This window comes from Lapillicoccus sp., from assembly GCF_039935575.1.
Taxonomy (GTDB): Bacteria; Actinomycetota; Actinomycetes; order Actinomycetales; family Dermatophilaceae; genus Lapillicoccus.
Map to the genome: position 1 here is coordinate 1 of NZ_JBDTKA010000007.1, position 55,322 is coordinate 55,322.

Annotated in this window: 62 protein-coding genes and 2 pseudogenes (1 of these 64 running past the window's edge); 39 read left to right on the forward strand and 25 right to left on the reverse strand. The window is 68.0% G+C overall.

From position 1 onward, the window contains the following. Positions 1-625 precede the first annotated feature (625 nt). Positions 626-1,096, reverse strand: a complete 471-nt coding sequence (locus tag ABI385_RS00565; RefSeq protein ID WP_348101778.1) for a hypothetical protein — start codon at positions 1,094-1,096, stop codon at positions 626-628. 199 nt (positions 1,097-1,295) lie between these two features. Between ABI385_RS00565 and ABI385_RS00570 the strand changes: the two genes are divergently transcribed. Then, on the forward strand, positions 1,296-3,008 hold the full coding sequence (locus tag ABI385_RS00570; protein ID WP_348101779.1) for an NlpC/P60 family protein: 1,713 nt from the start codon (positions 1,296-1,298) through the stop codon (positions 3,006-3,008). A 297-nt stretch (positions 3,009-3,305) separates the two neighbouring features. Here ABI385_RS00570 and ABI385_RS00575 read toward each other — a convergent pair whose 3' ends face one another. The 3 genes from ABI385_RS00575 to ABI385_RS00585 are packed head-to-tail and all read right to left on the reverse strand — an operon-like array spanning position 3,306 to position 6,750. Continuing rightward, positions 3,306-4,943 (reverse strand): hypothetical protein, encoded by a 1,638-nt coding sequence (locus ABI385_RS00575; RefSeq protein ID WP_348101780.1) that lies wholly within the window; start codon positions 4,941-4,943, stop codon positions 3,306-3,308. Beyond that, complete coding sequence (locus ABI385_RS00580) at positions 4,940-5,893, reverse strand: ABC transporter ATP-binding protein (RefSeq protein WP_348101781.1); 954 nt, start codon at positions 5,891-5,893, stop codon at positions 4,940-4,942. The genes ABI385_RS00575 and ABI385_RS00580 overlap by 4 nt, the downstream gene beginning before the upstream one ends. After that, positions 5,890-6,750, reverse strand: coding sequence for a hypothetical protein (locus ABI385_RS00585; protein WP_348101782.1), 861 nt, complete (start codon positions 6,748-6,750; stop codon positions 5,890-5,892). Before ABI385_RS00585 ends, ABI385_RS00580 begins: the two co-directional genes overlap by 4 nt. Positions 6,751-7,468: 718 nt before the next feature. Between ABI385_RS00585 and ABI385_RS00590 the strand changes: the two genes are divergently transcribed. Further along, a complete protein-coding gene (locus ABI385_RS00590; protein WP_348101783.1) occupies positions 7,469-7,861 on the forward strand; it encodes a DUF302 domain-containing protein in 393 nt (130 codons plus the stop codon). A gap of 22 nt (positions 7,862-7,883) precedes the next feature. Then, the gene (locus tag ABI385_RS00595; protein ID WP_348101784.1) at positions 7,884-8,150 is read left to right on the forward strand and encodes a metal-sensitive transcriptional regulator; all 267 of its coding nucleotides are present in this window, start codon (positions 7,884-7,886) and stop codon (positions 8,148-8,150) included. Between the two features lie 48 nt (positions 8,151-8,198). Here ABI385_RS00595 and ABI385_RS00600 read toward each other — a convergent pair whose 3' ends face one another. Genes ABI385_RS00600 through ABI385_RS00620 form a run of 5 tightly spaced genes read right to left on the reverse strand, consistent with a single transcriptional unit; the run spans position 8,199 to position 12,462 of the window. After that, on the reverse strand, positions 8,199-8,393 hold the full coding sequence (locus tag ABI385_RS00600; protein WP_348101785.1) for a multicopper oxidase domain-containing protein: 195 nt from the start codon (positions 8,391-8,393) through the stop codon (positions 8,199-8,201). Positions 8,394-8,432: 39 nt separating this feature from the next. Further along, on the reverse strand, positions 8,433-10,301 hold the full coding sequence (locus ABI385_RS00605; protein WP_348101786.1) for an aminotransferase class V-fold PLP-dependent enzyme: 1,869 nt from the start codon (positions 10,299-10,301) through the stop codon (positions 8,433-8,435). A gap of 48 nt (positions 10,302-10,349) precedes the next feature. After that, the gene (locus ABI385_RS00610; protein ID WP_348101787.1) at positions 10,350-10,865 is read right to left on the reverse strand and encodes a DsrE/DsrF/DrsH-like family protein; all 516 of its coding nucleotides are present in this window, start codon (positions 10,863-10,865) and stop codon (positions 10,350-10,352) included. A 20-nt stretch (positions 10,866-10,885) separates the two neighbouring features. After that, positions 10,886-11,209 (reverse strand): TusE/DsrC/DsvC family sulfur relay protein, encoded by a 324-nt coding sequence (locus ABI385_RS00615; RefSeq protein WP_348101788.1) that lies wholly within the window; start codon positions 11,207-11,209, stop codon positions 10,886-10,888. Next, positions 11,206-12,462 (reverse strand): FAD/NAD(P)-binding oxidoreductase, encoded by a 1,257-nt coding sequence (locus ABI385_RS00620; protein WP_348101789.1) that lies wholly within the window; start codon positions 12,460-12,462, stop codon positions 11,206-11,208. The genes ABI385_RS00615 and ABI385_RS00620 overlap by 4 nt, the downstream gene beginning before the upstream one ends. Before the next feature lie 211 nt (positions 12,463-12,673). On the opposite strand from ABI385_RS00620, the gene ABI385_RS00625 reads away from it, so the two are divergent. Continuing rightward, positions 12,674-14,590, forward strand: coding sequence for a heavy metal translocating P-type ATPase (locus tag ABI385_RS00625; protein ID WP_348101790.1), 1,917 nt, complete (start codon positions 12,674-12,676; stop codon positions 14,588-14,590). A gap of 482 nt (positions 14,591-15,072) precedes the next feature. Beyond that, a complete protein-coding gene (locus tag ABI385_RS00630; RefSeq protein WP_348101791.1) occupies positions 15,073-16,146 on the forward strand; it encodes a sodium:calcium antiporter in 1,074 nt (357 codons plus the stop codon). Between the two features lie 207 nt (positions 16,147-16,353). On the opposite strand, the gene ABI385_RS00635 is transcribed toward ABI385_RS00630, so the two are convergent. The 6 genes from ABI385_RS00635 to ABI385_RS00660 all read right to left on the reverse strand — a co-directional run bounded on the left by ABI385_RS00635 (position 16,354) and on the right by ABI385_RS00660 (position 20,530). After that, entirely contained in the window at positions 16,354-17,631 is a 1,278-nt protein-coding gene (locus ABI385_RS00635) for an AI-2E family transporter (protein WP_348101792.1), read from the reverse strand. Between the two features lie 12 nt (positions 17,632-17,643). Continuing rightward, the gene (locus tag ABI385_RS00640; RefSeq protein ID WP_348101793.1) at positions 17,644-17,799 is read right to left on the reverse strand and encodes a DUF6131 family protein; all 156 of its coding nucleotides are present in this window, start codon (positions 17,797-17,799) and stop codon (positions 17,644-17,646) included. Positions 17,800-18,065: 266 nt separating this feature from the next. Beyond that, a complete protein-coding gene (locus tag ABI385_RS00645) occupies positions 18,066-18,263 on the reverse strand; it encodes a hypothetical protein (protein WP_348101794.1) in 198 nt (65 codons plus the stop codon). Between the two features lie 147 nt (positions 18,264-18,410). Then, a complete protein-coding gene (locus ABI385_RS00650) occupies positions 18,411-19,244 on the reverse strand; it encodes a UbiA family prenyltransferase (protein ID WP_348101795.1) in 834 nt (277 codons plus the stop codon). After that, a complete protein-coding gene (locus tag ABI385_RS00655) occupies positions 19,241-19,378 on the reverse strand; it encodes a hypothetical protein (RefSeq protein ID WP_348101796.1) in 138 nt (45 codons plus the stop codon). Before ABI385_RS00655 ends, ABI385_RS00650 begins: the two co-directional genes overlap by 4 nt. Positions 19,379-19,588: 210 nt before the next feature. After that, positions 19,589-20,530, reverse strand: a complete 942-nt coding sequence (locus ABI385_RS00660) for a metal ABC transporter solute-binding protein, Zn/Mn family (RefSeq protein WP_348101797.1) — start codon at positions 20,528-20,530, stop codon at positions 19,589-19,591. A gap of 166 nt (positions 20,531-20,696) precedes the next feature. Between ABI385_RS00660 and ABI385_RS00665 the strand changes: the two genes are divergently transcribed. The 4 genes and pseudogenes from ABI385_RS00665 (at position 20,697) to ABI385_RS00680 (ending at position 22,633) form a co-directional block, all read left to right on the forward strand. Next, positions 20,697-21,293: a hypothetical protein gene (locus tag ABI385_RS00665; protein WP_348101798.1), complete on the forward strand. Its 597-nt coding sequence runs from the start codon at positions 20,697-20,699 to the stop codon at positions 21,291-21,293. A gap of 79 nt (positions 21,294-21,372) precedes the next feature. After that, positions 21,373-21,684: pseudogene (locus ABI385_RS18410) on the forward strand (DUF1775 domain-containing protein); the annotation flags it as partial. Next, positions 21,681-22,028, forward strand: a complete 348-nt coding sequence (locus ABI385_RS00675; protein WP_348101799.1) for a DUF1775 domain-containing protein — start codon at positions 21,681-21,683, stop codon at positions 22,026-22,028. The pseudogene ABI385_RS18410 and the gene ABI385_RS00675, both read left to right, overlap by 4 nt. Next, complete coding sequence (locus tag ABI385_RS00680; protein ID WP_348101800.1) at positions 22,025-22,633, forward strand: copper resistance CopC family protein; 609 nt, start codon at positions 22,025-22,027, stop codon at positions 22,631-22,633. The genes ABI385_RS00675 and ABI385_RS00680 overlap by 4 nt, the downstream gene beginning before the upstream one ends. A 62-nt stretch (positions 22,634-22,695) precedes the next feature. Here ABI385_RS00680 and ABI385_RS00685 read toward each other — a convergent pair whose 3' ends face one another. Then, a complete protein-coding gene (locus ABI385_RS00685) occupies positions 22,696-23,109 on the reverse strand; it encodes a transcriptional repressor (RefSeq protein WP_348101801.1) in 414 nt (137 codons plus the stop codon). Between the two features lie 229 nt (positions 23,110-23,338). On the opposite strand from ABI385_RS00685, the gene ABI385_RS00690 reads away from it, so the two are divergent. The 13 genes and pseudogenes from ABI385_RS00690 to ppk2 all read left to right on the forward strand — a co-directional run bounded on the left by ABI385_RS00690 (position 23,339) and on the right by ppk2 (position 34,913). After that, complete coding sequence (locus tag ABI385_RS00690) at positions 23,339-24,301, forward strand: ATP-binding cassette domain-containing protein (protein ID WP_348101850.1); 963 nt, start codon at positions 23,339-23,341, stop codon at positions 24,299-24,301. After that, positions 24,301-25,215 (forward strand): metal ABC transporter permease, encoded by a 915-nt coding sequence (locus ABI385_RS00695; RefSeq protein WP_348101802.1) that lies wholly within the window; start codon positions 24,301-24,303, stop codon positions 25,213-25,215. Before ABI385_RS00690 ends, ABI385_RS00695 begins: the two co-directional genes overlap by 1 nt. Positions 25,216-25,379: 164 nt before the next feature. Next, on the forward strand, positions 25,380-26,390 hold the full coding sequence (locus ABI385_RS00700) for an L-idonate 5-dehydrogenase (RefSeq protein ID WP_348101803.1): 1,011 nt from the start codon (positions 25,380-25,382) through the stop codon (positions 26,388-26,390). 361 nt (positions 26,391-26,751) lie between these two features. Continuing rightward, complete coding sequence (locus ABI385_RS00705; RefSeq protein ID WP_348101804.1) at positions 26,752-26,991, forward strand: hypothetical protein; 240 nt, start codon at positions 26,752-26,754, stop codon at positions 26,989-26,991. 46 nt (positions 26,992-27,037) lie between these two features. Next, positions 27,038-28,465 (forward strand): MFS transporter, encoded by a 1,428-nt coding sequence (locus ABI385_RS00710; RefSeq protein WP_348101805.1) that lies wholly within the window; start codon positions 27,038-27,040, stop codon positions 28,463-28,465. Beyond that, complete coding sequence (manD, locus tag ABI385_RS00715; protein WP_348101806.1) at positions 28,462-29,691, forward strand: D-mannonate dehydratase ManD; 1,230 nt, start codon at positions 28,462-28,464, stop codon at positions 29,689-29,691. Before ABI385_RS00710 ends, manD begins: the two co-directional genes overlap by 4 nt. After that, positions 29,688-30,647, forward strand: a complete 960-nt coding sequence (locus ABI385_RS00720) for a sugar kinase (RefSeq protein ID WP_348101807.1) — start codon at positions 29,688-29,690, stop codon at positions 30,645-30,647. Before manD ends, ABI385_RS00720 begins: the two co-directional genes overlap by 4 nt. A gap of 37 nt (positions 30,648-30,684) precedes the next feature. Beyond that, complete coding sequence (locus tag ABI385_RS00725; protein ID WP_348101808.1) at positions 30,685-31,278, forward strand: bifunctional 4-hydroxy-2-oxoglutarate aldolase/2-dehydro-3-deoxy-phosphogluconate aldolase; 594 nt, start codon at positions 30,685-30,687, stop codon at positions 31,276-31,278. Positions 31,279-31,290: 12 nt separating this feature from the next. After that, positions 31,291-32,436, forward strand: coding sequence for a galactonate dehydratase (gene dgoD, locus ABI385_RS00730; RefSeq protein ID WP_348101809.1), 1,146 nt, complete (start codon positions 31,291-31,293; stop codon positions 32,434-32,436). A 50-nt stretch (positions 32,437-32,486) separates the two neighbouring features. Continuing rightward, positions 32,487-33,398: pseudogene (locus ABI385_RS00735) on the forward strand (anion permease). Beyond that, complete coding sequence (locus ABI385_RS00740; protein ID WP_348101810.1) at positions 33,395-33,661, forward strand: hypothetical protein; 267 nt, start codon at positions 33,395-33,397, stop codon at positions 33,659-33,661. Before ABI385_RS00735 ends, ABI385_RS00740 begins: the two are co-directional and overlap by 4 nt. Before the next feature lie 38 nt (positions 33,662-33,699). Continuing rightward, complete coding sequence (locus tag ABI385_RS00745; protein WP_348101811.1) at positions 33,700-34,002, forward strand: DUF3349 domain-containing protein; 303 nt, start codon at positions 33,700-33,702, stop codon at positions 34,000-34,002. Then, positions 33,999-34,913 (forward strand): polyphosphate kinase 2, encoded by a 915-nt coding sequence (gene ppk2 / locus ABI385_RS00750; RefSeq protein ID WP_348101851.1) that lies wholly within the window; start codon positions 33,999-34,001, stop codon positions 34,911-34,913. The genes ABI385_RS00745 and ppk2 overlap by 4 nt, the downstream gene beginning before the upstream one ends. On the opposite strand, the gene ABI385_RS00755 is transcribed toward ppk2, so the two are convergent. Continuing rightward, positions 34,910-35,038 (reverse strand): hypothetical protein, encoded by a 129-nt coding sequence (locus ABI385_RS00755; RefSeq protein WP_348101812.1) that lies wholly within the window; start codon positions 35,036-35,038, stop codon positions 34,910-34,912. The genes ppk2 and ABI385_RS00755 overlap by 4 nt on opposite strands. Before the next feature lie 73 nt (positions 35,039-35,111). Here ABI385_RS00755 and ABI385_RS00760 point away from each other — a divergent pair, with 73 nt between their 5' ends. The 6 genes from ABI385_RS00760 to ABI385_RS00785 are packed head-to-tail and all read left to right on the forward strand — an operon-like array spanning position 35,112 to position 38,920. Further along, positions 35,112-36,371, forward strand: a complete 1,260-nt coding sequence (locus ABI385_RS00760; protein ID WP_348101813.1) for an alpha/beta fold hydrolase — start codon at positions 35,112-35,114, stop codon at positions 36,369-36,371. A 14-nt stretch (positions 36,372-36,385) separates the two neighbouring features. Further along, positions 36,386-37,654, forward strand: coding sequence for a thiolase family protein (locus tag ABI385_RS00765; RefSeq protein WP_348101814.1), 1,269 nt, complete (start codon positions 36,386-36,388; stop codon positions 37,652-37,654). Position 37,655: 1 nt separating this feature from the next. Further along, positions 37,656-38,030 carry a hypothetical protein gene (locus tag ABI385_RS00770; RefSeq protein WP_348101815.1) on the forward strand — a complete coding sequence of 125 codons (375 nt, stop codon included), beginning with the start codon at positions 37,656-37,658 and terminating at the stop codon, positions 38,028-38,030. 9 nt (positions 38,031-38,039) lie between these two features. Next, the gene (locus ABI385_RS00775) at positions 38,040-38,432 is read left to right on the forward strand and encodes a helix-turn-helix domain-containing protein (RefSeq protein ID WP_348101816.1); all 393 of its coding nucleotides are present in this window, start codon (positions 38,040-38,042) and stop codon (positions 38,430-38,432) included. Between the two features lie 56 nt (positions 38,433-38,488). Then, a complete protein-coding gene (locus ABI385_RS00780) occupies positions 38,489-38,647 on the forward strand; it encodes a WYL domain-containing protein (RefSeq protein WP_348101817.1) in 159 nt (52 codons plus the stop codon). A gap of 27 nt (positions 38,648-38,674) precedes the next feature. Further along, complete coding sequence (locus ABI385_RS00785) at positions 38,675-38,920, forward strand: hypothetical protein (protein WP_348101818.1); 246 nt, start codon at positions 38,675-38,677, stop codon at positions 38,918-38,920. 13 nt (positions 38,921-38,933) lie between these two features. On the opposite strand, the gene ABI385_RS00790 is transcribed toward ABI385_RS00785, so the two are convergent. Together ABI385_RS00790 and ABI385_RS00795 are read right to left on the reverse strand one after the other, a co-directional pair. Next, entirely contained in the window at positions 38,934-40,175 is a 1,242-nt protein-coding gene (locus ABI385_RS00790; RefSeq protein ID WP_348101819.1) for a hypothetical protein, read from the reverse strand. A gap of 373 nt (positions 40,176-40,548) precedes the next feature. Continuing rightward, positions 40,549-41,472, reverse strand: a complete 924-nt coding sequence (locus ABI385_RS00795) for an MOSC domain-containing protein (RefSeq protein WP_348101820.1) — start codon at positions 41,470-41,472, stop codon at positions 40,549-40,551. Between the two features lie 195 nt (positions 41,473-41,667). Here ABI385_RS00795 and ABI385_RS00800 point away from each other — a divergent pair, with 195 nt between their 5' ends. Then, on the forward strand, positions 41,668-41,985 hold the full coding sequence (locus ABI385_RS00800; RefSeq protein WP_348101821.1) for a nitroreductase family deazaflavin-dependent oxidoreductase: 318 nt from the start codon (positions 41,668-41,670) through the stop codon (positions 41,983-41,985). Between the two features lie 512 nt (positions 41,986-42,497). On the opposite strand, the gene ABI385_RS00805 is transcribed toward ABI385_RS00800, so the two are convergent. After that, on the reverse strand, positions 42,498-42,827 hold the full coding sequence (locus ABI385_RS00805) for a hypothetical protein (RefSeq protein WP_348101822.1): 330 nt from the start codon (positions 42,825-42,827) through the stop codon (positions 42,498-42,500). 159 nt (positions 42,828-42,986) lie between these two features. Here ABI385_RS00805 and ABI385_RS00810 point away from each other — a divergent pair, with 159 nt between their 5' ends. The 5 genes from ABI385_RS00810 to ABI385_RS00830 all read left to right on the forward strand — a co-directional run bounded on the left by ABI385_RS00810 (position 42,987) and on the right by ABI385_RS00830 (position 47,907). Next, positions 42,987-43,643 (forward strand): MerR family transcriptional regulator, encoded by a 657-nt coding sequence (locus ABI385_RS00810; RefSeq protein ID WP_348101823.1) that lies wholly within the window; start codon positions 42,987-42,989, stop codon positions 43,641-43,643. Beyond that, positions 43,640-44,575, forward strand: coding sequence for an NAD-dependent epimerase/dehydratase family protein (locus ABI385_RS00815; protein ID WP_348101824.1), 936 nt, complete (start codon positions 43,640-43,642; stop codon positions 44,573-44,575). Before ABI385_RS00810 ends, ABI385_RS00815 begins: the two co-directional genes overlap by 4 nt. Beyond that, on the forward strand, positions 44,572-45,513 hold the full coding sequence (locus ABI385_RS00820; protein ID WP_348101825.1) for an ABC transporter ATP-binding protein: 942 nt from the start codon (positions 44,572-44,574) through the stop codon (positions 45,511-45,513). The genes ABI385_RS00815 and ABI385_RS00820 overlap by 4 nt, the downstream gene beginning before the upstream one ends. Further along, positions 45,510-46,262, forward strand: coding sequence for an ABC transporter permease (locus ABI385_RS00825; protein WP_348101826.1), 753 nt, complete (start codon positions 45,510-45,512; stop codon positions 46,260-46,262). The genes ABI385_RS00820 and ABI385_RS00825 overlap by 4 nt, the downstream gene beginning before the upstream one ends. Before the next feature lie 118 nt (positions 46,263-46,380). Next, complete coding sequence (locus ABI385_RS00830; RefSeq protein ID WP_348101827.1) at positions 46,381-47,907, forward strand: ATP-dependent DNA ligase; 1,527 nt, start codon at positions 46,381-46,383, stop codon at positions 47,905-47,907. 70 nt (positions 47,908-47,977) lie between these two features. Here ABI385_RS00830 and ABI385_RS00835 read toward each other — a convergent pair whose 3' ends face one another. The 3 genes from ABI385_RS00835 to ABI385_RS00845 form a co-directional block, all read right to left on the reverse strand. Next, positions 47,978-48,742: an SDR family NAD(P)-dependent oxidoreductase gene (locus tag ABI385_RS00835; RefSeq protein ID WP_348101828.1), complete on the reverse strand. Its 765-nt coding sequence runs from the start codon at positions 48,740-48,742 to the stop codon at positions 47,978-47,980. 22 nt (positions 48,743-48,764) lie between these two features. Next, a complete protein-coding gene (locus ABI385_RS00840) occupies positions 48,765-49,919 on the reverse strand; it encodes an acyl-CoA dehydrogenase family protein (RefSeq protein WP_348101829.1) in 1,155 nt (384 codons plus the stop codon). Positions 49,920-49,984: 65 nt separating this feature from the next. Beyond that, positions 49,985-50,542 (reverse strand): antitoxin, encoded by a 558-nt coding sequence (locus ABI385_RS00845; RefSeq protein ID WP_348101830.1) that lies wholly within the window; start codon positions 50,540-50,542, stop codon positions 49,985-49,987. 149 nt (positions 50,543-50,691) lie between these two features. On the opposite strand from ABI385_RS00845, the gene ABI385_RS00850 reads away from it, so the two are divergent. The 5 genes from ABI385_RS00850 (at position 50,692) to ABI385_RS00870 (ending at position 54,095) form a co-directional block, all read left to right on the forward strand. Continuing rightward, positions 50,692-51,567, forward strand: a complete 876-nt coding sequence (locus tag ABI385_RS00850) for a MerR family transcriptional regulator (RefSeq protein ID WP_348101831.1) — start codon at positions 50,692-50,694, stop codon at positions 51,565-51,567. Beyond that, positions 51,560-51,934, forward strand: a complete 375-nt coding sequence (locus ABI385_RS00855) for a VOC family protein (RefSeq protein ID WP_348101832.1) — start codon at positions 51,560-51,562, stop codon at positions 51,932-51,934. The genes ABI385_RS00850 and ABI385_RS00855 overlap by 8 nt, the downstream gene beginning before the upstream one ends. Positions 51,935-52,078: 144 nt before the next feature. Continuing rightward, entirely contained in the window at positions 52,079-53,347 is a 1,269-nt protein-coding gene (locus tag ABI385_RS00860) for an ankyrin repeat domain-containing protein (protein ID WP_348101833.1), read from the forward strand. 65 nt (positions 53,348-53,412) lie between these two features. Beyond that, positions 53,413-53,649 carry a type II toxin-antitoxin system prevent-host-death family antitoxin gene (locus tag ABI385_RS00865; protein ID WP_348101834.1) on the forward strand — a complete coding sequence of 79 codons (237 nt, stop codon included), beginning with the start codon at positions 53,413-53,415 and terminating at the stop codon, positions 53,647-53,649. A 20-nt stretch (positions 53,650-53,669) separates the two neighbouring features. Beyond that, positions 53,670-54,095 carry a type II toxin-antitoxin system VapC family toxin gene (locus ABI385_RS00870; protein WP_348101835.1) on the forward strand — a complete coding sequence of 142 codons (426 nt, stop codon included), beginning with the start codon at positions 53,670-53,672 and terminating at the stop codon, positions 54,093-54,095. On the opposite strand, the gene ABI385_RS00875 is transcribed toward ABI385_RS00870, so the two are convergent. Next, positions 54,083-54,916, reverse strand: coding sequence for a DUF427 domain-containing protein (locus ABI385_RS00875; protein ID WP_348101836.1), 834 nt, complete (start codon positions 54,914-54,916; stop codon positions 54,083-54,085). The genes ABI385_RS00870 and ABI385_RS00875 overlap by 13 nt on opposite strands. A 76-nt stretch (positions 54,917-54,992) precedes the next feature. Further along, positions 54,993-55,322: the 3' portion of an acyl-CoA dehydrogenase family protein gene (locus ABI385_RS00880; RefSeq protein ID WP_348101837.1), read on the reverse strand. The gene runs 831 nt beyond the window's last position; only the last 330 of its 1,161 coding nucleotides appear in the window; the start codon falls outside the window, past its right edge; it ends in the stop codon at positions 54,993-54,995.

The following is a 55,322-nucleotide window of genomic DNA, read 5'->3' on the forward strand; positions in this document are numbered from 1 at the left end:
CGTCGGTGCCGCGCACCCGGACGTAGAACGGGTCGGACACCGCTCGAGGTCGTAGGTCACCACCGCCGTTCCGGTCCCGCCCGAGACGTCCTGCTTGAGAACGACCTTCGTGTCGGGCGCCTGGAACGTGTCCCGGTCCGACATCGGCCCGGTCACTGAACCCGGACGACCTCGACACGGGCCAGTTGGGGCGCGCGAGCTGCGCCCCGCTCACAGGCTGGTCAGCTCAATCGAGATCGCCAGCTCGAACCGGTCGCCCTTTTAGGCGTGACCACGAAGCCCACCGGCAGCCGCGTGCTGGCCCTCACCAAAGCCGATCAGCAGTGTCATCACCGCCGGCATACTTCTGCTCCTCCCCGGCGCCACCCTGACCGCGTGGGGGCGCCGATGCCGCAACACCTGGCTCTAGCGCGATGATCAGCTGGCCTGGCTGGGCTTCCCCCTCTGTCCACTCTGATCGCAACGACCTGTCCAGCCGATATGTGATTCACAACCGGTGTGTGGAAGAGCTCGTGCGGTATGACGCATGGCGCATTACAGTCTCAGGGAAACGTCTAGGGGGACGAATGGCTGGAGTTCTTGATCGGTGTATGAGTCGACGGCCGACGGATCCGGCCCGTGGACCTCACGGCCAGTCCTCGCCTGGGCAGCCCCCGCGGAACGGGGCAATTCTGTTTCGTAGGCGCCCGCGTCGCGCCGCGGCGCTGACAGTGTTGGTGCTGTCCTCAGGATGGCTGGCGATCGGCACGGCGTTCGCCGCCGAGTCAGGTCCCGCATCCGCTGCTGGCACCGTCGTCGTCTCAGTGGGCGTGACTGCCCGAGGCGGTGACACGGGCACACCTGCCGCGGCGCCCGCCCCAAGTCCAACCGCACCCGTGCCACCTTCAGTCAGCAAGTCGACTGCAAGGGTGCCCGCGCCGACCACGTCTCCGACGGCCACCCCGACCGCGGCGCCGACGACGGCCACCCCGACCGCGGCGCCGACGACGGCTACCCCGACCGCGGCGCCGACGACGGCTACCCCGACCGCGGCACCGACCACGGCCGTTCCGACCGCGGCACCGACGACGGCCGTCCCGACCGCGGCACCGACCACGGCCACATCACCGACGGCCGCACCGGCCGCACCGGCCGCACCGGCCGCACCGGCCGCACCGGCCGCACCGGCCGCGACGCCTACTCCGCCGGCACCGGCCGCACCGGCCGCGACGCCTACTCAGCCGGCACCGACTAAGGTGGCCAGGCCGTCCAAGGCTCGTCCGGCCCCTGACGAAGCTGACGTCGGCGTCGGCCCGGTGGCTACCCCGTCACCGGTTCCTCCGGGCGACGGAAGCTACCTGCTGCCGGTTGGTGCCGGTCTGCTGGCGCAGCATCCGTCCTGGCTTGAAGGCACAGCACAGACGGCGGCGCTTCGCGTGGATGCCGGCACGCCGGTCCTCGCGCCGACGGCCGGCGCGGTCAGCGGCGTCGTGGCTGGTCAGCTCGTTCTTTCCGGTGACGACGGCGCCACCTACCGCCTCGCGGGCTTTAGCACGATCAGTGTCGTGCAGGGCGCAAAGGTGGTCCCGGGACAGGCCCTCGGGTTGGCCGCAAAGGGTGGCATCACATTCGGGATGGACATCCCCGACGTCGCCGGGCCCGTATGCGTGCTGCCCGCCCTGCAGGCATGGGTCGTAGGCAACCAGATCGACGTGCATGCGTTGCCAGTCAGGTGCCCCGCCCCCGCGCTTCCGGGAACCGCTACCTTCTCACCCGCGGTCATGGCTGGACTTCAACAGCCACCGGCTGCGCCTGGCACGCCGACGACGGTGCCGGCACCCGCGCATACCGTCACGGTTCTCGTGGTCACCGACCGCAGCACCGCAGCGATCCGGAGCAACCTGCAAGGTCTTCTCACCGGCGCTGGAGTCCCAGGCCAGATCGCGTCCGCCGACGTGCTGACCGGACCGACGCACGACCTGGCTGCGCAGGTGTCGACCGCAGCGGCGGCCGTCCACCCGGACCTCGTCATCGTCGCCATCGCCCACCCGGCGGTCGAACAGGCTTCAGGTGTATCGACCGTCCTGGCCCAGACGCCGGTGCTCTGGGTTCGAGCAGTGAGCCCGACAACAGCGGCAGCCGCTGCGGCCACCGAAGGTCAGCAGTACCAGAGCCTGGTGAAGCACGCCCCGAACCTTCGTGTCCTGACCCTGCCGGCGGCGTTGACCGCCTCCGGTCTGCAGGCAGCCGATGGCTCCTGGACGGCGGCCGGTGATGCCGTGGTCGCAGGCGCGATCGCGAACTATGTGGGTATCGCCTACCAGGTCGTCGGGCCGGGTCAGGCGGTTGCGAGCCTGCTGAGCTACGCCGAAGCTCAGCTTGGAAAGCCGTACCTCTGGGCAGGCGCGGGCCCAGACAGCTTCGACTGTTCCGGCCTGACGATGATGGCCTACCGGCAGGTCGGGATGGGCTTCACCCACAATGCGTATGCGCAGTACGAGGCCACGAAACAGTGGGCGATCTCATCCGCCGCGGCGCTCCAGCCCGGAGATCTGGTGTTCTTCGGAGCCACCGAGGCAGGTATTCACCACGTCGGCCTCTATGTGGGCGGGGGGCAGTTCCTGGACGCGCCCCATCCGGGGGCTGCTGTCCGGTTCGACGCACTTGGGCCTGGCTGGGACTACTTCGGTGCTACGCGTCCGCTCACCAGCATGGTCACGCTGGGGACCAACGGGTCGATCCGCGCCGCCACCCGACAGACTGTCGACCGTCTGTGGGGGGACGCCCAGTGGCCCTTCCTCGACGCGTTATGGACTCGAGAGTCGAACTGGGACCCCGCGGCGGTGAACTCCAGCTCCGGTGCGAGCGGCATCCCGCAGGCCCTCCCAGCCACCAAGATGGCTTCTGCTGGACCTGACTGGCGCACCAACCCGACCACGCAGGTGAGGTGGGGACTTCAGTACATCACTGCCCGCTACGGCAACCCTCAGGCGGCGTGGGCTCACGAGCAGGCCTTCAGCTGGTACTGATCGCCCGCGCCGGCACCCCGGTGTCCCGTCAGCGGATCGGCACGGTACTGCAGCAGATAGGGGTGGAGCTGCGGTCGCCTGCACGGCGACAGTGTGGCGCAGGCTGCGGGCGACCCGACCCACCGAAACCTTCGACAGGTGGCTTGAGGCCCGCACGTACCTCGACGGCGGATGTCTGCGGTGGAGGATGGCAGACCACAAACGGGCTCTTCACAATCGAAGGTGTAGTTGGGGTCGCAGCGTGGCGTGTCTGACGTCGAGGTAGTCGAACGGTGTGCCGCGGGGCGTATCGGATAATTAGCCTTGCAGGTCTCGCTTGGAGAAGGCGGCGCCTCCGGCGGCGATGAGCAGCACGGCGAGAACCGTCACGAGCGCTGCGCGCGGCCAGTCCGGGCTGGTCGCTGGGGCCGGAACCATGTGGGAGAGGATTGAGGTGTCGATCAGCCAGTGGTTGATGCTGACGAGCCCACCGGTCAGCTGGATCAAGCCCGACCAGGCCAGGTAGCCGTAGGCGACCGCGGCTGCCGCGCGTGGCCGGACTCCGAATGCCAGCACACCAACGCCGAGCACAAACAGCGCTGGCGGTATGACGTTCGCGCCGGCGAGGAGCAGGGGGGCGAGCGCGACGGGGCTGTGCTGGCTTGTCGCCCCGGCCCAGGCGCCAAGACCGGCGGTGAACCCGGCGACGACCACCAGGGCGACGGCCAATCCGAGGCGTCCGGCAAGCCAGCTGAGGCGGTGCAGCGGGCCCACAAGTAGGTGCTGCGCATGGCCGTCGGTCTCCTCCGCGGCCAAGGCGGCGACCTGGCCGGCGGCGATCATCGCGACCAAGAGCGCGAGGACCAGGAAGGTCAGCCCCAGGTAAAGCTCGACCGGGCTACCGTTGCCACCGAGGCGGTGGACGGTAGCTGCGATCTCGCCCGACTCCGTGGAGTCGCTGGTGGAGGAGGCGGCCGTGGCCCCGATCAAGACGGACATGGCCAGGACCGCGAACAGCCACCCCAGCGCGACCGGACGGACCATCCGGGCTGCCAGCGAGACCGGTCCGCGTACCGAGGCCAACCGCGGAGCAGCGAAGTCGTGTCCCGGCCACAGGCCCGCGCCGACGTCGCGCACGGCAGCCAGACGCACCGCGGCCGCGACGCAGGCGAACACGGTTAACGCGATCGGGACCAGCGCCAGCGGATGTGGCTGGGTCAGCGGGCGAACCAGTTCCACCCAGCCCAGCGGGCTCAGCCACGCCACCCAGTGCAGGCTGGGGCGGGAGTCGGAGATCATCCGCACTGCGTACGACAGGCTCAGCACGGTGCCGCCAAGCGCCATGGCGCGGCGGCGGGTGTCGAACAGCTGGCTGGTCAGCGCGCCGATGGCGGCGAACATGGCCGGCCCGGCGACGAGGACCCCAGCGAAGGCCAGGCACTGCCCCACGGAGAACCCGACGTCCGCGGAGCGAGCGAGGACGACCAGCGCGACCACGCAGGGCCCGAAGATCGCCAGCAGCCCGGCCGCGAGACCGGCGATGGCCTGAGCGGTGGCACGCGCGGGGGTGGTCCGCCCAACGACGAGCAGCTCGTGACGACCCGCCGCCTCCTCGCCGCGCAGCAACCGGGTCGCGGTGGTCAGGCCCCACAGTGAACCGAGCACGGCCAGCACTCCGACGAAACGCCAGGTGGCCCACCCGGCGACGGTCTCGATGTCGCGGATCGGTCCGATCAGCGCATTGATGCCCAGGTTCGTCTCGTACGCGCGCACCAGCTCCGCGCGGGCGGCCGGCGTCGGGTACTGAGACGTGTATGTGCTCGTCTGGACCAGCATGAACACGGCGAACGCCGCCCCCCACAGCGCCCCCGACCGAGCGGCTCCACGCCCCGTCACCTCGATGACGACCATCCCCGGCGCCCGCGCGAACCGGGTCAGCAGCGACGGGGCGCTCATGGGCGGGTGCCTGCGGTCGACCGTCCTGGCGGTCGCGGTTCGCCGGTCGGGCTGTCGTGGGAACCGGTTGTGCCGTAGTGGGTCAGGAACATCTCCTCCAGCGACGCCTCGCGGCTGACTATCGTGCGCACGCCGGTGGCGGCCAGCGCGTCGATCAGGGGTTGGACCTGACCGTCCACCTCGATGTGCACGCGCCGCCCGTCGGTCAGCACTCGGGCGACGCCAGGAACATGAGCCAGTTCCGTCGGGGGGGCGCCGTCGAAGGTGATGTCGACGCTCGATCTCGCCAGGTGCCGCATACTCGCGATGGTGCCCACCTCAGCCAGCTGGCCATCGCGAAGGATGCCGACCCGGTCACAGAGCGCTTCTGCCTCGGAGAGGATGTGCGAGGACAAGAACACCGTCTGGCCTCCGAGCTGGGCTTCGCGCACGCACTGCCGGAACACCTCCTCCATCAGCGGGTCCAGGCCTGAGGTCGGCTCGTCGAAGATCAACAGCTCGGCGCGGGTCATCAGCGCCGCGATCAGGAGCACCTTCTGCCGGTTCCCCTTCGAGTACGCGCGCACCTTCTTCGACGGGTCGAGCCGAAACCGCTCGATCAGCTCGTCCCGGTAGACACAGTCGAGACTGCCGTGGACGCGTCCGAGCAGGTGCAGGGTCTCCATGCCGGTCAGCGACGGCCACAGGCTGGCCTCACCGGGTACGTAGGCCAGTCGTCGGTGCACCTCGACGCTGTCGCGCTGGCAGTCGTACCCGAAGATCTCCGCCCGCCCCGCCGAGGGCCGTGCCAGCGCCAGCAGCAGCCGGATGGTCGTGCTCTTGCCGGAGCCGTTCGGCCCGAGGTAGCCGAAGACCTCACCAGGTCGGACGTCGAGGTCCAGCTCGCGCAGCACCTCGACCCGGCCGTAACGCTTTCCCAGTCCGCGCGTGCTGATCGCCGGCACGGTCATCTCGGGAGTCCCTCTCTGCGTGGATCGGATGGAGTCCAGGCGGTCAGGGCGGCTGGCAGCGCCGCCGCCCGCACGTCGTCCCACACCACGTCGGGGTCGGGCTCGAGGTGGGCCGAAGCGATACTGGCGATCCCGATAGCCGAAAGCGACCACTCCTGCGCGTTCTCGGCGCCGAACGGGGTAGCCCAGGTGCGGTGCGAGGCGATCTGTGGAGACGCCAACGCCATCAGGGCCAGTCCGCGCAGGATGGCGCTGACGAGAGTGACAAGGGAGTCGAAGGAGGCGCCCATCCCGGGCCGCAGCCGATAGCCCAACAGTGCGGACAACCGCTCCCACGAGTCCGCCATCCGGGCGAGATGAGTCCGCTCGGACTCGGCCAGTTCGATCCGTACCTGCTCGCGCAGCTCGCCGTCCGCCAGCCCGACGAAGGTCGCGTGCAGGGCGATGTAGGTCCGCCAGCCTGGAGACTGGGACAGAGCATCGAGATCCAGCACGGTCAGCCGGCGAAACAGCTCAGCGAGTAGGCGCTGCCGGCCGTCGGCCGTGGTCAGCCACTCCACGTGCGCCCCGACGATGCTGGTCAACAGCGCGACCTCGTCGTCCACGAGCGTGGGCGGAGTGGCGTTCTCGGCCAGCCTGCGCACGAGATCGACGATGAACAAGTCCTTCTGTGGCCATCGCCGGTACGCCGCGCTGCGCGGCACGTCGGCAGCATGGATGATCTCCTCGAAGCTGAGGTGGTCCAAGCTCACCGTGAGCCCGATGCGGTTGACCAACTCGCTCGCGGCGTCAAGCATCCGACGCTCGGTCTGGGCCTGGGACAACCGGCGCGAACGACGGGCGAAGGGCTGCTCCACCGAATGCCCCCTTGATACGCGTAGCACCAGAACTTGAGACACAGTATCTCAAGTACCGTCGTAGGGACCCGGTCTGCGTGTCTGCGTCTGGCGTTCGTCACCCTCGATCGTGAAGAGCCACCCAACCATCAAGGCGGTGCGAGCCGACCGACGGTGGCGTCGAGATCCACTGCTCTCCTAGCGATCGGGTCAGGTACCTGTGCGGGTATCTCCCTTCTTAGTCGTAGTACCCCCCGGGGCACTCCACCAACGTCAGCGTGGCCGGCTAAGGCGTACCCCACGGGGTATGTGTCGGGTGCGACGGGAATGCAGGTGCCCGCCTGCTGCATACCCCAGTGGGTATATCCTTAGATCGGTACTTAAGGAGACCGCACATGAGCACCTAGACCCTGACCATCAGGAACTTCGAGTCCACCGCCGCCGCCAGTCCGATCGTTGGTCGACTTCTGGGCGTCGTGGTGCGGCCCGTGCGCTAGTTCGCCGCCGCGAAGATCACGTTCCTCCCCGCCCTCAGGGCGTTCCGGGACGGCATCCTCGTCTTCAGCCAGCCCGGGGCGCGCCGGCGTCGAGCAGGTCATCGACGGCGTCCGTTCCCTCGACAGGGACCGTGTCCGGGCTCAGATGGCCGCGCAGACCCCGTCCGCCTGATCCGTCCGCCTGATCCGTCCGCCTGATCCGTCCCTGACCATCCACCCGCCGCACACCCAAGGAGCACGTCATGGGTTACGCCCTGAGCGCCACCGTCAAGCACCCGTTCGCCTCGACCCTCGACGCCACCCGAGCCGCCCTGGCCGACCAGGGCTTCGGCGTCCTCACCGAGATCGACCTCGCCACCACCCTCAAGACCAAGATCGACGCAGACATCCCCGCCCATGTCATCCTCGGGGCCTGCCGCCCACCGCTGGCCTACGCGGCCGTCCAGGCCGAGCCGTCGATCGGGCTGCTCCTGCCGTGCAACGTCGTCGTCCGCGCGATCGACGACGGCACCACCCTCGTCGAGGCCATGGACCCCCAGGTCATGGTCACTCTGACGGGCAACGACGCCCTCGCCGGTGTCGCCACTGACGCCCGCGAACGGCTCACCGCGGCCCTGGCCGTCATCGCCGCCTGACCCCCCCGGAAGGAGCTCCACCATGGTCACCCTCAACACCGACGACATGACGCCCGTCATCAACCGCCTGCGGCGCGCCCAGGGCCAGCTCGGCGGGGTCATTCGCCTCATCGAGGAGGGACGCGACTGCAAGGACGTCGTCAACCAGCTCGCCGCCGTCAACCGGGCGCTCGACCGGGCCGGCTTCGCCATCGTCTCCTCCGGCATGCGGGAGTGCCTGACGTCACCCGACGGGATCAGCGCGACAGACCAGGCGAGCATGGAGAAGCTCTTCCTCACCCTGGCCTGACAGGCCCGGATCGCCAAGTAGCGTGAACCGAATAAGCAGCGTTCTCGTTCAGCTGTACTTGGATGCAACCGTCATGCCGGCCTCGGCGTGGTAGGTGTCGAGGCAGTGGATCATCCGGTCACCGGCGTTGTCCGCGTCCAAATCGATCGCGAGGGACTCCATCGGCGCCATCAGCACGGTGTCCTTTCGAAGTCTTGACGGCAGGGCGAAGGTGTGGCCGTGCAGCTGCGGTGGGTGGGTCATCACCGAGTTAACGCCAGGCAGGCCTTGCCGGAGAGCGTCCTATGGGCGGCTGAAGTTCCTGGGCGATACCGGAGTCGCTCCGTCGGCTGCGCGGGGGAGGCGGAGCCAGCGCGAGGGGAGCGCGGGATCAGGCTGTGGGGGCGGTGCCGTTGGGGTCTCGCCCTGGGGGGCAGGGGTGAGGCAGACCGGCGGCAGGTCGAACCAGAGCAGTCCGGCAGGTAGGTCCTCAAGGCAGGGGTGCGGGTGGGTGATGCGGGCCGGGGCCCTGTGTGGCAGTGTCGCGACGATCTGGTGGGCGAGGTCGAGACAGGCCTTCAGGGTGGGGGCGGGCGCCCGCGCTGCCGGCGGGGGATAGGCCATCACCCCGGAGTCGTCGTAGTAGATGTCGGCCAGCCGGATGGGCGGATCTCCTGGATCCAGACGGTGGCGCCAGAGTCCGGTCGCGGGATCGAACCGGTAGTCATGCAGCAGCTGGTGTCCGTGCTGGGCAATGAAGTCGACGGCGGCGATGATGTGGTCGGCGACCTGGTCGGCGACGAAGTAGTTGAGATTGACGCGGACCCAGCCGGGTTTGAGGCCCTCGCACCCGGAGTCGGCCGCTCGTTGGTAGACCCGGGAGTGCTTGGCGTCGATCCCCAGGAGCTGGTGTCCGTAGGGGCCCGCGCACGAGCATCCGCCGCGAGCCTGGATACCGAACAGGTCGTTGAGCAGGGTCACTACGAAGTTGTGGTGGAGCGCGAGTCCGCTGGGGGCGCGGACCAGGAAGGAGATGATGGCCAGCCGATCGGCCTCGCTGTCGCCGAGGACCTCGATGGCCGGAGTGGTCCGCCATCGCTCGAGCGCCCGGGCGAGCAGCTGCTGTTCACGACCCCGGATGGCCTCGACACCGACGGCGTCCTTGAGCTGGAAGACGAGCCCGGCCCGGATCGCCCCGATGATGGCGGGCGTGCCGCCCTCCTCGCGGCGCTCGACGTCGCTGACGTAGGCGTGCTCGCTCGGGGTGACGAAGGTGACCGTCCCGCCGCCGGGCACGACGGGCACGGTGTTGGCCACGAGGTGGCGGCGGATGGCCAGGACTCCCGGGGTCTCCGGGCCACCGATGAACTTGTGGGGGCTAAGGAAGACCGCATCCTTGCCGGCCTCGGGGTTCGGGCGCTCTGCTGGACTGCGGCGTCCGGCCATCGCGATATCGACGTAGGGACCGGCGGCGGCGAAGTCCCAGAAGGCCAGGGCGCCGTGCTGGTGCAGCAGGATGGTGATGGAGTCGGTGTCGGACAGGATGCCGGTGACGTTGCTGGCGGCGGAGAAGGAGCCGATCAGTAGGGGGCGGTTGGCGTATCGGCGGAGCTCTTCGGCCAGGTGGGCGGGGTCGATGTGACCGTGGGTGTCGGCACGGATCCGGACAACGTCGGCGATCGTCTCGCGCCAGGGTATCTCGTTCGAGTGGTGCTCGAACGGCCCCACGAAGACGACCGGCCGCTGATCGGCGGGTATGTGGGTGGAGAGTGACCAGTCGGCGTCGAGGTCGGCGGGGATCCGCAGGTTGAGGATGCCGACCAGCTTGTCCACGGCGGCCGTCGCCCCCGAGCCGCAGAAGATCACGGCAGTCTCGTCACCGGCGCCGATCGACTTCCTGATCAGGTCGCGTGCCTCTTCGCGGAGCCTGGTGGTCTGCAGCCCTGTCCCGCTCGCCTCGGTGTGCGTGTTGGCATAGGTGGGCAACACCATCAGCCGCAGGTAGTCCTCGACGAAAGACAGTGAGCGACCGGAGGCGGTGTAGTCGGCATAGATGACCCGGCGTGGACCGTATGGCCCGTCCAGGACCTGGTCCGCGCCGATCACCCCAGCCTCGATCCGCACCATGGGCGCCGAGCGAGCCGCTGGTGTGACGCTCGGCCCGGCGGTCACGATGCGGGTGTTCGTGATCGTTTCACCTCGTGTTCGTGAAAAGCCGGCCTAGATGAAGAGGAGCTGTGCGCCTTCGGTCTTGTCGATGAAGTCGCTGGCGCTGATGATGGCCTCGACGTCGTCGTAGAGGTCCTCCTTGGTGAGGTGGTTCATGTCGGTTGACATCCGGCAGGCCCACAGGTGCCCGCCGGAAGCGACGATCTGTTCGAGGAAGTCGGGCACCTCGGGGACGTCGAGGTCCGCGATGGACTTCCGCATTCGCGAGGTCGCTACGGCGGTCATCCCTGGCAGACCGCCCAAGCCTTGAGGCATATGGGTGGCCGTGTTGCCGAGCATGGTCATCTGGAGGTCGCCCATGGTCTTCTTGTTGATCATGTCGAGGCCCCAGAAGGTGAAGAACAGGTGGGTCTCGACGCCTTCGCCGAGTGCGGCGTTGGCCATGATCAGGCCGGGGTAGGCCATGTCGAGCGTTCCCTTGGAACAGATGATGGCCAGGGTGCGACCCGTCTGTACGTCATCGAACGACGGGATGACAGGGGCAGCCTGCGGAGTGGTGGTGGTCATGATTGGTATCTCCTTCGGGGTCAGACGCAGCCGCGTGGTTTGGGCAACCCGGCGATGTAGGCCATCTTCTTGGCCGGCTTCTGCGGGAAGAGCTGGAACAGGGTCTTGGTCGGGATGGCGCCCACGACGCTGACCCGGCGCAGGGTGGGCGTGACGCCCTTGGCGGCGAAGTCCTGGCGCAGGAACCGAATGGCTTGCCAGTGCTGGTCGGTCAGGTCGATGCCGATCTGGGCGGCGAGAGTCGCGCCCAGCGCCTCGTCCCACTCGGCATAGTCGGTCATGAAGCCTTCGGTGTCGACGGCGATCTGGTGGCCGTCGATGGTTGTGACAGGCATGGCACTCATTCCTCGTTCTTCGAGACGTCTTCGGTGGACTTGCCGAGCATCGACATGTGTGATGGCAGCGGTATCGGGCGACCTGGCAGCAGGACGTTCCAGTAGATCCAGCGGAATGCCAGCTTGCCGAGGTGGTTGGCCCGGGTCTCCTTGAGCAGGTCCATTGGCCCGATGATGGGGACGGGGAACTTGCCGGGCAAGGGCTCGGTGTCGTAGTTGAAGTCGATGAGCAGTCCTTTGTGGTCACCAGACTCGATGAAGCAGTTCGTGTGACCGTCGAAGGAACCGGTCATCGGTTTTCCGGCGATGAGCTCCAGGAAGTTGTCAGCGAAGATCTCGACCGAGAAGTGGGCGACGGACCCGGCCTTGGACGCAGGGATGTCGGACGCGTCGCCCACCGCGAAGATATTGACGTGGGCGGTGGAGAGCAGCGTGTGCTTGTCGACTGGCACGTAGTTCAACTCGTCCCCGAGGCCGGATCGTGCCACGAAGTCGGCACCCATGTTGAGGGGCACGGTGACGAGCAGGTCGAAGGGGACCTCTCGCTCGTCGTAGGACACCAGGGTCTTGGTCTCGGTGTCGATGTGCTCCACCAGGAAGTCTGACTCGACGACGATCTTGCGGTCGTCGAGCATCGACCCGAGATGTGCGGAAGCGATGGGTTTTGTGAAGGCACCTGGGAGCGGGGTGACGTAGACCAGCTCGACCCGGTCGCGCATCCCACGCTCGCGCAGCCACGCCTCGGCCAGGAAGGCGAACTCCAACGGGGCGACCGGGCACTTGATGGGCATGTCGGTGACGTGGACCGCCAAGCGACCATGGTCGAAGCTCCTCAGTGCCTCGCGCAGTGCCAGCGCCCCGTCGTAGGTATAGAAGTCGAAGATGCTACGGCGCCACTCCTTCCCGAGCATGCCCGGCGTCTGGTCCGGACGCGGCGAGGTGCCCGAGGCGATAACCAGGTAGTCGTAGGTCAGGTCTCGGCCGTCCATCAGCGCCACCACGTTCGTCTCGGGGTGAATGACGTCCACCTCGCCGATCACGAAGTCGACCCCGTCGTGGATCAGGGAGTGCCGAGCGCGGGTCACCTGCGTCTCGGTGTAGGTGCCGAAGGGCAGGAACAGGTAGCCGGGCTGGTAGCGGTGCTGGTCATCGCAGTCGACGACGGTGACGTCCCAGTTCTGCGGTGACAGAGCGGGCCTGAGCCGGTTGACGACCATCGTGCCGGCAGTACCGGCACCCAGGACCAGCAGATGCTTCTTCACAGCTGACTCCCTCTCCTATGCCCTTCCTCCTGACCCTAGGCAGCCCTCAGCGCCCGGGCCAGGGGCGAAGGTCCCGACCGCCCACGGCCCGGTGCCGATCGGGTGCGCCCTGACTGCGACACGCTGGACGAGTCTGTCCGCGTCTCTTATGGCGCTCACGCTCGCCGCCACAACGTCTGATTGACACGTGCTCTTACGAGAGGGTTGATGCATGATCCGTCTCGTGAAGCTCGCCCGCCGGTACTGGACCGTCACGTTGACCCTTACTGTCGGGCTTCTCGGGATCGTCTTCGTCCTCACGGGTGCCGGCGCAGCGGTGCAGGGGACTTTCAGTGTGTACGCCCTGGGGATCGCGGCGTGGCAGGCCGTGGGCATGGCGCGCGACCTCCTGCGCGGTCATTGGGGACTCGACATTCTGGCCGTCACTGCAGTGGTCGCGACTGTGGTGGTGGGTGAGTACGTCGCGGCGCTTCTGGTGGTGCTGATGCTTACGGGTGGCGAGGCACTCGAGAACTATGCGAACCGCCGCGCGAAACGCGAGCTCGACGCCCTTCTCATTCGCGCGCCGCACCTCGCGCACCGGATGTACGGATCGGACATCGTCGATGTCCGGGCCGAGGAGGTACGTCCCGGCGATCTGCTGCTCGTCCGGCCGAGCGAAGTCGTGCCGGTCGACGCTACCCTCCGCTCAGGGGAGGCCTCGGTCGACCAGGCATCGCTGACCGGCGAGAGCGTGCCGGTTGACAAGCATCCAGGCGACGCGTTGCTCAGCGGGTCGATCAACGGCCAGTCCGCGATCGTCGTTGTCGCCCTGGCGACGGCTGCCGACAGCCAGTACCAGCAGATCGTCGCCCTCGTCGCCGAGGCGGCGGCCAGCAAGGCGCCGGTCGTGCGGCTTGCCGACCACTACGCCGTGCCGTTCACGCTGTTTTCGCTTGCCCTCGCGGGCATCGCATGGTGGCTGTCCGATGACCCGGTGCGCTTCGCGGAAGTGCTCGTGCTCGCCACACCATGCCCGCTGCTCATTGCCGCGCCGGTCGCCTTCATCGGTGGTATGAGCCGCGCCGCCCGCAACGGCGTGATCGTGAAGAGCGGTGGAGTGCTTGAACAACTGGCGTCGGCGAAGACGGCGGTGTTCGACAAGACCGGCACACTCACACACGGCTCCCCGACATTGGCTGCGATCCGGCCCGAGAACGGCATCACGCAGGATGAGCTCCTCTCGGCCGTGGCGTCCACCGAGCGATACTCCTCGCACGTGCTCGCAACCGCGTTCATCGCCGCGGCAAACGAGCGCGGGCTGCCGCTCGCTGAGGCGGAATGGGCGCGCGAGGAGGCGACGAACGGCATGTGGGCGAGGATCGGCGACCGCGAGGTGGTGGTGGGCAAGTTCACCTTTGTCGCGAGTTTCGCACCGGATGCCGCGCGCACCGCGATCGCACCGGGTCAGCTCGCCGTGTATGCGGCGATCGACGGCCGTTTTGCGGGCGCGCTCCTCGCGAGCGACAGCCTGCGCGACAACGCGAAGGCGACCCTCGAACGCCTCGATGAGCTCGGGGTGCACCACGTGATGATCCTCACCGGCGACGCGCAAGAAACCGCAGACCACATTGCCGCCGAGCTCGGCATCACGACGGTGCACGCCAATTGCCTGCCGGCCGACAAGGTGAACGCGGTGCAGGCCATCACCGAGCGTCCCGTAATCATGGTCGGCGATGGCGTCAACGACGCCCCGGTGCTCGCGGCCGCCGATGTGGGCATCGCGATGGGTGCCAAGGGCGCGACCGCCGCGAGCGAGTCGGCAGACGCCGTCATCCTCGTTGACGACATCTACCGCGCCGCAAAGGCCGTCGAAATCGGGCGTGACACCGTGCAGATCGCCCGGCAGAGCATCTGGCTCGGCATCATCGTGAGCGTGGGCCTCATGATCGTGGCAGCGTTCGGCGTCATCCCCGCGACAGCAGGTGCGGTGCTACAAGAGCTCGTCGACCTCGCAACCATCCTCGCCGCGCTACGCGCGATCGGTAGCCGACGTGATGCGCGGCAGGCGTCGCGCCGACCAACGGGCGGAGCCGGTTGCGGGCTCGTCGACCCGCTCACAGGTGTGCGTCGGGTGTGCCCCAGATGACCAAAATTCCGGTATGCATGTGGGCATGAGGCTCGATGGTCGCCCTCGGGCAGCGCAGCCGCTCGACTCGGGTACGACCGTTCCCTCGGCGTAACCGAACGGACAGCGCACCCCGGGTCTGGTCCATCACGGGTGACAACAAGGGACCGGGACAGAGACCACCAAAGGAGACGGGCCTGAGATCCCTCGTCGTGTGAGAACCCCCTGTGGGGCGATACAGGGCAGGCCCCCCGGGCTGTCGCCGCCTGGCTGGGTGACGCGATGACGGTCGACCTGGTCGAGGTGTCGTAGGCCGGAGATCCCCGAGCGAGCGCCATCGGCTCACCGAACGGGCTGGTGCGGATTGGGTCGGCTGCCGCGTACGCGTCACCTCAGTTGGCCGGACGCTACGTTGATGGGCAGCTATCAGGTGCGCTCTGGTATGCGTGCTCAGCCACGGTTTCGACGTGCGGCACCAGCACCCCGCTCCCTACAGTCATGACGTGGGTCTCTTGCCAAAGCTACCGTTGACCATCGAGCTGCTCATCTTCGTGGCGTGTGCGGTGACGATCTGGGTGGCCGGCATCTCGCTGTCCAACTACACCGATATCTTGTCGGACCGTCTGCACCTCGGCGAGGCGTTGGGGGGACTGATCCTGCTCGCCGTCGCGACGAACCTGCCGGAGATCGCCATCACCTACAGTGCTGCCGCCAGTGGACAGCTGGACGTAGCGGTCAGCAACATCCTCGGTGGCATCGCGCTCCAGACGGTGGTCCTGGTGGCCCTCGACGCGTTCGGTGTCACCGAGCGTCGGCCGTTGACCTACCAAGCCGCCAGCCTGATCCTCGTCATCGAGGGTGCCGTCGTCCTCGCCGTGCTCGCGGTGGTGGTGATGGGTACCCAGCTGCCCACCACGTTGGTCTATGCCCGGCTCACCCCCCAGGTCGTCCTCATCGCGGCGGTCTGGGTGGTCGGGTTGGTCCTGACCCAGCGGGCTGGGAAATCACTGCCGTGGGCTCGCCACGGTGAAGCGCCGGACAGCCAGGCGAAGCCGCGTGGTCACTCACAAAAGGCGCGCGCAGCGAAGGCGAACAAGTCGGGAGTCAGCACCACGAAAGCGGCTCTCGTCTTCGGCGCGGCCGCGGTGGCCACCTTGCTTGCCGGAGCCCTCGCCGAGGAGAGCGGCACCGCCGCCGCCAGCGACGTTGGCCTGTCCGGGGTGCTCTTCGGCGCAACCGTCCTGGCTGCCGCCACCTCCCTACCCGAGCTGTCGACCGGCCTCACCTCGGTCAAGCAAGGCGACTACAAGCTCGCCTTCGGTGACATCTTCGGCGGAAACGCGTTTCTGCCGGTCCTCTTCCTCCTGGCGGTACTTGTGTCCGGCAAAGCCGTCCTACCGAACGCCCACACGTCCGACATCTACCTCACCGGACTCGGCGCCCTCCTCACCCTGGTGTATGTCGTCGGCCTCATCTTCCGGCCGTCCAGGAACCATTATCGAATGGGCGTCGACAGCATCGTCGTTCTCGTCCTCTACGTGATCGGCGTCGTTGGGCTCATCGCGCTGCCCACCTGAACGGTCGTCGACGCATGGTCGCCTCGCTTGGGCGTGAATTCCGTGATGTGGGTGACGGGACCTCGGCGTCCAGGTCATGGCCGACAAGCCGGAAGCGCCTCATAGTCAGCACCGCAGACGCCGAAACGGTAGGCACGGACGCGCTCGCCTCCCTCGGCAGGCACCGTGCGTGGGACCGGTTCGAGACGCTCACACAGTGACCGAGGCCTATTGGGGTTCCGGGGCATCTGGCGGTGCGGGCTCTGGGTCGGGTGGTTGGAGTGAGGCGAGCTCCGGTAGCAGCGTGTGTCGGTTGCTGAAGGTGTTGGCGACGGTGAGCGCGACGGCGGCCAGTGGTATGCCGATGAGTGCGCCGATGGGTCCGAAAAGGGCGGCGCCGGCGATGACCGAGCCCAACGCGATGGCGGGGTGGACGTCCATGGTGCGCCGGCTGACTCTGGGGCTGAAGACGTAGTTCTCGATCTGCTGGTAGATGGTGGCGAAGATGACGATCCAGATGACGTTGACCGGTGCGGTCGACAGGGTGAACAACGCGGGGAGCAGGACTCCGATGTAGGTGCCGATGGTGGGGACCAACTGGCTGAGAATGCCGGCCAGCAGGCCGAGCGGCAACCAGAACGGCACGGCGATAAGGGAGAAGAATGCCAGGTGGAACACCGCGGACAGACCGGCCAGGATCAGTTTGGACACCACATACCCGCCGGTCTTGTCGACGGAGATGGTCCACACCGTGACGAAGACGGACTGGTAGCGCGGGGGCAGCCAGGATCCGATGGTCTGCCGTAGCCGTGGGGAGTCGGCGGACAGGTAGTAGGCGAACACCAGAATGGTGAGGGCGTCGAAGATGAACGCGGCCAGGGAGCCGAAGATCCCCAGCAGGCCGCCGCCGTACTGGCTGACCAGCTCGCCGATCTTGGCCGGCGTGATCCCCAGCGAGGTTTGGATCGAGCTGAGATCCAGGTGGGTGTGGAAGGTGCTGTTGACCCAGGTCAGTGCGGCGGTGACGGTGCTAGGGAAGGTCGAGGCGAGCTGGGTGATCTGCGCGTAGAACAGGGCGCCGAAGACGTCGCCGAGGCCGCCCGCGATGAGGAGCCCGGCAAGCATCGTGACACCGGTGGCGAGACCGCGTCTCATCCCGTGCAGGACCAGGAACGCCACCGGGGGTTCCATGGCAATGGACACCAGCCATGCCAGCAGCAGGATGAACAGGAACGAGCTCAACGCGCTGAACGCCCATAGGGCGATCGACAGACCTACTAGCAGGAGCAGCACAATGACGGCGCTGCGGCGGACGTTCCGTGCCGAGACGGCCACGGCCACCGGGTGTCCAGGGTCGCTCGACAGATGGCTGACCGGCCTGTTCAGCAGCTCCACGACAGGGGTGTCGTGCCGGTCGACAGCCGTATGAGCGGCCGATGGCGCCGACGTCGCTGGCATCACCGTGCGGCCGCGGACGCGTCGCTCGCGCGCCACGGTACCTGTCATCGCGAGGGGTGCTCAGTAGTAGTGCCGCCGGCCGCCCACCGCTCGGCCCGCCATCCCGAGCACGAGCAGGATCAGTCCGATGGCCAGAACGATGATCCCGATGGTCCACACAATCGCGATCTTGGCGAAGAGTCCGATGAGCAGCAAGATGATGCCCACAATGATCATGACCACTCCTTCAGGGTTGGGGCGCGAGAACCCGACACGCGCTTGAGCCCAAACCAAACCACCCCTACGGCGGCGTCAGTACACCCCTAGGGAGGTGAGGTGACGTCGGAAGACCTCCACGATCGGGGGCCGCACATGCGCGAGGTCACGCCGGCCTGACCAGTGAGTTGACCGCGGCCGGGTCGCGGTGAGCAGTGCGGCGGTCAGCACGCGATAACGCCGCGTGATGGTGTGCCAGTCCCGCTCGTGGAGCTCGGGGTCGTCGTCTACCAGTGCCGCGACCGCCGCCCGCGCTCGGGCCCGGCTCGCGACTGAGGCATCGGCGCATACCCACGCAGTGCGACGGCCATCGGCCCGGGCCGCATCCCGAGCATGTGACGGACTATCGAGTGCGCACCGTCGGCGCCGACGAGCACGCGGGCCTCGTGGGTGCCGCCCAGGGTGACGGTCGGCCCGCGTCGCACCTCGTGAACCCGGTGCCGCAGGACTTGTCGCGAGAGAAGTCGGACCGGTCCAGCAACGCCACCCGCAGCGAAGGGTCGACGCGCAGCGCCCCGATGGCGGCGGCGGCACCGGCCGGCCGGCGCCCGCGGCGGCCAGGTCCCATTTCTTCATGCAACAACCACGGTCAGCAGCATGACGTCGATCAGTGCGATGGCGATGGCAGCGTAGAACGGCGCCTTGCCACGGCCGACCAACGCCAGGACGGTGAGGGCTGCCACCATGGCGAGCCCTGCCCAGGACCATCCGACGGGTGCACCGGTGGGTCCCAGTGCCGCCGTCGCGGAGGCGACGACCAGCAACAGAGTCGCGATGACCCGGCTTCGGGCGGGGCCGAGGCGATGAGGCAGCCCGCGGACCCCGGTGGCCACGTCGTCGTCGATGTCCGGCAGCGTGTTCAGGAAGTGCGCTGCAACCCCGAGTGCACCCGCTGTGAAGAGCATCCACGCCGGAGGCCAGTGCGGAGGTACGTCTGCCAACGTGACCACAGCCGGCAGCGTGCCGAACGCCAAGGCATACGGCAGCCACGACAGGAGCGAGCCCTTGAGCACGAGGTTGTAGAGGTGCCCGCACGCGACACCGACACAAAGGTGGACCAGCGCGCTGCGCCAGCCGGCGAGCAGCGACAGCACCACGCACGCGGCGGCCGACGCCAGCAAGCATCGGAGCACGAAGGACGACGTCAGCTCGCCGCTGGCAAGGGGCTTGTCGGGCCGTCCGACCCTGCGATCACGGGTGGCGTCAATCAGGTCATTGCCCCAACCGATGGTGAGCTGGCCGGTGAAGACTGCCGCGGTTACGACGACCCCCTTGCCCGCGGGGAGGTCCTGACCGAGCGCCAGGAGCGCGACGACGCACGTGACAGCGAGCGACGGGCCGATGTGGGCTGCGCGAAGAAGTGGACGTATGCCGACGGGGCGGGTCGTCGGAAATCCTGCCGTCACCGCGCGGCCTCGGGGCCGGCGGTCTCGGGCACGTGACGTGCCATGCCGACGAGCTGATGCCCCGCCTCGGTGCCGAGCCGGCGCAGCGTGGCCGAGCCGATCTTGCCGCTGGTGTCGGTGCTGGCTATTGGCATGCGGCCTCTCGTCCCGGATCAGAACCGTGAGGTACCCATCGGGCTAGTGGATCACATGAGCCGGCCCGTTCTCGCACGATGAGTGGCGGGCGGCTGCAATGCGGAGGCGTTGACGCACGTGCCTCCCGACGTGGTGCTCTCGAGCAGACGGTCCGTGACCTCCGACGTCATCACGCGCGTACCGGCCTGCCGCGCCTGGTCGACCATGGCCTACTGCTGAGACGTGTCCAGCGCGGCAGCGAGGGCGCCAACCTGGCCCTGCATCCAGATCGTGTAGGTCTTGCCGTCAGGCATGGTCTCGGTGACCGGGACGACGGGGATCTGCGCGTTGGTGGCGGCCTTCTTGACGGCCTCCGTGGCGACTCCGGTCGTCTGCTCGTTGTAGACCAGAGCCCGGACCTGCTTGCTGCTGAACAGTTTCAGGGTCTCCTGAAGAACAGCCGGAGCCATGTCGGTGCCTTCCTCGATCGCCTTGGAGAACTCCTTCGGGGTCTTGTTGGTCAGTCCTGCGGCGTCGAGCAGGTACCCAGGGACCGGTTCGGTTATCACGACCGGGGCATCAGGGTGTTTTTGTCGGATCGATGCGATCTGGTCGGTGATGGGCGTCAGCGAGGCGGCGAATGCTGACGCGTTCGCGGTGAACTGGTTGGCGTTGCTCTTGTCCAAGGAGGACAAGGTGACGGCGATCTGGTTGGCGACCTTGGTGACCGTGGGCAGGTCGTACCAGACGTGCTCGTTCAGGTCCCCTCCTGCGGGTGCGGTCTTGCCCGAGATGGCGACCGCGTTGAGAACGGGGGCGTTGGCGTTCTCCGCGGCCTTGACCATGGTGTCCATGAAGTCGTCGTAACCGCCGCCGTTCTCGATCACCAGGCCGGCCTTCTTGAGGGCGAGCTGGTTCTGGGTGTTGGCCTCATAGGAGTGAGGGTCCTGGGACGGGTCAGAGATGAACGACGTCACGGCTACGTGGTCGCCACCGACCTGGGCAGCGATCGCACCCCAGACATTGGTCGAGGCGACCACCCTGACCACCCCGGCACTTTCGCCGGACGTGGCGGCTGGCCTGCTCGAGCTGGAGCATCCGGTCACGGTCACGGTCACGGTCACGACGAGCAGCACAGCGCCGGGCAGGAGGTAGTGGCGAGGTAGGCGCATGGGGACTCCGTTGATGACAGCGATTGTGATAATCGTTCTTAGCAGAGTGTAGGCGTGAGGACCCGGTGGGACGCAACAACCGGCCGTCGGTCACGTCCACCCGAGGTGTCCCGGTCGCGAACCTGTCGACGGGACGCGGACACGTTGCTGCCGTAGTGTCCTGGGGGTGGGTGGACCGAGGTCGGGGGGGCTGCGGATCGCGCGGGCTGTCTGCCTTGCGTCTGTGGTGCTGGGACTGGCGGGAACGGCCCACGTGGTGGGCGGCGGCGTGTTGCCGCCTGCTGGCGTTGTGGCCGGGTTGGGCGCGCTGGTGGGTTTCGCAGCAGTGCTGCTGACCGGTCGCCGTTGCGGGGTGCCGACCTTGGTCACAGTGATGGGGGTCACCCAGTTTGCGTTGCACGCCGCCTTCGAGGCGTGCTCGGTCCCCGCGGGCGGGTTGACGCCCTTGGTGGATCACCACCACATGGAGGGGATGGTCGTCGCTGCGCCGTCAGCGTCGGCAGCGCCGATGGCGATGGGTCCGATGCCGGTCTGGATAAGCGTCTGCCATGCGGTGGCTGCGCTGGTGTGCGCGGTGCTGCTCTCGTATGGCGAACGGGCCCTCTGCTGTCTTTGGTCGTGGTTCGCCCCGTCGCTGCCGCAGCCGGAGCCTCGTGTGCTGGTTTATCCGTCGGTCGATGGCATGAACGGTGCCCGGATGACGGTGTCTCGGGTGTGGTGTCCTGCAACACCGTTGCGTGGTCCTCCGGAATGGGTGCACTGACAGGCGTCGACGTCTGTCGACGAGGTGCCGAGGCGTTCGGGACGCCCGGCCTCGGCCGTGAGTTGGCGTTGCCTGACCTTTGCGACCCTCAACGAGGGGTCGTGACCCATGTTGTCGATGTACCCACACTGAGGACTTTTCTTATGTCGAGTTCCCTTTCCCGGCGCCTGCTGGCTGCCGGTGTTGTCACTGCCGGCCTGGTGCTGGTGCCGTTGTCCGCGGCCGATGCTCACGTCACGGTCAGAAGCGACACTGCGTTACCGGCAGGTACGCCGAGCTGACGTTCAAGGTCCCCAACGAGGAGGCCACCGCGACGACCACGAAGGTCGTGGTCACCTTGCCGGACAAGACCCCGCTGGTCGACGTGTCGGTCCGGCCCACCCCGGGGTGGACCGTGACCGTCACCGACGCCAAACTGGCAACCCCGGTGGTGGTGGAGGGGACAACGCTCACCACCGCACCGCACCACACCAGGTCACCTGGACCGCGACCGGTGACGCGGCGATCGCGCCGGGGGAGTACCAGACGTTCGCGATCTCGGGTGGTCGGTTGCCGGCACCAGGTGTGCTGGTGTTTCCGGCAGACCAGACGTACTCCGACGGGACGGTCGTCTCGTGGTGGCTGGCTGGCGTGGCGCTGGTTGTTGCGGCTGCGGCGTTGGGGCTGCTGCTGGTGCGACGCGGTTCCGGAGCCCCCGAGGGTCCTGGGAACGACCAGGGACCCGGGAAAGCTTGAGCACCCCGGTGACCTTCCGGCTCTCGCTGACCCGGTGGGGTCGATGGGTTGCGGTGCTTCTGGTCAGCGTCGGCGTGCTCATCGCGCCGGCGCTGACCGCGCCCACCGCGTCCGCTCACAACGATCTCGAGTCCACAGATCCGGCAGCTGGTGCGGTGCTGGCACAGGTGCCCGCGACCGTGACGTTGACGTTCGGCCAGCTCGCGCTCGGCGTCGGCAGCGAGGTGGTCATCACCGGACCGAATGGTCAGGTGCAGGCGGGCGGCCCACGCCTGGTCGACCGGACCGTCGCCGAGGACATCACCGCCGGTGCGCCCGCGGGGCAGTACCGGGTGTTGTGGCGTGTCACCTCCGCCGACGGGCACCCGGTCAGCGGCCAGTTCACCTTCGTCGCCAACGAACCGGGAGGAGGCACCCAACCCGGCCCCACAGTCAAAGGTCCGAGCCAAGGCGGATCGCCGGACAGCGCATTGCCCACGAAAGGCGGCTCAACGGCCAGCCAGACACCCTGGTCTGTATGGCGTGCACTGGCCCTGGCCGTAGTTCTCGTGGTCGCTGCCTTCGCCGTCGTCAGGCTTCGTGTTCGGCGTCGACGGACACGATGACTACGAGGCGCTCTGACCCGGCTTCAGTGCCTTCAGGATGAGGTGTCTCGGAGATGCGCGGGTCAGGTGGGGGCGTGGCAGGTAGCGCAGATTCCGGCCAGCTCGACGGTGTGGGTGACCTCGACGTAGCCGCGCTCTTTGGCGACGGCGGCGGCCCACCGCTCCATGGCTTTGGAGTCGACCTCTTCGGCCCGCCCACAGACCCGGCATACGAGGTGGTGGTGGTGTCGCCCGTCTGTGGACGGTCCGCAGTAGCGGTAGGTCGCTTCTCCGTCGTTGGTGCGCACCACGTCGAGCAGCCCGTCGTCGGCCATCGCCTGCAGCCGCCGGTACACGGTCGACAGGCCCACTCGATGTCCCGCCCCGCGCAGGCTGGCCCACACGTCTTGGGCGCTGCAGAAGCCACCGGACTCCCGCAGCTGCTGCATCACGGCCTCGCCTTGGCTGGTGCTCCGTGAGGAGGTACTGGCAGTCACGAGCGGAGTGTATTCGATAACGGTTATCGAGGTAGATGGGAGGGGCCTATGCTGCCGCTATGGGTGAGAACGCTTATCGGTCTCGATACTGGAGCGGCGCGGCCGGCAATATCGGTCCGGGGCGCTCGTCGAGGTCGACCGGCCGCGTCGGGCTACGGTGACCCGCGCGACCGCGCCTGCGACGTCGTCGGCCAGCACCGCCGAGCGCGGCGGTGAGCGCCCTGCGGCAATGCTCGAGCTGGACGACGCAGCCTTGTCCTACGGTGCCCGGTCTTTGTGGCAGGGCCTCGACCTACGCGTCGAACCCGGGGAGTTCGTCGCTGTCCTCGGACCGAACGGGACGGGGAAGACCAGCTTGTTCAAGGTCATCCTGGGACTGAGCGACCTGACCCACGGTTCGGTACGCGTCGGCGGCCGGGGGGTCCGCAGGGGCAATCCCCGGGTTGGTTACATCCCGCAACATCGAGGCGCCGGTACGGCGACGGTGCGGGCCCGTGACCTGGTGCGGCTGGGGATCGACGGACATCGGTGGGGACTGCCGCTACCGAGCCGAGCCACCCGACGCCGGGTCGACGCCTTGCTGACCGAGGTGGGTGCCGAGGCATACGCTGACTCCCCCACGGGCCTGCTTTCCGGTGGAGAGCTGCAACGCCTGCGTGTTGCGCAGGCCATCGCCAACGACCCGCTCCTGCTGCTGTGTGACGAGCCCCTGCTCACCTTGGACCTCAACCATCAAAAGGCCGTGGTCGACCTGATCGACCGGCGCCGACGTGACGGGGCGGCCGTGCTGTTCGTGACCCACGAGATCAACCCCGTCCTCAGCGTCGCGGACCGCGTGCTGTACCTCGTCGACGGCCAGTTCCTACTCGGCAACGTCGAGGAGGTCCTCACCAGCGAGAACCTGACCCGTCTCTACTCGACCCCGATCGAGGTCGTCCGATCCGGCGACCGCCTCGTCGTCCTCGGGGCTGGAGACGTCCACGCCGCACACGACCACCACCTCGGCCACGACCCACACGGCTCGCACGATCACGACGGGTCCGGCGACCACGCCGGAGTCGGAAGTCAGGAACAGGTCGACGACGAGCACGACCGTCCTCGCCTGGGCCGCCGACCCGGTCAAGCATCAACTCGGGCGACGCGCCAACCGACCTCGCCCCCAGAGCAGCAGGGCAGGGGTGCGCGACCGTGATGACGTCCCTAGCCCCCGCGGTCGTTGCTGCTGGATCCGACGGCTCGGTGTGGCAGGTGATCTTCAGCTTCGACAACTACACCGAGCTGCTGCCGCTGGTGCGAAACTCATTGTGGGCAGCAGCCATCCTCGGTGTGGTCGGGGGACTGTTCGGGACCTTCGTCATCATGCGTGACCTGCCGTTCGCGGTCCACGGCATCAGCGAGCTGTCGTTTGCTGGGGCCGCCGCTGCATTGCTGCTCGGATCCAGCGTGATCACCGGGTCGATCATCGGCTCGCTCCTGGCGGCGGCGATCCTCGGAGCGCTCGGAACGCGGGCTCGGGACCGCAACTCGGTCATCGGGGTACTGATGCCGTTCGGCCTCGGCCTCGGCGTCTTGTTCCTGTCCCTCTACCAAGGCCGGGCCGCAAACAAGTTCGGCCTGCTCACCGGCCAGATCGTCGCTGTCGACCAGACTCAACTGTCCGACCTCGCGGTCGCCGCCGGGGTCGCACTGCTCGCCCTCATTGTCATGTGGCGGCCGCTGACGTTCGCCAGCGTCGACCCGGAAGTCGCCGAAGCGAGAGGAGTGCCGGTGCGCCTCCTCGCTCCGGTCTTCATGATCGCTCTGGGTATCGCGGTCGCGATATCCATCCAGGTCGTTGGTGCCCTGCTGGTTCTGGCTCTGTTGTGCACCCCAGCCGCCGCAGCGATCCGGGTGACTGCCTCGCCGTTCTGGGTTCCGGTCCTGTCGACCCTGTTCGCGCTGACGGCGACCCTCGGCGGGATCCTGCTCGCCCTGGGAAGTCGCATCCCCATCAGCCCGTATGTGACCACGCTCTCGTTCGCGATCTATCTGCTGTGCCGACTTGCCGGACGAGTTCGCTCCCGACACGGCTGGAGCTCCCGGACACACCACGCCGGCCCGGCCTGACTCGGTGCCGCCCTGATCCCGGGGCAGACACCACGACGACGTCCTCGGAGGTCAGCACGTCCGCATCCCTTGGTGCGGTGCGGTGCGGTGCAGTGCGGTGCGGTGCGGTGCGGTGCGGTTGGCGTGGGCGCGACCCTGCGCGGACTGGGGCACAATGAACCTCCATGAAGGCCGTCGTCGTCCACAGTGCCGGTGACCTTCGCCTCGAGGAGCGTCCGGTCCCGCAACCCGGCACGGGCGAGGTCCGTCTCCGGATGACCCACGGCGGCATCTGCGGCTCCGACCTGCACTACTACCTGGACGGCCGGGTAGGGAACTTCGTGCTACGCGGCCCGTTGGTCCTCGGCCATGAGGTGGTCGGCACCGTCGACCTCGACCCGAGCGGCAACCTTTCGGCGGGCACCCCCGTTGCTATCCACCCGGCGACGGCCGACCACACCTGCCCCGAGTGCGAGGCCGGCCACACCAACACCTGCCGCAACGCCCGCTACTTCGGTTCGGCCGCGAGCGAGCCGCAGACCCAGGGCGGGTTCGCCGAGCAGATGGTCGTCCGTCAGGACCAGCTCCGCCTGCTGCCGGACGGCCTCGACCTCGCGCGGGCGGTTCTCGCCGAGCCGCTCGGGGTCGCCCTGCACGCCGTCAACCAAGCCGGTGACGTCAGGGGCAAGAAAGTCCTCGTCTCCGGTTCCGGTCCGATCGGCGTCCTCGTGGTGGCAGCCGCGGCAGCTCGGGGAGCCGCAGAGGTCACGGCCACCGACCTTCAGGACACCCCCCTCGAGGTCGCCCGCAAGGTCGGGGCCACCCAGACCATCCGGGTTGACCGAGAGCCGGTGCCGGAGCTGAGCTACGACGTCGCCTTCGAGGCCTCGGGCTCGCCGCAGGGCCTGAACGCGGCCATCGCCTGCGTGGTCCGCGGCGGCACCGTCGTCCAGGTTGGCAGCCTCCCCGGCGGCGACCTCCCCATAGCGCTCTCCGCCCTCGTCGCCCGGGAGATCACGCTGCGCGGAGCGTTCCGTTTCGTCGACGAGATCGACGAGGCGATCCAGCTGCTCGCCACCGACGACCGCTTTCAGCACGTCGTCACACATACCTTCCCCATGTCCGACGTTTCGGAGGCAATGGAGGTCGCCGGCAACGCAGGCGTCTCTTCGAAGGTCGTCCTCGAGCTCAGCTGAGGACGCACCCACATCTGAGGGTCGGAGGCGGTCACGACATGGCCGGGGCCACCTGCCTGGCGGTCTCCTGCAGCTGAGGGAGCATCGCGAGAAAGTTCGCCACTGGTATGAGAAACGTGGTTGTCGAGATGCTGACGGCAGCGACACCCCTGTCCGAGCAGCTGGGCACGGACGCGGCTCCCTGCTCCGACGCGAGGTCTCGCGTTACTGCGACGGCGCTAGGAGGGGCGACGACCAGCAACGGTTGCGCGACGCATCGATCAGTTCTAGCGTACGGTCGGCTGCCTTTTGCTGAAGGCTATTGCGTCAGGCGGAATCCCAGGGAAGAACCGAACCGGCGCAAAGGAGGTTGCCGTGGGTCGTGGTCGACCAACCCCAGCGGGTCGTCGACGCCACGGCGGACGAAGCTACGACCACGGTGACCCTGACTGTCACCGAGAAGGGATCCGCCTTTCGTCCCGGTGGCTACGACCTCGACCCCACGCACCCGGTCTTCGTCCGCTTACGTCAAGAGGGTGGCGATCTCCTGGCCGACCTGCGGACCCATCTCGCGTCACAGGTGACCGCGTCGATGACCCCCGACCTCTCCAGCCGCGTCTGACGCGGAACCAGCAAACCGGCCGACACGACGAACCGAAGGAGTGACCGTGGACCAAGGCACCATCCGCCGGTTGTCAGACGAGGCAACCCAGGTTCTGCTCAACAAGGAAGGCACCGCCTCCAGTACGCGCGGGGGCTGGATGATGATCGCGACCATCCTCATCGAGGCGTGGGACCTCTATGCGATCTCGTTCGTCCTCATCTTCATCAAGAACGAGTACAACCCGAGCGCGGTGCAACTGGGACTCGCCACGGCGGCCGTCCAAGGTGGTGCACTGATCGGAGCCCTGCTCGGCGGCTACATCGCTGACCGGCTCGGCCGCAAACGCGTGTTCATCCTCACGATGGTGCTGTTCATCATCCTGGCCATCGTCCAAGCCTTCTCCCAGAGCATCGTCGACCTGATCGTCATCCGGTTCCTCATCGGCATCCCGTTGGGCAGCGACATCGCCAACGGTTACGCCTACATCATGGAGTCGATGCCGAAGGGCAAGCGCGAGATCATGGGCAGCCGTTGGCAGTTCATGTTCGGCCTCGGTGAGGTCTTCTCCATCCTCGTCATCACGGTCATGTACGCCAGCGGCATGGACCACGCACTCCTGTGGCGCGTGGCACTCGCCCTGGGGGCGGTCCCGGCCTTCATCTTGTTGCTGGCTCGCCTGAATCTCCCCGAGACCCCGCTCTCTCTCATCCAGCGTGGGCACTTCGTCAAGGCGAAGGAAACTTCGCGGGAGCTCTTCGACGACTCACTGGACATGCTGCCCAACAAGGACGTCGAGATGATCAAGCCCAAGGTGCGCGACTTCCTCAAAGTCATCTGGAGCGACCCGATCAAGAAGCGCGCCACGATCTTCGGCTGGATCTCCAACGCCTGCCAGGGCGCCGAGTTCACTGCGTTCGGCTTCTACCTGCCCGTCATCCTCGTCTCCGCCGGCGTCGGCGTGACGGGAACGGTCAACAACACCAACATCACCGGCACCAACCTCGTGACCGCCGGCATCTACATCCTCGCCACCATCTCCGGGTTCGTCGCGCCCCTGATGCTTCCGCGTATCGGACACCGGGGTGTAGCAATGTGGGGTTTCGGGCTCGCGTTCGTCGGCCTGGTGATCGGCGCTTATGCCCTGGGTGCAGACATCAAGTGGCTCATCGTCATCGGCGCCTGCATCCTCATGTGGGGTCACTACTGGGATGCGTCCAACGGCATGACGATCGTCTCGATGGTGGCGCCACCCCGGTTCAAGGCCACGGCGTCCGGGTTCGCCTACACGTTCGTCAAGGCGGCATCGTTCTTCGGTGCCTTCATCTTCCCCGTGATGACTGACGCCTGGGGCAAAGTCTGGGCCACCCTCGCAGTCGCAATCCTCTCGGCGATCGGGTTCCTCTCAGCCAAGTTCATCCTCCCGGAGATGTACGGCTACGTAGAGCAGGAGCAGGCAGCGGTCCAGGGGGCCGCCACAGAGTACGAGTCATGACCGGAGGCGGCAGCCGCACGATCCGTGAGGTCGACGTCGTCGTCAGCGCACCCGGGCGCAACTACGTGACGTTGCGCATCGAAACGGTCGGCGGACTGGTCGGATGGGGGGATGCGACGCTCAATGGACGCGAGCTCGCGGTCGCTTCCTATCTTCGTGACCACCTCTCTGCACTGTTGCTGGGCAAGGACTCTGCACGAATCGGGGACCTATGGCAGTACCTCTACCGCGGCCCCTACTGGCGTCGGGGGCCGGTGACCATGGCGGCGATCTCCGCTGTCGACCAGGCGCTCTGGGACATCCAGGGCAAGGCCGCCGGTATGCCGGTGTTCCAGCTGCTGGGGGGGCGGGCTCGGGAGCGGCTGATGGCGTACCCCCATGCCAGCGGGCACACGGTCGAGGACGCCGTCGCCTCGATCTCGACGAAGCTCGAGCAGGGGTACGCGGCAGTGCGGGTTCAGGCCTCGGTGCCCGGCCTGGCGTCGACCTATGGGATACACGTGGGGGACGAGGCGTACGAGCCGGCGCACACCGACCTGCCCGACGAGGAGTCGTGGAGCACACCGCTGTATCTCGACTTCGTCCCCAAGCTGATAGCGGCCGTCCGTGACCAGCTCGGCTACGGGTTCAACCTGCTCCACGACGGCCATCACCGGCTCACCCCGACCGAGGCTGCCTGGCTAGGCAAGGAGCTCGAGCCTTACCGGATGTTCTGGCTCGAGGACGTCACCCCGGCCGAGGACCAGGCCGCCTTCTCGCTGATCAAAGCACACACGACTACACCGCTGGCCGTCGGCGAGGTGTTCAACTCCATCTGGGACTGCCAGCAGCTGATCACCAACCGCTGGATCGACTACATCCGTTGTGCCACAACGCATGCCGGAGGCATCACCCACATGAAGCGCATTTTGGACCTCGCCGACCTCTATGGCGTGCGCTCCGGCTGTCACGGACCCAGCGACGTCTCACCCGTGGGCATGGCCGCCAACATCCACCTGGGCTTCGCGATCCCGAACTTCGGTGTCCAGGAGTTCATGGGCTATCCGGAGGAGACGGCCGAGGTGTTCAGGGCGTCTTACCGGCTCGTCGAGGGGCACCTCGAGATCGACGAGGACGTGCCGGGGCTGGGCGTCGAGGTCGATGTGGAAGCGGCCGCCCGGTTCCCGTACGAGCGCAAGTACCTGCCGGTCAACCGCCGGCTCGACGGCAGCATGCACGACTGGTGAGAGGTAGGGAGGGCACCACGGACGCCATCCTGCTGGGGGAGTCGCTCGGCCTGGTCATGGGCGAACCCGCCGCGCCCCTGCGGGTGGGTTCGCCGGTGCGGTTCAGCTTTGCCGGGGCGGAGTCCAACGTCGCGATCGGGCTGGCCCGGCTGGGACACCTGGCCGGGTTCGTGTCACGGGTGGGTGACGACAGCATCGGACGGATGATCACGCAAACCCTTCGGGGAGAAGGAGTTGACGTCGAAGGCGTCATTGTCGACCCCACCGCACCGACCGCCCTGATGGTCCGCCAACACCGCACCGCGGACGCGCTGAACGTCCTCTACTACCGCAGCGGCGCGGCCGGCTCACGGCTAGAACCGGCAGACATCCCCGATCTCACCGGTGCCCGGCTGCTCCACGTCTCCGGCATCACCTCAGGTCTCAGCACCTCTGCCAGGGACACCGTGACGTCGGCGGTGCGAGCGGCCCGGGCAGCCGGTCTCGTCGTCAGCCTGGACGTCAACCATCGGGCACTCCTCTGGAGCGCGGCCGAGGCCGGAACCACGCTGGCGCGCCTGCTCGACTCCGTCGACATCGTGTTCGGTGGGGACGAAGAGCTGCTGATCCTGGCGCAGCGCGAGCACGACGTGGAGGCGGCGATACGAGAGCTGTTGCAGCAGTACCCGTCGGTCGTGGTCCGCAAGCGTGGCTCTCTGGGCGCGACGGCATACGGCGAGTTCGGCACGGTCGAGCGCGACGCGCTCACCGTCACCGCCGTCGATCCGGTGGGCGCCGGAGACGCCTTTGTCGCAGGCTTCCTCAGCGGCCTACTCGACGGAGTGGATCCGGCCGAGTGCCTCGACCGGGCTATCGAATGCGGCGCGTTCGCCGTGTCAGTGCATGGCGACTGGGAGGGCGCCGCCCGTCGGTCCGAACTGGGGATGCTGGGCCGCTCCGAGCGCGTCGACCGCTGACCGCACGTCCACCGCAACGAAAGGAACTCCTCGCACCATGCGTGACTTCGAGACGATCTTCTCCCGCACACCCGTGATGGCCATTCTGCGGGGGTTTGCCCCGGACCGGACGCTCGAGCTCGCCCGCACTGCCTGGGACCTCGGCATCATCTGCGTCGAAGTGCCCGTGCAGTCGCCGGAGGCGGTCGAGGCGCTGGCGGCCGTGGTGCGGGCGGCCGCGGGACGCGACGTCGTCATCGGCGCGGGGACGGTGACGACCACCGACCGGGTGGAGAGCGCACGAGCCTCTGGTGCCGAGTTCACCGTGGCGCCCGGGTTCGACGCGGACGTGTCACGGACCAGCCTGGCTCTCGACATGCCTTACCTCCCGGGTGTCGCGACACCGACCGAGGTCGAGCGTGCCCTCTCCCTCGGACACATGTGGCTCAAGGCGTTCCCGGCCTCGCTGCTCACGCCGGCCTGGATCACGGCGATGTCGGGCCCGTTCCCCGAGGCGCGCTTCGTGTGCACGGGGGGGATCGACAGCCGAAACGCCCAGGCCTTCCTCGACGCCGGCGCTCGCGCAGTGGCCGTCGGGTCAGCCCTTGAGTCACCAGAGCAGCTGCCCGCCCTGGCGAAACTCGCCGGCTGAGAGCATCGACTCGTGAAGATCACCTCTCTGGAGACGTTCCTCGTCCCGCCTCGCTGGTGCTTCCTCAAGATCGAGACCGACGAGGGCGTCGTCGGTTGGGGCGAGCCGGTGGTCGAGGGGCGCGCTCACACCGTCGCCGCCGCCGTCGACGAGCTCGCGGACTATCTTGTCGGGGCCGATCCGCTGCGCATCGAGGACCACTGGCAGGTGCTGACCAAGGGCGGGTTCTACCGCGGCGGTCCGATCCTGGCGAGCGCAGTGGCGGGCATCGACCAGGCGCTCTGGGACATCGCCGGAAAGGTGCGGGGTGCATCGATCCACGAGCTGCTGGGCGGGCCGGTGCGAGAACGGCAGCGGGTCTACACCTGGATCGCGGGCGACGAGCCCGGGGACGTCGCCGAGGGCGCCCGCGCGCGACGGGAGCAGGGGCTGACCGCGGTCAAGATGAACGCCACCGGCCGGTTGGGGGCGCTCGCGAGCGTGCGCGAGATCGACGAGATGCTCGACCGGGTCGCTGCGGTTCGCGAGGTGATGGGTGACGACGGCGGGGTCGCGGTCGACTTCCACGGACGCGTCTCCCCGGCCAGCGCCCGCGAGATGTGCCGGCTTCTCGAACCCTTACGGCCGATGTTCGTCGAGGAACCGGTCGTCCCAGAGCTCACCGCAGACCTCGAGCGAGTGTGCGCGTCCACGACGATTCCCATCGCGACCGGAGAGCGCCTCTACTCCCGCTGGGACTTTCGTGGGGTGCTGGGAGCAGGAATCGCGGTAGCCCAGCCGGACCCGTCGCACGCCGGAGGAATCTCCGAGTGCCGCCGCATCGCGACGATGGCCGAGGCCTACGGGGTGGCGATGGCCCCTCACTGCCCACTCGGGCCGATCGCTCTGGCCGCTTGCCTGCAGCTGGACTTCGCCACGAGCAACACCCTGATCCAGGAGATGAGCTGGGGGATCCACTACAACGTCGGTGGTGACCTCCTCGACTACGTCGTCGACCCGTCAGTCTTCGCCATCACCGACGGTCACGTGGCGCGCCCCACCGGCCCCGGGCTGGGTGTCGAGATCAACGAGGCTGCGGTGCGCAAGGCAGCTCAGACCGGCCACCGGTGGCGGTCTCCCGCGTGGCGAGGTCTGGACGGCGGGCTGGCCGAATGGTGAGAGTCGCTGACGTCACATGGGGGTGACCCAACGGCCCGACAATTGGCCCCGTGACAACCGCAACCATCATCTTGGCGCTCGTCATCGTGACGGCGCTGGCGTTCGACTTCACCAACGGGTTCCACGACACCGGGAATGCGATGGCCACCTTGATCGCCACCGGCGCCCTCAAGCCGAAGGTAGCTGTAGGCCTCTCCGCCGTCTTGAACCTCGTCGGCGCCTTCCTCTCGGTCGAGGTCGCCCTCACGGTGACCAACGCCGTCATCAACATCCAGAGCAGCAACGGCGCACCGCAACCGGAGCTCACCGCCGACGGCGGCTACGCCCTCCTGCTGAGTGGACCGGTGACGGCACCAAGCTCGACGGAGTTATCGGCAAGGTGATCCTCCCCGCCCTGATGTCGCCGGTCATCGCGGGCGTCGTCGCGGCCCTTGGAACGTGGCTGATCTTCCGCATCATCGCGGGCACAGCCACCCGGTTCACTGACCAGGGCTTCCGCTGGGGACAGATCGGCAGCGCTTCGCTCGTCTCGCTGGCCCACGGCACCAACGACGCCCAGAAGACGATGGGTGTCATTACGCTTGCGTTGATCGCCGGTGGGGAGTGGACCGACGCCGCATGGCATGGCCGCCGAGAGCGCCTCGGCCGCGGTGATCCTTGCGTCGAGCCACCTCGGCTTCACGCTGTCCACCACCCACGTGGCAACCGGTTCGATCCTCGGAGCCGGGGTCGGCAAGAAGGGCGCCCAGGTGAACTGGGGCGTCGCGGTGATGTGGTGTATCGGTCATCTGATCGGCGGCGTCGCCGGACCGATTGCCGTCTTCCTGATCCTGGCGGTGCTGGCGACCTTCAGGTACCTGCGCTCGCGGCTGCAACCCATCAACGCCGACAACGTCAACGACGAGTGGGAGGGCGGTCTCGCCCCCGCCGTGAAGAACGCCGACCTCGAGAAGGTGTCATGAACAACCTCACGCTTGCGCTCGACGGCGCGTGGAAAGTCCTGCTCGTCAGTCTTCTGTTGGGTGCCGGCCTGCCGGCTCTCTTCGCAGTCGGCGTACGCTCGACGGCCATGGGTGTCGGCGGTGACGCCGAGGTGGACCACGCTCGGCCGCATCCCATCGGCAGGTACCTCGCGGACCTGTGCTTCCTCGTGGTGCTCACCGGGGTGGCCCTCGGCATCACCATTGTCGTAGCCTCAGGCTTCGGCAAGGCCGTCTCGTTCTAGCACATCTACCCACGATCGTCTCCAAGTAGGCAGCTGACATGGCACTCAAGACACCGCTGCAGGGCATCATGGACTGGCTCCTCAAGGGCTATCCGACAGGGGTCCCACCGAAGGACTACATCCCGCTGCTGGCGCTGTTGCGCAGGCGCCTCACGGAGGACGAGGTCCGCGAGATCGCCGGCGAGCTTGCCGCCCGGGCCGATGGACCCGCTGGCGCCACAGTGGACGACATCGGGGTGAGCATCACGAAGATCACCGACGCGATGCCCTCACCGCAGGACGTCGCGCGCGTCGAGGAGCACCTGAACGAGTACCACGACTGGCCGCTGGAGACGTCCTGACTCCCCAGGCAGCCCGGCAGGTTCGCGAACACGTACGCGAGTACATCGACCGGCTCCACGCCGAGGGTTTCAGCGTCGGCGAAGACCACGACGACGATCCGATCCTCATTGACCCCCACGGTCACGCCGTCGACACGTGGCGGGAGAACTATCCCTACGACGAGCGACTCGACCGTGAGGTCTACGACGAGGACAAGTATCTCCTGCAGGTCGAGCTGCTCAAGCTGCAGAACTGGACGATCGACAGCGGCGCGAAGCACGTGGTGTTGTTCGAAGGGCGTGACGCCGCAGGCAAGGGCGGCACGATCAAACGCTTCATGGAGCACCTGAACCCGCGGTATGCGCGTACGGTCGCTTTGACAAAGCCGAGCGACCGCGAGCTCAACCAGTGGTACTTCCAGCGGTACGTCAGTCATCTGCCCACCGCGGGGGAGCTCGTCTTCTTCGACCGGTCCTGGTACAACAGGGCTGGCGTCGAGCGCGTCATGGGGTTCACGAGCCCCGACGACTACCGCCAGTTCATGGGGCAGGCGCCGCTCTTCGAACGGATGCTCGTGGAGAGCGGCATCACGGTGACCAAGTTCTGGTTCTCCGTCACCCAGTCCGAGCAGCGCACCCGGTTCATCATCCGGCGGGTCGACCCGGTGCGGCAGTGGAAGCTGTCGCCCATTGACTTGGAGTCCCTGGACAAGTGGGGTGACTACACCGAGGCCAAAGAAGAGATGTTCCGCCGCACCGACACCGACATCGCCCCCTGGACCACGGTGAAGAGCAACGACAAGAAGAGGGCCCGGCTGGGAGCGATGCGCTACTTCCTGTCGCAGTTCGACTACACCGACAAGGATCTGGCTGTCGTCGCGGTGCCGGACCCGCTGATCATCAGACGCGGGATCGAGACGGTCGGCGACTAGGTGCAGGCGGTCAGCTCCTCCGGCCCCAACGCGGTCACCGTCACGTCGGTCTCGTCGGGCAAGCTCACGAACACTGGCACTCCCATGGCCAGCAGCTGCGGGTGACCGATACTGGCCAGAGGCATACCGCCAGTCCCCTGGCTCCGAGCCTCGCCGGAACCCGTGCCAGCAGCCAGCAACCCACGCGAAGGGACGGCGGTGACGACACCCACGCTCGTCGGCACGCAGCTCTCGTCGCAGGGGCGGGACGGGGCACGCAAGCCGCTGCTCGTCGTCGGGCCGTCGTTAGGGACGTCGGTAGTGACGCTGTGGTCCGCGTGCGCCGAGTACCTCGCCAACCAGTTCCACGTCGTCGGATGGGACCTGCCCGGTCACGGGGCCTCCCACGAGCCGGCGCATCAGGCGTTCGACATCCACGCCCTCGCGGTCGGCGTCCTCGAGCTGGTCGACTCTGTCCAGACCGACCGCGGAGAGCGAGCAGGCCCGTTCGCCTACGCCGGGGACTCCGCCGGCGGAGCGGTGGGTCTGCAGCTCATGCTCGACGCGCCTGATCGAGTGCGGGCGGCGGTCCTGCTCTGCACCAGCTCCGAGTTCGGCTCGATGCCGGGATGGCTCCAACGTGCGACGACCGTGCGCGGGTCCGGTACGTCCTTGGTCGTGCCGATGTCCGCCCAACGCTGGTTCGGGCCGGGCTTCCTCGACCTGCAGCCTGCTCGGGGAAGTGCCCTGCTGCACGCGTTGCGCGACGCCGACACCGAGGGCTATGCCCAGGTGTGCGAGGCGTTGTCGACCTTCGATGTCCAGGCCCGGCTGGGGGAGATCGCGACCCCGGTGCTGGCGGTCGCTGGTTCCGAGGACGTCGCAACCCCACCTGAACATCTGGAGGAGATCGTGCTCGGCCTCCAGCGTGGCCGCCTGGAGGTCCTGGACGGCGTCGGGCACCTGGCGCCCGTGGAGGCTCCCGAGAAGGTGGCCCAGCTGATCGCGGCGCACCTGCAACGGGTCTCACCAGCGGCTGCTGAGGTCGCGCCTCCGGCTGTGGCCCCGGCCAGCTCCGAGGCCCTCGGCCGGCGGGCGGCGGCCCTGACCTTGGACGAGGTCGACGACTTCCAGCAGCTCGTCATTCGCTATGCGTGGGGGTCGATCTGGGCCCGGCCTGGGCTGGACCGTCGCAGCCGGTCGATGATCACGCTCACCGCACTCATCGCCCGCGGACACCACGAGGAGCTCGCGATGCATCTGAGGGCGGCCCGCACCAACGGCCTGACCGACGACGAGATCACGGAGGTCATCCTGCAGAGCGCCATCTACTGCGGGATCCCCGACGCCACCACGGCATTCCGGGTCGCGCAGCAGGTGCTGGCCGAACCGCGCATCCCGGCTGACGCCTCCGACGACGGTTTCGACGGCATCTCTGACGACACTGCCGATGCTGCCGACGACGCAGCCGACCGCTGAACCAGGAGGTCTCCATGTCACAGACGGGGTCACAGACGGGGTCACGGACGGGGTCACAGACGGGGTCACAGACGGGGTCACGGACGGGGTCACGGACGGGCCGCGACGCATACGTGTATGCCGTCACCCGCACCCCCTTCGGCCGGTTCAACGGCGCGCTCGCCGGGGTCCGGCCGGACGACCTGGCCGCCACCGCGCTGAGCGGCGTCCTGGCCAAGGCTCCCGGACTGGACCCGGTGGACATCGACGACCTGGTGTGGGGCAACGCCAACGGTGCCGGCGAGGACAACCGCAACGTCGGACGGATGGCCGTCCTGCTCGCCGGACTCCCGGTGACCGTGCCCGCGACGACGGTCAACCGGCTGTGTGGGTCGAGCCTGGACGCGGCGATGATGGGGTCCCGCACGATCGAGTGCGGGGACGCCGACGTCGTGGTCACCGGCGGTGTGGAGTCGATGACGCGAGCGCCCTGGGTGCTGCCGAAGTCGAACCGGCCGTTCCCGGCGGGCGACGTGACCGCCGTGTCCACGACGTTGGGCTGGCGACTGGTCAACCCGGCGATGCCCGACGGATGGATCGTCTCGCTGGGGGAGTGCAACGAGCAGCTGCAGGAGAGGTTCTCCGTCTCACGGATCCGGCAGGACGAGTTCGCCGTCCGGTCACACCAGCTCGCCGACGCGGCCTGGAGCTCGGGCTTCTACGACGACCTCGTCGTGGCCGTCCCTGGCGTCGAGCTGGCCCGCGACGAGTCGATCCGATCTGGCAGCACCGTGGAGAAGCTCGCGACCCTGACGCCGGCCTTCCGGGCCGACGGGACGATCACGGCCGGCAACGCGTCCCCGCTCACTGACGGGGCGTCGGCCGTCCTGCTCGGCAGCGCTGCCGCCGGGGAGCGAATGGGGCTGCCGCCCCTGGCGCGGGTCGCGGGCCGGGCTACCGTGGCGCTGGAGCCTCAGATGTTCGGCTACGCACCCGTCGAAGCGGCAGACAAAGCGTTGCGGCGCGCCGGGATCGGGTGGTCTGATGTCGGCGCCGTCGAGCTCAACGAGGCCTTCGCGGTGCAGTCGCTCGCCTGCGTCGATGCGTGGGGGATCGACCCGGAGATCGTGAACGCCAAGGGTGGGGCGATCGCCATCGGGCATCCACTGGGCGCGTCGGGCGGCCGGATCCTCGGCACCCTCGCCGCCCGCCTTCGCGAGACTGGTTCCCGGTGGGGGGTCGCGGCGATCTGCATCGGCGTCGGCCAAGGTCTTGCTGTCGTTCTCGAGAACGTCGACGCCTGAGATGGGTCTGTCCGTCACGAAGGACCCCGACACTGCCGTCGCCGGGATACCCGGCTTGGCAACAGTTCTCGTCGGTGGGTTCGGCATGGCCGGTATGCCGGTAGTCCTCGTCGAGAACCACGTGACGTGGGCCCGTCCGGTCCCGGCCGCGTCCCTCCTTGACGGCGCGGTGGTCGATTCCTCTCTGCCCACACTCGGGGTGGCATCCGATGCACCAGCAGCCGCCGTAGACACCGTTGTTGCGGTCGACCAGCTCGACGAACTCACCCCAGCTCGAGCCCATGAGCGAGCGGGTCGTCGAGCTGGTCACGGGACCGCGGCTGCGTCGGACAATAGTCGGGCGAGCTCCTCGGGCGCGGTGATCATCGGCCAGTGACCTGAGTCGATGTCGACGAACGACAGCTGCCGCACGCGGGCCAGCTCCGGGGACCTCACCCCCGTCTATCCACGCCTTGGCCTGGTCGGGCGTGAACTCCGGGCAGACCAGCAGCACTGGGGTGTCGAAGCGACGCTCGTCCACCAACCTGACGACGTCCTTGGAGACTCCCTCGGGGACCGGGATCGCCGCCCTTGTCAGGGACTGTCTCGCCGCCTCGTCGAGGTCGGTATCAGCGCCGACCGCCTCGCCGTCCAGCTGGGCGTCACCAGTCGGGCCGCGCGTCGCTACATCGCCATCCTTCGCGAGGCGGGCATCCCCATCGAGTCGGTGCGCGGCCCCAATGGGGGCTACCGGCCCGGTCGTGGGTCTACGGTTCCCGCCGATCGCCTTCAGCGCTAGCGAGGCGCTCGGCCTGGTGATGGGAATAGGAGGAGGTCGACCCGTGGGGTGTCGTCGTGCGCTTCGGGTACTGGTACCCGCTGTGTCACTCACACCGGGCTGACGCGGTTCGCACCTACCGCGTGGACCGAGTCAAGTCGGTCGAGCTCTGCCCGGAGAGCTTCGCCACCCCCGACGACCTCGACCCGGCCACGCTGCTCGAGCAGCACCTCTGAATCGGCTGGGAGTTCGAGACCCGGGTCGTGTTCGACGCGCCGGCCGCGGAGGTCAGCCGATATGCCGCCTCGCCGATGGGCCGTCTCGAACCGCTCGACGACGGCCGACGATGCGTCCTGGTCGGGGCGACGAGCGACCCTGCGATAGATGCCGGTGAGTGGCTGGCCGCGATGCCGATCCCGTTCTGGGTGGAGGGCGGAATCGAGCTGCGTGAGGCGGTCGCCGCCGTCGCCGCCCGACTGACAGACGCGCTGGGTCCGTCGGTCGGGTAATCCTGACCCGAGCTCAGGCCGGCCGGTTGTCCTTCAGCCACATACCAGTCAGCCCGCCGAAATGCGCCATGAACCGATCCCGTTCGTGAGCCGGGTAGGTGGCGTCGACGGCCTGCTGGAGCAGTCTCTTGAAGTCCGCGCTGGACACCCAGTCGTGGACCTGTTCCGGCAGGTGCGGCAGGTTCTCCTCGCACCACTGCCAGTAACGGTCGGTCGTGTAGTGCTCGTTGGCCAGAGCGAGATAGGCCGTGATCTTGGCCTCGTAGCTCAACGACTCGTCGTCGGCGATTTCGAAGTAGTGCTCCGTATGCAGGTCGATGCTCGTCGGCCGCTCGGTCACCAGCGCGTAGGTCGACCACCGCACCAGTGCCGTGATCGCCCAGGGGAAGTAGTAGTGCAGGGACGTGACGGCGACGTCAGGGCAGGCGTTGGCGTAGTCGATCGGGTAGACCTCGTTGCCGGTCACGAGCATCTCGGCCGAGTTGAACTCCCAACCGAAGAACGCGTTGATGATCTTGCTGATCGCCGCACACTCCGAGCCGGCATGGTCCGAGAGGAAGTCGTGCGAGACCGCATACCGGTTGTGCATCGGCTCGTCGGGACGGAAGTCCATGACCATCGTCTCGGGACCGATCGACAGGGCGCGGGCGAACTTCTCGTAGTCGACCGTGGCCTGCAGGTGCATCAGCATCGCGCCGGACGCGTCATAGGCCGTATGCAGGTCGTCCTGGTTGTTGATCCGGGAGACGCCGCGCCAACCGCCCCCGTCGAACGGCTTCATGTAAAGCGGGTATCCGAGGTCCGCGGCGATCGCGTCCAGGTCGAACTCCTGGTTGTACTTGGCCGAGGTGTAGGCCCACCTGACGTTGTCGACCGGGTTCTTGTAAGGGACGAGGACGGTGCGCGGGATCTTCAGACCCAGCCGCACCATGGCGCAGTAGGCCGAGTGTTTCTCCATCGACTGGAAGGTAAAAGGGCTGTTCAGCAGGTATGTCCCGTTCATCAGGGCGGCCTTCTTGAGCCACTCTCGAGGGTGGTAGTACCAGTACGCGAGACGGTCGATGACGAGTCCAGGGCGCACGGGGTCGGTCAGCTCGAACGGCTCGATGGTGAGCCGTTCGGACTGGAGCTCGTGCACCATCCCGGAAGCGTCGGTGATCGGTCCGACGCGGCGCAGGATGGCCTCGAAGGCCTGCGGCCAGTCCTCCTCCGCGCCGAGGAGAAGTCCGATGAGATGACGGGTTGGGTCGGCCACGGCACGACCGTATCGGTGGCGAGTCGGCCTGCGCCGGACACCTGCGAGAAACATGGAGTTCACGCACATGTTGCGTGTCGTGGTGCCCGCGACTGGAGGGGCCGAGGCACAATTGTGCTGCAGCACCCGTGTACGAACTTCAGGACAAAGGTGAGACCCGGCCAAGTATGAGTTGGCCGGGTCTCGTTTTGTCCAGGCTGGTCCGCTTCCCAAACACCAGCCGGCGCGCCTGACTCCTCCGCACGGTCCCGCGGATCCGCTGGATTGCTCCACCGGTATGAGCCTCGTTTGCCTTCTGGTGGCCTCTCCTTGCGGAAGGGCGTAGGAGAATTTCTACGCCCTGTGCGGGCTGGTTGGCAAGGGGTCGATCCCTTTATTTCCCGCGAGTTTCGCGGCCCTCGGCGTGTCGGCGTGACACGCCACGGCCGTCTAGTGGCGCGACCTCGTCCCCCACGTGGATTGTTCCGAGTGTCCCCTCGGCGACCAGGCGCGTGCCGAACCACGTCGACCGGTCCCACCGCCGGTGCCGCGCCAGCGTCCGGATCGGCTCCTTGCCTCCGGCGATCGTCACCGGGTCGATCGTCGTCATCACGCACCGGTCGCACACCATCGTCGTGCGGAAGGTGACCTCACCGATCCGCACCTGAGGCCAGTCGTCCTCCTCGAACGGCTGCTCCCCGTCGATGACGACGTTGGGCCGGAACCGGAGGATGTCGAGGGCAGCGGGCGGCGTCTGGGCCTCCGCGTCGCTCAGGTCGTCGGGGTCGAGGTCCGCGATGTCCGGTTCGTCAGTCTCGGCCGCCATCCAGGAGCTGAGCTGGGCTATCGACACCTCCGAGACCAACAGGAGCGGCCCGGCGTCGGCTAGCGAGAGGGTCTCACCCGGCAGACCGCCGCGCGCTCCGGAGATCGAGCGCAGCGTCGGGTCCTCCTGCCAGACGAGCCGCAGCACGGTCCCCATTCGCTCGCTCAGCCACTGGTTGACGTCGACGTCGGCGGGTGAGGCGAAGGGCAGCCGGGAGATCCCGATCGGCACCGGTCCGAGTCCCAGCGGGGTGTCGACGAGGATGCTCGCGCCGTCCCCTCGGTCGGTGATCCGGATGGTGTCGTCGTCGACCACCTCTCCAGTCAGGCGCAACAGCTGGTGCTCATGGCGGGCGGTCACCAGCTCGCCCGCTGCGTCGACCAGCGCCCACCGTCGGTCTCCGGCCAGGCCCCACGGCTCCACCACGGCCGACGCCACCTTTGTCCCGCCGAGAGACTTGACGGGAAACAGGTGGAGTGCGGTCACGAGCACGGCTCGATGCTGCCATGCGGCCCGGTGTATTGCGCCACGGGACGCACCGTTGCCCAGGTGATGGGCGCTGGTTCCGGCACCTTCTCGTGGTACGAGAGTGGGGTGCGGTCCCGCCCTTCCTAGACCCTCAGCCGCCGGAGGTGCCCACGCCATGGCCAATGGCGGTTGGGCCCAGCGCACTCGGTGGTCAATCCGATGGCCTTGAAGCTCGCGGGGCGACTCGGCAGCCTCGTCCATCTTGAGCACGTCGACAGGAGACCAGGCGCCACGCGTCACACGCCGGTGCGTGCCTTTCGACGCGGTGATCGGGTGGCCGTCGGCGCCAGCTTCGGTCGGGAGCCCGACTGGGTCAAGAACGTCCAGGCCGCTGGTCATGCCCACATACGCGTCGGAGGCGAGGCCCTGGACCACCCGCGGCTGGTAGACCTCGTTGACGCTGCCCCGCTGCCGCCCTGGTGCCGGATCGCCTTGCGCTACATCGTGCGCACGAACACTGCGTCGTCTTCGACGTGACGGACCCGCGCAGCCCAGGATGACTCGTCCGTCAGATCGGCGATGGCCGGGGTGTGATTGACCTGTTCCTTGGCTGCCACGCGGTCGGGGGTGATCGGACGGTGCGGGTGACAACGGTGGGCAGCGGAGACGCGTCTGGCTCAGGCGGACGGATCCAGACCTGCATCGCCCTAGCCACTGACACGGCCGCCGCGCCTACCGCGCCCAGCAGATCGATCCCCAGCAGATCGAGGCGGTGTTGACCATGAGGACTTGCTCCTATGTGAGGGCTATAGTCCGACGCCGGTTCGCTGACACCTCGATCCCGACACCTTGGGCCGCCACCGCGACCGGCTCACCTTTCAACGGATGGTGCTCACTCACCTTTCTCGATCAGCGTTGGGCTGTGACCGGGATGGCTGGCAGGTCGCCAACGACGGCTTGAGCCTCGATCGTGACTGCACGCCTCACGGGCCCCGCAGCACGATCCCGTTGGGGTCCTCGCCCTAAGACCGCGGTGAGATGCCCGTCCGTCAGCGTCGTGCGCGGCGAGCTCCGACCAGCGCGGCCCCCGCCAGAGCGGCGACAACCAGGCCCTGCGCGCCGGCCCAACGCGATGCCGGACCGGGCCGTGCCGAGCCCAGCACGCTTCCAGCGGCCTTGCTCGACATCACCGAACCCAACCCCACGAACGACATCGCCGACCCGACACCCAGCGCACTCGCCACGCTGCAGAGCGAGAAGGCACTCCCAATCGACCCGACAGAACCCACGCTTCGGACCGACCCGATCGACAGCACCGACCCCCGACTGGCGATGCTCAGAAACGAGTCATCGGACGCGATGGACCACCTCGACGGCATGTCGTCAGTATGCCGCGCCGTGTCGTCAAGGGATCGGCGACCGGAACGGGTTTCCTGCGCGCCACGCGTTCACCCGGTGGTCGCCTCCCGTTGACGAGTGGGCAGCGACCATTGCAGGGCGGCTCTGCTTGTCTCAACGGATAGTGCTACTATCGGATAGTGAAGATATCCGGATTGGCGGAGCGCGCCGGCGTCGCCTTGTCGACGTTGAAGTACTACCAGCGGGAGGGCCTCGTTCCCGAGGGCGTCCATCGGAACGCCAACCAGGTCGACTACGACGAGACGCACGTTCAGCGGCTGCGGTTGATCCGTGCGCTGCTCGAGGTTGGGGGCCTGTCCATGGCAGGAGCCAAGGACGTGCTGCGCACTCTCGACGACGCTGCTAAACCATTGGCCGAGACGTTCGAGATCGCGCAGGCAGCGCTTGCCCGCAGACGGCCCTCAAGCGCGGCCTCGACCACATCGACCGCAGCCCGGTCACGCGTCCACCACCTTGCCCAATCGCGTGGTTGGTGCATCTCGGATGAGAACCCCGGGCTCGAAGTCGCCGCAGAAGCAATCGAGGGAATGCTCGCGATCAAGCACGAGCCCTCACCCGAGTACCTCGACGCCTACGCCGACGCCGCCGAAGCCGCAGCACGCGCGGACCTGCAGGCACTATCACTGCTCTCGGAACAGGACCAGATCGCGGAGCTCATGGTCGTCGGCACCGTGCTCGGAGACCCGCTGTTCGCCGGCCTGCGGCGACTGGCACAACAAGACGCGACCCGCGAGATGTTCTCCACCACCACGACACCTCAGGAGCCACCATCATGAGTTCAACCAGCACCCACATCGTCCTCGGCGGCAACGGTGTCACCGGACGGGAGACCCTTCGCGCACTGCGTGAACGTGGCGTTGCCGCCGTCTCCCTGGGCCGCACGCCCTCCCCGGACCCCGACACTTCGTCAGTCATCGCCGACCTACTTGATTCCCACGCCACCGAAGAGGCACTGCACGGCGCAAGCGTCGCCTACCTCACCGCCGGACTGCCGTACGTCGCCCGCGACTGGGAGACTGCGTGGCCGAAGATGCTGGAGAACACCATTAACGCCTGCCTGATCAACGACACCGTTCTGGTTTACCTCGACAACCCCTACGCCTATGGCCGCGTCACGGGTCCGATGACGGAGACGAGCGAGATCAACCCGGTCAGCCGGATGGGGGAAGTGCGTGCCGCCGCACTCGCGATGCTGGATGAGGCCGCGCGCTCACGCGGACTCGTTCACGCCATAGGACGCAGCGCCGACTTCTACGGACCCGGCGCCACCACCAGCGTCTTCAACGCCTTTGTCGTGGACAAGGTCGCAGCTGGGAAGAAGCCCACCTGGTTCTTCGACGCCACCCAACCCCATTCCATGACGTACACGCGCGACATCGGCGACGCCCTGGCCATCCTTGGCACGGATCCGCGCGCCCGCGGGCGCGTATGGCACCTTCCTACCGCTAGCCCAGCCCTCACCGGCGAGGAATACATGAACATCACCACCGCACGCAACCGCCCCAACAAGACGATGAGCGCACTCACCATGAGAATCGGCGCGCTGTTCAACAGTTCCGCCCGCGAAACCCTCGAGATGGCCTACCAGTACACCGACCCCTACCAGTTCGCCTCCAGCACCTTCGAGACAACCTTCGCGATGACCCCCACCCCCTACCAGAAGGGCATCGCCGACACACTCGCAATGACCGCGAGTGTCCGGACATGACCACGTCGTCGGCGGTGTCAGTGCGTTCTCTGGTCAAGTCCTATGGCGACGTGGTCGCGGTCCGGGACGTGTCGCTGGAGGTCGCACGGGGTGAGATCGTCGGGATCCTCGGACCCAACGGGTCGGGCAAGACCACCACCGTGGAGTGCCTCCAGGGGCTCCGCCGCCCGGACGCCGGTGATGTCTCGGTCCTCGGTCTTGACCCGCGAACGCAGCTGTCCGCGGTGCGGCGGCTCGTGGGCAGCCAGCTGCAGGACTCTGCGCTGCCCGCACGCATGCGGGTCGAGGAGTCGATACGGCTCTTCTCCTCGCTTGGTGAGGCGGACTGCGACGTGGCTGCAGTGCTGGGCGAATGGGGACTGAGTCATCGCGCCCGCGCGAGCTTTGCGAGCCTGTCCGGTGGGGAACGGCAGCGACTGTTCGTCGCGCTGGCCCTGGTCAACCGCCCCCAGCTGGTCTTCTTCGACGAGATGACGACCGGGCTGGACCCGGCCGCACGGCGCGAGACGTGGGCGCTGGTGGAGCAGGTCCGCGACCTGGGCACGACGGTCGTCCTGGTGACTCACTTCATGGACGAGGCGCAGCGTCTGTGTGACCGGCTGGTCGTTCTTCGCGGCGGGCTGGTGGTCGCCACCGGCGCACCAGCGGAGCTCGTGGCGGCCCATGGTGGGGGGACGACGGCGACGTGGACCGCGTCGACGGACGACGACGAGGCCCTCGCCGCGGTCCCGGGTGTGCGCTCGGTCTCCCGCGAGGGTGACACCGTCAGGGTCCGCGGGGACGGTGCCTTTCTCATGCACCTCGGCCACCTGCTGGTGGAGAACGCACGCGTCCCAGCGCAGATGGAGATCACCCAGCCGACCCTGGAGGATGCGTACTTCAACCTCGTCGGCGCGCCCGACGAAGGTGGCACCGCCGCCGTCAGGGCCGCCGCGTGACCCGCCACATCGCGGTCGAATCGGTCAGGGCGGAGTTCCTGCTGCAGCTGCGCGACCCCATCACGCTGGTGTTCACGTTGGCGCTACCCGTGCTCAACCTCATCGTGCTCGCGGGCGTGTTCGGTGACCAGCAGGACCCCACGGGTGCGATCTTCCGAGGGGTCGGCGGCTCCACCTACTACACCCCGGCCTACGTGGCGCTGGTCGGGGCCTCGGTCGGGTTGATCGCGGTCCCGACCCAGCTCGCCGGATACCGGGACCTCGGTGTGCTGCGCCGGTTCCGCGCCGCCGGCATACCGGGCTGGGCCGTCCTCGGATCCCAGCTCGTCGTCGGTCTCGCCCTCGCGGCCGTGGGCGCGACCCTGGTGGTGTCCCTGTCATTCATCTTGTACCACCCGAAGGTGCCCCAATCCATCGGCGGCGTCGTCACCGCGTTCATCGTGGGAACGCTCGCCTTCCTGCTGCTGGGGCTGATGCTCGGCGCATTACTGCCCACCGCGCGTGCTGCCCAGGGCGCGGGGGTCCTGGTCTGGTTCGTCGTCCTCCTCATCGGGGGCGCCGGTCCACCCCCCGAGGTCCTTCCCGCTGCGATGCGCACGATAGGGGACTTCACGCCGCTGCACCCGATGGTCATCGCCATTCAGGACCCGTGGTTCGCCGACGCCTGGAACCCCTCCATGCTCGCCATCCTCGCCGTCATCGGCCTGATCTCGGGGACGGTGGCCGTCGTGCGGTTGTCGCGGGAGTGATCGCCCTCGGCGGTGCACATCCTTCCTGGTGACCGGATCTGGCACGCAGCTGGTCGCGTCGGATCCGGTGTGGCTAGTCCGCCCGGCGCCCGTAGGCGACCGGTGCGAGGATGCGTCCATGCTCCTGAACGACGTCGTCCAGACGGCCGTCGAGGTGACGGCCACGGCATCGAGGCTGGCCAAGGTCGCGGCGCTGGCTGAGCTGCTCCGACGGGTGCCCGTCGACGAGATCGCCCCCACGGTGGGGTTTCTCGTCGGACGGGTTCGTCAGGGTCGGGTCGGGGTCGGCTACCGGACCGTCGCTGCTCTCATGGGCGACCCCGCCGACGAAGCCTCCCTCACGGTGGCAGACCTGGACGGTCTGTTCGATCTTCTGCTGGCCACCGAGGGTGTCGGGTCGTCGTCCGCGAGAACCGAGGCCCTGCGGGCGGTGGCCCTGCGGGCTACCGCGGAGGAGCAGTCGTTCATCTCCCGGGTCTTGCTCGGGGAGATGCGGACTGGGGCCCTCGAAGGCATACTCGTCGACGGGATCGCCTCTGCCGCAGGGGTTCCGGCAGCGTCGGTCCGGCGCGCCGTGATGCTCTCGGGTGACCTCGGCTCCACGGCCCGGACTGCCCTTACCGAAGGTGAGGCCGGCCTGGCCGAGATCGGGCTCGTCGTCGGTACGCCGGTGCTGCCCATGCTCGCGTCGGCCGCCGCCGACCCTGCCGCCGCGCTCGCGATCACCGGCGAGGCCTCCGTGGAGGTCAAGCTGGACGGCGCGCGGATCCAGGTGCACCGACGCGGTGACGACATCCGGGTGTTCACCCGCAACCTGGCCGACATCACGCACCGGGTTCCCGAGGTCGTCGAGGTCGTGCAGGGCTTCCCCGTGGACGACGTGATCCTCGACGGGGAGACGCTCTCACTCGACGAGACCGGGGCGCCGCGACCCTTCCAGGAGACCATGTCGCGGTTCGGGGCGGACGCACCACGCGCGGCGCTGCTCAAGCCCTGGTTCTTCGACGTGTTGCACGTGGACGGCGTCGACCTCATCGACGAGCCGCTGTCGGTCCGTCAGGAGGCCCTTGCCCGGGTCGTGGGCGCGTACCGGATCCCGGGCGAGGTGACCACAGACCCCGTTGTGGCCGAACGGGTTTCACGGGACGCGCTGGAAGCCGGCCACGAGGGGATCGTGGTCAAGTCGGTCGACTCGCCGTATGCAGCCGGTCGACGCGGGAAGAGCTGGGTCAAGGTCAAGCCGGTGCACACCTACGACCTGGTCGTCCTGGCGGTCGAGTGGGGGTCGGGCCGGCGTACCGGGTGGTTGTCCAACCTGCACCTCGGGGCGTCCGACGCCGACGGCGAGTTCGGCGAGCCCGGGGGTCTCGTCATGGTGGGCAAGACCTTCAAGGGCCTGACCGACGAGCTGTTGCGTTGGCAGACAGCGCATTTCCAACAGATCGAAGTACGCCGGACCCGGGCGGCTGTCTTCGTCGCGCCCACGACGGTGGTCGAGATCGCCATCGACGGGGTTCAGCGGTCCACGCGCTACCCGGGAGGGATCGCGCTGCGCTTTGCGCGGGTGAAGGGTTATCGCGAGGACAAGCTCCCCAAGGACGCGGACACGATCCAGACGTTGCGATCCATGCTGCTCGGCGGGTGACCGGCAGCGCGGACCGGTGTGCTTGTCGTCCCGCCACGCGATGGGTGGTCCCGCCGCTGCTGCACCGCGGCTAACGGGGCGGCATGCGAAGCGCACCGTCCAGACGGATCACCTCGCCGTTGAGCATGGGGTTGTCGATGATGTGGCGCACCAGTGCGGCGTACTCGTCGGGTTGCCCGAGCCGGGACGGGTGCGGGATCCCCGCCTCGAGCGCTGCCGTCGCCTCGTCTGGCAGACCCGCAAGCATCGGCGTCGCGAAGGTGCCGGGCGCGACGGTCATCACCCGGATCTGCTTGTCGGCAAGGTCGCGCGCGGCCGAGAGGGTGAGCCCGACGATGCCCCCCTTGCTCGCGGCATACGCGGCCTGGCCGATCTGCCCGTCGTAAGCCGCAATGCTCGCGGTCATGACCACGACACCGCGGTCGCCGTCGACCGCGTCGTTCGCGAGCATGGCTGCGGCCGCGAGGCGCAGCGCGTTGAAGCTGCCGACGAGGTTGATGTCGACGACGGTGCGGAAGATCTCCAGGTCGAGGGGTCCCTTGCGGCCGACGACCCGTCCTGGGGTGCCGACCCCCGCGCAGGTCACCGCGATGCGCAGCTCGCCCATCTCACCGGCGGCGTCGACGGCTGCCTGGAGCTGCTCACCGTCGCGGACGTCGGCCGGGACGAATCGGACGGCGTCGCCGAGCTCGGTGGCGAGGTCCGCACCGGGGGATGTCGGCAGATCCACCACGACCACACGCGCGCCGTCCGCCACCAGCCGACGGGTAGTGGCGCCGCCCAGGCCGGACGCACCTCCGGTGACGAGGGCGACGGTGCTTTCGGTGATCTGCACGGGACTCCTCAGATGTCGTGGGTCAGATGCTCTTGAGTAGGTGGCGGGAGATGACGAGGCGCTGGATCTGGTTGGTGCCCTCGAAGATCTGGGTGACCTTGGCTTCGCGCAGGTAGCGCTCCAGCGGGAAGTCCTGCGTATAGCCGGCCCCGCCGAGGACCTGAACCGCATCGGTCGTGACCCGCATCGCGTTGTCGGTGCAGACCAGTTTTGCCACGGCTGCTTCGCGCGAGAACGGCCGCCCGGCATCACTCAGACGGGCCGCATGGAGATAGGTGGCCCGCGCACTCGTCACCGCGGCCTCCATGTCCGCGAGCATGAAACCGAGTCCTTGGAACTCGCCGATCGGCCGACCGAACTGCTCCCGCTCTCCGGCGTACCTCACCGCTGCGTCGAGTGCAGCCTGCGCGAGCCCCGTTGCGGCAGCGGCGATCCCGAGCCTTCCCGAGTCGAGGGCTGCCATGGCGATCGCCATGCCCTGTCCCTCGTCGCCCATCCGGCGGTCAGCGTCGACGGGGGTCCCGGCGAAGGTCACCTGCCGCACGGGGTCGCCGTCGAGGCCCATCTTGCGTTCGCGCGGCGCGAACTCGATCCCATCGGCGTCTGCCGGCACCACGAAACAGGAGAGACCGCGAGCGCCAACGTCGGACGTCCTCACGAACGAGGTGTAGTAGTCCGCGTGACCGGCGTGCGAGATCCAGGCCTTGGTCCCGCGCAGCGTGTATGCCGACCCGTCCGCAACCAGGGTCGCCCTGGTTCGCATCGAGGCCACGTCGGACCCCGAGTCGGGCTCGGACAGGCAGTAGGCACCGAGCTGCTCGCCACCGAGCATCCCCGGCAGCAGGGCGTCCCGCTGGCCGTCGGTGCCCCATGCCACCACCGGGTAGCAGGTCAGGACGTGCACGCTGACCCCGACCGCGACGCTCATCCAGACCGAGGCGATTTCCTCGACGACCTGGAGGTAGACCTCGTAGGACTGCCCGCCCCCGCCGTGCTCCTCGGGGTAAGGCAGTGAGAGCAGTCCGCTGCGACCGAGGAGCCGGAAGGTCTCCTGCGGGAACAGGGCCGCGCGTTCGCTCTCGTCGACGCGTGGCGCCAAGTCCTTGGCGCAGATCTCCCGGGTGAGGGCAATGAGGTCCCGGGCGTCCTCGTCGGGGAGGATCCGGACCGCGGGCATGGGCACAGACTACCTAGTGCCGTCCACATGCTGGACGGCGCTCGGTCGGTCAAGGTATGTCTTGCTCAGCGCGACGGGGTCGTGTCCGGCGACCACGGCTGGTCGTCAGGCGTCCATGATTCCTTGGGGGACCATGCGTCTGCGGCCTTCTCTGCGGCCTTCTCTGGCGCCTCGTCTGCGTGGGGTGTGGTGGTGGGTGTGTCGGCGGTTGGTGTGGCCGTGGTCGGGCTGCCCGCTGCCGGCGCAGCGGGGTCTGCCGGGAACGGCGCGTCCTGTGGGGTCCCCGCACCTTGGCCTGCGCCTGCACCCGCGGCAGCGCTCCCGTCGGGGCGCTGGTCCGCGAGCTTGCCAACCCCCTTGGACACCTGGTCCTTGGCCTTGGCGATCCTGTCGGAGTACTTGCCCTCTGTGCGTTCGTCGATTGTGGCGCCGGCCTTGTCGAGCATCCCCGAGACCTTGTCCCGGTTCTCGTCCGCATACACGGCGGCCTTGTCCTTGGCCTCGCCCGCCGCCTTACCGACCTCCGCGGCGACCTTCTCGGCCTTGCCCCCGAGGTCCCACTCCTTGGCCTTGGCCTTGGCCCTGTCCATGAAGCCGTCCATGAAGCTGTCCATGGTTCCCATTCGCGTCTCCGTCCGTCGTGATCAGGTGATTCTTCCCGTTCAACGCCTCGTCTCCGACGACCGGTTCCCGAACGAGTCGCGACCGCGGCCGTCGGCGCGCGACAACGCCTCGTTTCGGGCTTGTACCTGCCGTGGCGAGAGGTCCTACCGTGAAGACGTGGACAGCACCGCTGATGACCGCTGATGCAGATCAGGACTCCCGGGGGGAGACGGTCTACAAGATCGGCGATATCGCCCGGTCGACCGGCCTGACGGTCCGAACGCTGCGCTACTACGAGGAGATCGGTCTTCTGCCGCCGCCGGGTCGGCTCAGGGGTGGGCATCGGATCTATACCGACCGCGACGTCCAGCGGGTCCACCGGATCTGCCTGCTTCGCCACCTCGGCACCCCGCTCGCCGAGATCGGGCACGCGCTCGAGCGTCCCGAGGCGGACCTGGCTGAGGCAGTGGACCGGCACCTGCTGGTGCTCGACAACCGGCTGGCCGCGCTGGGACGACTTCGCGAACGCGTCCGAGCGGTCAGCGAAAGCCTGCGATCGCCGGAAGCCGCGTACCCGGACGACGAGGAGCTGCTGGCGGTGCTCGACGGCGCGGGCCACAGCGACCCGGGGATCACCCAGCGGCTGACACTGCTGGTCTACGACGACATCGAGGCGGTGCACGACCATCTCGTGACCGTGTTCGGCTTCGGGCCGGGCGAGCTGTCACGCGACGGCGATGGCACCGTCGTCCACGGGGAGCTGCACGTCGGGGACGGCGTGATCTGGATGCACCGCACCTCCGCGGAGCATGGACTCGTCTCCCCAGCCAGCGTCGGCGTCGCCACGCACTGCATGGCCGTCATGGTCGAAGACGTCGATGCCCACTACGGGAGGGCCCTCGCCGCCGGAGCAGAGGTGGTCGCGGCCCCTCGGGACGAGCCCTACGGCTGGCGCGAGTACGACGCGCGCGATCTCGAGGGCGGACTGTGGTCCTTCATGACACCGCTGGAAACCATTGCTGGACAAGGAGATCAACATGAGTGAGATCACTCCGTACCTCTGTGTCGCCGACGCCCGCCAGGCCCTCGAATGGTATGTCGAAGCGCTCGGCGCCGAGGTCACCGTCGAACCAACCATCATGGACGACGGCAGGCTCGGCCATGTGGAGCTCTCGTTCGGGGGCGCTCGCGCCATGATGTCGGACGAGTACGCCGATCTGCATGTCGAGTGCCCGCTGGCCGGGCGCGGTGCCGCCGTGACCCTTTACCTCACGACGGACAACGTCGACGGCCTGGCCGCGGCAGCGGCGGAGCGTGGCGCGTCCCTCGACAGGGGTCCGCAGGACAGCGCACACGGGCGCACCGCAGTGTTCCGGGACCCCTTCGGACACCGTTGGATGCTCGGAGAGTGAGTCGTATGATCGCCGGAGGCGTCCAGGTCGCCTCCGGTCCGCGGGAAGGGGCTCAGCCCTCCTGGTCAGGTAGGACGACCGTGCAGGACTGACCCTCCTTTCGGCCCGAACCAGCGGACACCGGGCTGACGAAAGGAGGCCGTCATGGCCCTGTCCCTGCCCAACAACCCCGACCTCGAGCGGTTCCGTCGCGATGCGCGCCGGCTGCACAGAGGTGTCCGGTCCGCAGACGAGCACGCACTCGAGCTGGTGGTGAAGCACCACTCCGAGGGGACTGCGGCCGAGCTCAGCGGCTTCACGCTGAGTGACGCCCAGCTCGTCGTCGCGCGGTCCTACGGCTTCTCGAGCTGGCCTCGGCTTCGGCACTACCTCGACATCGCCGAGCCTCTGCGTCGAGACCCGACCAAGTCCCCGACGAGCGAGGACCCGGTCGACGCATACTGCGACCTGGCCTGCCTGCAGTTCTCCCAGGCGGACGACCCCCATCGCTGGTTCCAGGCGCGAGCGCTGCTGGCGGACAACCCCGAGCTTTCGGCGCGGAGTGTCTACGCAGCAGCGACGGCGGGTGACCGAGGCGCCGTCGCCGCGCACCTGGCTGCTGACCCGTCGCTGGCCCACCGCGAAGGCGGCCCGTTCCGCTGGTCTCCGCTGGCATACCTCGTCTACTCCCGGGTGCCGCAGGACGACACTGTGGGCACGGCTCGGCTGCTGCTCGACCACGGCGCCGACCCGGACACGGGCTACCTCTGGCAGGGACTGCCGCCGCCGTTCACCGCCTTGACCGGCTGCTTCGGGGAGGGTGAGCAAGGTCCCGGGCGATCCCCCCGGCATCCGGCCGGTATGCCGTTGGCGCGTCTGTTGCTGGAGCGGGGCGCCGAGCCGAACGACGGTCAGACGCTCTACAACCGGATGTTCAACCGGGACGACGGCCACCTGTCGCTGCTCTTCGAGTACGGGCTGGGGACTGGTGACGGAGGTGTCTGGAGGCACCGGCTCGGCGACGCCCTCGAGAGCGTCGAGGAGATGATGGGGCGGCAAGTGCGGTGGGCTCGCTCGCACGGGTTCACCGACCGTCTGGCGCTGCTGGCCGAGCACGGTTTCGTGCCGAAACGCGCTGGCAGTCGGGGTTTTCGGGCTCCAAGTATCCATCGAGCCGGCTCGGTGGCGGCCGTCGCCGATGTGGTCGGGCTGGGTGCCGACGTCGACGAGGCCCAGGGCGGCCGAACCGCGCTGCACCACTTCGCCTGGATCGGGGACGTGGAGATGGTCCAGGCGTTGGTCGACGCTGGGGCCAACCCGGATGTGGTCGACGCGACCCACGGCACGACGCCGCTGGGGTGGGCCGAGTATGGCCGCCAACCCGCGACCGCCGCCCTGCTGCGGCCGCTCACGGCGCCCCTGTCCGTCGAGTAGCCGCGCCTGTCCGCGGAGCCGCTTTCGGTCGGCGTCCAGCGTCTCACCGGTGATACATTGAGGGAATGGACTCAGTCACGGTGCGCGAGCTGCGCAATCATGGTGGAGATGTGCTGGAGCGGGTCGTCAGGGGTGAGGTCCTCGCGGTAACCCGGGACGGAGCCGTGGTCGCCGAGCTGCGACCACGTCCCCGCCGCGGGCCGTCGGCCGGCGATCTCATCGCGCGGCGACGATCGTTGCCCCAGGTCGATCCGGACAGGTTGCGACGCAACCTCGATGCGCTGCTGGACGCCGAGCTGTGACGGCCACAGCAGCACGCGGGATGCTCGACACCTTCACTGTGATCCTCCTGGGTCGGCTAGAAGACCCCGCACACCTGCCGGACGAGTCCGTGATCAGCACCATCACCCTCGCCGAGCTGTCGGTAGGGCCTCACGTAGCGAGCTCCGCGAAGGAGCGGGCCGCTCGCCAGGCCCACCTGCAGCAGGCGGAGGCGGACTTCGACGCCATCCCCTTCGGCCCGGAGGCCGCCAGAGCGTTCGGGGTCGTTGCAGCCTCATTGAGGTCGGCCGGTCGCAAGCCGGCTGCCAGAGCCTATGACGCGCTGATCGCCGCCGCGGCCATGAGTGAAGGTCTGCCGCTCTTCACGTGCAACCCGCACGACTTCGTCGGGATCGACGCTCTGGACGTCAGGTCGATCCCTCATCCGGACCGACGCCGAGAGCCGCACGAGGCTCAGGTGCGCTGACGGCTCCAGTCAGTCACGGGTCGGCCCACCCGCTCGCCGTCGACAATTGTGTTGGTGTGCTCGACGTAGAAGCAGAGCAGGTCGCGGACCGGTACTCCATCGTGCTCGGGGTCCGCATAGGTCCACGCGATGTCGTCGAGCGGCTGTCCTCCCGCCGTCGTCGAGTAGTAGCTCGCCTTCCCCTTGTAGGCGCACGTCGTATGCGACGGCGAGCGGGTGAGCAGGTCCATCCGGACGTCGGCGCGGGGCAGGTACCAGCGGGGCGGCAGGTCCGTCTCCAGCAGCAGCACGGGGGCTCGGGAGTCTGCGACGACCTCCCCGCCGATCTCGACGACGATGTGCCGGCTGGACGTCAGGCATTGGACCCGGTGTAGCGGTTGCCGCGGGTGGCCGACCAGGATCTCTTCCTCTTCGCGCCACCGGCTGAACGCGTCCCAGTCGAGGATCGCGTAACCGTCGAGGTCGGGGTCCTCTGGAACGAACGCCGCTGCTGCCAAGGTGCCGTCGGCGGTTTCGATGTCGTGGACCGTGCCCGGTGTCGAGTGAACGGCAAACGGATCCCTCGGGGTGAGTACCGGTGGCAACCCACTCAGATCGGTCCCGGTCGTCCCGCCGTCCGCCGAAGGTACCAACCGTCCGACGATGTCGGTGACGGGGACGGCAAAAGAACAGACGACTCGACGCGGCTCCCAGACAAGCCAGGCTGCGACGGTGTCCACCACCGTGTCGCCTCCGGCATCCGCGCGCAGCCGGAGGTCGACCGGCTGCACCCGGGTCTGCGGCAGGACGGAGAACAGGACGGACCTCATCTGGACAGCCATCCGGACATCGTCCTCCTGCCGGCGCGGGATGTCAGGGAAATTCTGCGAGCAACCGCTTCTCGCCGGTCGCGACGTTCTAGGAGAAGGCGTTCTCACCGGTCAGCGCTCGACCGACGACGAGGGTGTGCACCTCCGTGGTGCCTTCGTAGGTGAGGACCGACTCGAGGTTGGCCGCGTGCCTGATCGGGCTGTACTCCAACGAGATTCCGTTGGCGCCGAGGATAGTGCGAGCCTCACGGGCGATCTCGATCGACTTGCGCACGTTGTTCAGCTTGCCGACGCTGACCTGTTCGGGGGTGATCGTCCCGGCCTCCTTGAGGCGCCCGAGGTGCATCGCGAGCAGCATGCCGTTGCCGAGCTCGACGGCCATGTCGACGATTTTCTTCTGCGTGAGCTGGTAGGCCGA

What these genes read in the sequence shown, in the direction of transcription:
- ABI385_RS00625 (WP_348101790.1), top strand. Translation starts at nt 12,674, where the DNA reads ATGATCCGTCTCGTGAAGCTCGCCCGCCGGTACTGGACCGTCACGTTG.
- ABI385_RS00770 (WP_348101815.1), top strand. Translation starts at nt 37,656, where the DNA reads ATGGGTCTGTCCGTCACGAAGGACCCCGACACTGCCGTCGCCGGGATA.
- ABI385_RS00610 (WP_348101787.1), bottom strand. Translation starts at nt 10,865, where the DNA reads ATGACCACCACCACTCCGCAGGCTGCCCCTGTCATCCCGTCGTTCGAT.
- ABI385_RS00860 (WP_348101833.1), top strand. Translation starts at nt 52,079, where the DNA reads ATGGCCCTGTCCCTGCCCAACAACCCCGACCTCGAGCGGTTCCGTCGC.
- ABI385_RS00815 (WP_348101824.1), top strand. Translation starts at nt 43,640, where the DNA reads ATGAGTTCAACCAGCACCCACATCGTCCTCGGCGGCAACGGTGTCACC.
- ABI385_RS00805 (WP_348101822.1), bottom strand. Translation starts at nt 42,827, where the DNA reads ATGCCGTCGAGGTGGTCCATCGCGTCCGATGACTCGTTTCTGAGCATC.
- ABI385_RS00875 (WP_348101836.1), bottom strand. Translation starts at nt 54,916, where the DNA reads ATGGCTGTCCAGATGAGGTCCGTCCTGTTCTCCGTCCTGCCGCAGACC.
- ABI385_RS00595 (WP_348101784.1), top strand. Translation starts at nt 7,884, where the DNA reads ATGGTCACCCTCAACACCGACGACATGACGCCCGTCATCAACCGCCTG.
- ABI385_RS00845 (WP_348101830.1), bottom strand. Translation starts at nt 50,542, where the DNA reads ATGGGAACCATGGACAGCTTCATGGACGGCTTCATGGACAGGGCCAAG.
- ABI385_RS00820 (WP_348101825.1), top strand. Translation starts at nt 44,572, where the DNA reads ATGACCACGTCGTCGGCGGTGTCAGTGCGTTCTCTGGTCAAGTCCTAT.
- ABI385_RS00590 (WP_348101783.1), top strand. Translation starts at nt 7,469, where the DNA reads ATGGGTTACGCCCTGAGCGCCACCGTCAAGCACCCGTTCGCCTCGACC.
- ABI385_RS00655 (WP_348101796.1), bottom strand. Translation starts at nt 19,378, where the DNA reads ATGCCAATAGCCAGCACCGACACCAGCGGCAAGATCGGCTCGGCCACG.
- ABI385_RS00765 (WP_348101814.1), top strand. Translation starts at nt 36,386, where the DNA reads ATGTCACAGACGGGGTCACAGACGGGGTCACGGACGGGGTCACAGACG.
- ABI385_RS00690 (WP_348101850.1), top strand. Translation starts at nt 23,339, where the DNA reads ATGCTCGAGCTGGACGACGCAGCCTTGTCCTACGGTGCCCGGTCTTTG.
- ABI385_RS00830 (WP_348101827.1), top strand. Translation starts at nt 46,381, where the DNA reads ATGCTCCTGAACGACGTCGTCCAGACGGCCGTCGAGGTGACGGCCACG.
- ABI385_RS00660 (WP_348101797.1), bottom strand. Translation starts at nt 20,530, where the DNA reads ATGCGCCTACCTCGCCACTACCTCCTGCCCGGCGCTGTGCTGCTCGTC.
- ABI385_RS00600 (WP_348101785.1), bottom strand. Translation starts at nt 8,393, where the DNA reads ATGACCCACCCACCGCAGCTGCACGGCCACACCTTCGCCCTGCCGTCA.
- ABI385_RS00580 (WP_348101781.1), bottom strand. Translation starts at nt 5,893, where the DNA reads ATGACCGTGCCGGCGATCAGCACGCGCGGACTGGGAAAGCGTTACGGC.
- ABI385_RS00725 (WP_348101808.1), top strand. Translation starts at nt 30,685, where the DNA reads ATGCGTGACTTCGAGACGATCTTCTCCCGCACACCCGTGATGGCCATT.
- ABI385_RS00740 (WP_348101810.1), top strand. Translation starts at nt 33,395, where the DNA reads ATGAACAACCTCACGCTTGCGCTCGACGGCGCGTGGAAAGTCCTGCTC.
- ABI385_RS00635 (WP_348101792.1), bottom strand. Translation starts at nt 17,631, where the DNA reads ATGACAGGTACCGTGGCGCGCGAGCGACGCGTCCGCGGCCGCACGGTG.
- ABI385_RS00695 (WP_348101802.1), top strand. Translation starts at nt 24,301, where the DNA reads ATGACGTCCCTAGCCCCCGCGGTCGTTGCTGCTGGATCCGACGGCTCG.
- ABI385_RS00865 (WP_348101834.1), top strand. Translation starts at nt 53,413, where the DNA reads ATGGACTCAGTCACGGTGCGCGAGCTGCGCAATCATGGTGGAGATGTG.
- ABI385_RS00775 (WP_348101816.1), top strand. Translation starts at nt 38,040, where the DNA reads ATGTCGACGAACGACAGCTGCCGCACGCGGGCCAGCTCCGGGGACCTC.
- manD (WP_348101806.1), top strand. Translation starts at nt 28,462, where the DNA reads ATGACCGGAGGCGGCAGCCGCACGATCCGTGAGGTCGACGTCGTCGTC.
- ABI385_RS00745 (WP_348101811.1), top strand. Translation starts at nt 33,700, where the DNA reads ATGGCACTCAAGACACCGCTGCAGGGCATCATGGACTGGCTCCTCAAG.
- ABI385_RS00800 (WP_348101821.1), top strand. Translation starts at nt 41,668, where the DNA reads ATGGCCTTGAAGCTCGCGGGGCGACTCGGCAGCCTCGTCCATCTTGAG.
- ABI385_RS00640 (WP_348101793.1), bottom strand. Translation starts at nt 17,799, where the DNA reads ATGATCATTGTGGGCATCATCTTGCTGCTCATCGGACTCTTCGCCAAG.
- ABI385_RS00840 (WP_348101829.1), bottom strand. Translation starts at nt 49,919, where the DNA reads ATGCCCGCGGTCCGGATCCTCCCCGACGAGGACGCCCGGGACCTCATT.
- ABI385_RS00575 (WP_348101780.1), bottom strand. Translation starts at nt 4,943, where the DNA reads ATGAGCGCCCCGTCGCTGCTGACCCGGTTCGCGCGGGCGCCGGGGATG.
- ABI385_RS00700 (WP_348101803.1), top strand. Translation starts at nt 25,380, where the DNA reads ATGAAGGCCGTCGTCGTCCACAGTGCCGGTGACCTTCGCCTCGAGGAG.
- ABI385_RS00615 (WP_348101788.1), bottom strand. Translation starts at nt 11,209, where the DNA reads ATGAGTGCCATGCCTGTCACAACCATCGACGGCCACCAGATCGCCGTC.
- ABI385_RS00855 (WP_348101832.1), top strand. Translation starts at nt 51,560, where the DNA reads ATGAGTGAGATCACTCCGTACCTCTGTGTCGCCGACGCCCGCCAGGCC.
- ABI385_RS00755 (WP_348101812.1), bottom strand. Translation starts at nt 35,038, where the DNA reads ATGCCTCTGGCCAGTATCGGTCACCCGCAGCTGCTGGCCATGGGAGTG.
- ABI385_RS00870 (WP_348101835.1), top strand. Translation starts at nt 53,670, where the DNA reads ATGCTCGACACCTTCACTGTGATCCTCCTGGGTCGGCTAGAAGACCCC.